Genomic DNA, 43137 nt, shown 5'->3' on the forward strand with positions numbered 1-43137 from the left:
GCGCACCCGGACCCGCTACGAGACGATCGACGGCAGGAGGGCGAGGCTGGGCCTGCCGGTGTAGGATTGGTCCAAGAAATCTGCCGCATCCCCTATCGCGCTAATTTGTAGCACGCCATTTCATGAGGCGCGTTTTTGTAGCAGGCAGGCGTCCTCCCCGCGCCCCCCCAGGCGCCCCCAAGCCGGCCGCGGGCCGCGAGGCATCCCGCGCCCCGCGGCCCGCGCACTCGGCTCTTCTCGCGCACCCCCTACTCGGCGTTCTTCCCGTCTGTGAGGGTCTTCCACTTCTCGAGCGTCGCCTCGCGCTCCGTGCCGAACTTGGAGAGGTCCTCCTTGAGCAGCTGCGTGGCGTCGAAGTCGAGCTCGAGGCCTGCGATGTTGGGCTTGACGAGCAGGCAGGTGTTCTTCTTGTCGATCTGCGCCAGGAACTGCCAGTTCTCGTCGCTGCTCATGAGCCACACGATGAAGTCCTTGGCTGCCTCGACGTTGTCGGCGTTCTTGAACACGGCGACGCCGTCAGGCATGTAGGGCATGCCGTCAGAGGGGTAGATGATGCTCAGGTCAGCGTTCTCCCGCAGCTCGTCGAGCGTGCCGTCGATGTAGGTGATGCCGATGCCCACCTCGCCGGCCGCCGTCTTCGTGGCCGGGTCGGCGCCGCGCTTGGAGTAGTAGGGGATGTTCTCGTTGAGCGCCGTGAAGTACTCCCACCCGGCGTCCTCGCCCTTCGTCTGCAGCAGCGCCGCCACGACGGCGTAGTTCGTGCCGGAGACGGCGGGGTTGCTCATGAGGACCTCGCCGGCATAGTCGGGTTTCGTGAGGTCGTCCCAGCTCTTGGGCGCCTCGACGCCGATGCTCTTCAGGATGTCGTTGTTGGCGATGAAGCCCACAACGGTGACGCCCTTCGAGAACCAGTAGTTGTCCTCGTCCTTGAAGCCCTCGGCAAAGTCGGCCGCCGCGTCAAAGTTGACCTGCTCGAGCAGGTCGTTTGCCTTGGCGTCCATGAACGAGTCGATTCCGCCGCCAAACCACAGGTCGGCTGCCGGCGTACCGCCCTCGGCCTTGAGCTTCGAGAGCGCCTCGCCCGAGGACATGGAGATGAACTCGACCTTCGGGCCACGCTCGGAGGTGTACTTGTCGAACAGCGCCTTGTACGACTCGTTCGTGCAGATGACCTTGAGCGTCTTGCTCGCGTCGGGCGCAGGGCCCAGGTCGGCGGAAGAAGACCCGCTCTTGGCGTCAGCGCCGCTCGAGGCCGCCTTCTCGGAGGCCAGGGCGGGGCTGGACAGCCCGAGGGCGATGCTCCCTGCAATAAAGGGCGCCACGGCGGCGCCGGCGATGAACTGACGACGTGTCGTCTCCATCTGTACGAGCTCCTTTCGATGCCATGTTTCTGAATCACATCCGGCTCGCCGTTTGTGCGCACGTGTCGGACGGCCAAGCGGGCGGCGTGCTGCGTGCGTCTCTGGCAAGAACCGTCTCCCGCCTGGTCGTCTGACACGCGCTAGTCGGCGTCGCTCCCGATGCGCAGTTCCTCGTGGATGCCAAACGTCACGGCGTCTCCGACCTGCAGCGCCGCGCGTCGGCCCGTGCGGGCGAGCACCATTGTTGGCGCGTCGCCGGCGCCTGCCACGGAGATGCGGTACTGCCGGTAGAAGCCGAGAAACTCGCTGCCGACAACCGTGCCGTGATAGGGGCCGCCCGCCTCAAGGTCGACGTCCTCGGCCCGAAACGCGACCATCCCCGCGTCGCCTGCCGGCAGTCGGTTCACCGTCCCCATGAACGTGGCGCAGAACTCGTCGGCCGGTCGCCCGTACACGTCCTCGGGGGCCCCAACCTGCCGGATGGCGCCCTCGCTCATGAGCGCAAGGCGGTCGCCCAACACCATGGCTTCCTCCTGGTCGTGCGTCACGAAGACCATCGTCACGCCCGAGTCGCGCTGTATGGCCTTCACCTCCTCGCGCATGCGCACGCGCAGGCGGGCGTCCAGGTTGGAGAACGGCTCGTCGAGCAGCAGTACCTTGGGCTTGAGCACGAGCGAGCGTGCCAGGGCCACGCGCTGCTGCTGGCCTCCGGAAATCTCGTCGACGCGTGCATCGGCGTACGCGGCCATACCCACGGTCTCGAGGCATGCCGCTGCCTGCGCGAGCGCCTCACGCTTGCCGACGTGGCGGTACTTGAGCCCGTAAGCGACATTCTGCACGACGGAGAGGTGCGGGAACAGCGCATACGACTGAAAGACGGTCGACACGGGCCGGCGCTCGGGCGGCATGCGCGTGACGTCCTGCCCGTCGATGAGGATCTGCCCGGCGTCGGGCGCCAGAAAGCCGCCGATCATCTTGAGCGTCGTCGTCTTGCCGCAGCCCGACGATCCCAGCAGGCACACGAGCTCGCCGCGCTCGACCCCCAGCGAGAGGTTGCGTACGACGGGCGTGGTGCCGAACGACTTGTAGATGCCTCTAAGCTCGAGGTACATGGTCTAGCGCCTCCCGCGACGAAGGATGAGGGTCGAGAACACGACGTTGACGAGCACTGTCAGCACGATGATGAAGCACGAGATCATAGCCGCCTCGCCGTACTTGCCCGTCGACAGGGCGTCGAACAACTCGAACACGGCGAGTTTGTGGCCAGGCGACACGAGGAAGAGCACGGCGCCGATCGTGATCATGGCTGTCGAGAAGTTGTTGACGAAGCTGACGGCGAAGGCGGAACGCACGTTGGGCGCCAGCACGTCGCGCAGCACGCCGAGTCTCGAGGCGCCCAGGTCGCGCGCAGCCATGCCCAGCTCGGGTGATATGCGCGCAAATGACGTTCCGAACGCCTTCGTCGTGATGGAGAGCTGTTTGAACACCATGTTGAGGACGATGATGGCCGCCGTTCCCGTCAGCTTCATCGGCGCTGAGTTAAACGCCAAGATGTAGCCGAGGCCGAAGCACGTTCCGGGCAGCATGTACGGCATCGTGACGATGAAGTCGAGCGCGCTGCCACCGCGTACGTGGCGCCAGCGGTGGTAGTACGCGATGAGCGCGCCGAGCACGGAGCCCACGACGGCCACGATGAGCGCATATGTGACGCTGCGCCCGAACGACGTGAGGTTGAAGTCGAGCATGTGATAGAGGTTGTCGAGGGTGAACTTGGCGTTGAAGCCCAGTCCTTTCGTGAACGCCGTGTAGAAGATCGTGAGGTACTGCAGGGCCATGAGCAGGAAGAACAGTGCAGCCGCCGCATAACATGCCACGCCGAACGGACCGCACAATGCAAGGTGCGCGCCCTCTGCCGTTCCCGCGACACGCGACGACGTGGCCACGAGGCGCTCGGAGCGCTGTGTGAGCCTGGCGTAACACACGAACACAACGACGGAGACGCCAAGCAGAAGTACATTGAGCACGGCGCTTGCCGGCAGGTCGGAATAGCCGATGATCTGCATGTATATCTCGGTCGACACCGTCTCGAAGCGTCCGCCGATGACGACGGGCGTGCCGTAGTCGGCCAGGGAGCGCACGAACGTCAGCAGCAGGCACACGAGCAGCGACGGGCGCAGCATAGGCAGCACGACAGAGCAGAACACGGAGCGCATGGGTGTGCCGAGGTCCCGGGCGGCGCGCAGCACGTCGGGATCAACTTTGTCGAGCACACTCATGAGAAGGATGACGTTGAGCGCCGTGAAGAATAGTACCTGCATGGCGACGATGCCGTGCCAGCCGTACGGGTTGCCCGCGATGCCGAGCAGCGAGAACGTGATGAGGCCGCGCCTGCCAAACAGCTCGATGAATGCGAGCGAGGCGATGAACGGCGGCGAGATGAGACTGACGAGCAACATGCCCATGAGCGGGCGAGAGGCCCATTTCGGGCCGAAACGCACGACGGCGGCAACGAGCACGGAGACAGCTGTGCTCAAAACGGCGGCGAGCAGGCCGACGAATACGCTGTTGGCGATGAGATGGCCGTAGTCGTCAAAGACGGAGGCATAGAGGGCAAGCGTCGGGTGGGCGTCAGGCCCTTCGAAGCTCTTGAGGATGATGCACGCCAGGGGATAGGCGATGAATAGGCCCACGCTCAGCACGACGGCGGCGAGTAGGGCGGCGTCGCCAGGGGAGAATCGGGAAGCGCCTGCCTCGCGGACGGCGGCGCGGGATGTGCGCGAGGCTCGGGATGAAGACCCACCGGCACCGGTGGTCGTTGTACATCTAGTAGCCCATCGCATGGAGCTGCTCCTCGTCGAGGCCGAAGTAGTGGCCGATCTCGTGGATGACGGTCTTCTTGATCTCAGAGACGATTTGGGCGCGCGAGTCGAAGCTGCGCTCGTGCGGGCCCTTGAATATCGTGATGACGTCGGGGGCGTCGGCGCCGAAGCTGCCGTAGTCGACGCCGCGCTCTGTAAGCGGCAGGCCCTCGTACAGGCCGAGTAGCTCGCCACTCTCCTCGTCCGATGTGCCGTACTCTGCAATGTCGAGCTGGTCGTCGTCGGGCTCGTCCTGCATGGCGATGCCTACGTTGTCCAGCGCACGCACGAAGCGCTCGGGCATCTCGTCGAGAGCCTCGGAGATGACCGCCTCAAACTCGTCATCGGTCATCGGGAACATGGGCGGTCATCTCCTCTGCGGGTCGATGGGGCGAGACTGGGATCCGGGCGCTATCGTAGCGCATGGCCGACGTTTGGGCGACGACATTTTTGGGAGAGGAGATGTGCCCGAGGTCGCTGTTGCAGCGCGACCTTGGGCATACGGTGCTCTAAGAGCGAGAGGCCTCTATGTCGCTGGCCAGCGCGCACGCCGTTGCGATGCCGTCCGTTGCGGCGCTCATGATGCCTCCGGCGTAGCCCGCGCCCTCGCCGCAGGGATAGAGCCCCGCGACCTGCGTGGATTGTCGATTGTCCCCGCGCGGGATGCGTACCGGGGCGCTCGAGCGCGTCTCGACGCCCGTGAGCACGGCCTCGCCCATGCCAAAGCATGGCATGCGTCGCGTGAGCTGCGGAATGCCGGCGCGCAAGGCCTCAGCGACGTAAGGCGGCAAGGCTGGCTCGACGCTGCCCCAGGTGACGCCGCGCGGGTACGTGGGGTGCACGGTGCCCATGCCGCCTGAGCTGGCGTGTCCGGCGAGGAAGTCGCCGAGCAGCTGAGCGGGGGCGCGGTAGTCTCCGCCTCCGAGCTCAAATGCTGCCCGCTCGCAGGAGCGCTGCAGCTCAACGCCGGCGAGGGGGTCGTCTCCGGGCAGGTCCGCAGGCGTGACGTTGGCGAGCAGCGCCGCGTTCGCGTTGACGCCGGCGCGGGCGAAGTCACTCATGCCGTTCGTGACGACGCCTCCGGCCTCGCTCGCTGCAGCGACGACGGAGCCACCGGGACACATGCAAAACGTGTAGACGCCGCGCCCGTCGGACAGATGGCACGAGAGCTTGTACTCGGCGGGAGGCAGGCTCGGGTGGTCGGCGAGACGGCCGTACTGTGCCTGGTCGATGTCAACCTGCGGATGCTCCACGCGTACGCCCATGGCAAACGTCTTGCGCACGAGCTCGATGCCGGACGCGACGAGGTTCGCATACACGTCGCGCGCCGAGTGGCCACATGCAAGTACGACGCGCGAGGCGGAAACGAATTCCGTACTTCCCTCGCCAGGCTCGCCGGGGCGTGCCGTCGAGCTCAGGCGCACGCCTGCGACGTGCCCACCCTCGATGACGATCTCGTCCATGCGCGTGCGGAAGCGCACCTCGCCGCCTGCGGCACGGATGCGGGCAACGAGCGCGTCGACGACGCGAGGCAGGCAGTCGCTGCCGATGTGGGGGTGCGCCTCCCACGCGATGTCGAGAGGGGCGCCTGCCGCAATGAAGGCGTCGATGACCCAGGGGATGGACGGCGAACTCGTGCCCGTCGTGAGCTTGCCGTCAGAGAACGTGCCCGCGCCGCCCGCCCCGTACTGGATGTTGCACTCGGTGTCGAGGTCGCCGCCTTCGTTGAAGCGCGCAACGGCGGAGCTGCGGGTGTCGGCGTCGTCTCCGCGCTCGACGAGCAGGGGGGCGCAGCCGGCTTCTGCCAGGGCGAGCGCGCAGAACAGACCGGCACAGCCTGCGCCTACGACGACGGGGCGCTCGGCGTCGCTGGAGAGACCGCCGGGCAGGTGCGGCAGGTTGAGCGGGCGCGGATCCCAGACGACGACGTCCTTGGAGCGGGCGCGTGCCACGACGAGCTCGTCGGTGAGCCCGTCGACGCTGGCGTGGGCGGTCACGACGAAATGGACGTCCGACTTCTTGCGCGCGTCCACGGCCCGACGAGCGACGGCGCACTCGCGCAGGTTCTCGGGCTTGCACCCGAGCTTGCGCGCGACGGCCGCGCGAAGGCGCCTGAGATCGTAGCTCTTGCCTGAGGCGGCGCCGCCCGACAAGGGCAGCGACAGGTTGCGGATCTCGATCATGCTGACTCCTCATCGCCTAGGGCTGCCGACTCTCCGGCAACAAGGCCGCTGCACCAGGCCCACGCGAGGTTGTACCCTCCGCACGCGCCGTCGACGTCAAGCGCCTCGCCGCATGCGTAAAACCCGGGCACGGCAGAGCACTGTAGCGTGTGCGTGTCGAAGGCGCTCGTTGCCATGCCCCCGCGCGTCACCTGCCCATGGGCCTCGTCGGCCGTACCTTTTACCTTTAACTTGAACTCGAGTATTTCTTGCGCGACAGTCGCAGGGTCTATTTCGCGCTCGCCCTTATCGCCGCAGGCATTCTCCATGCAGCGACGCCCGAGCAGGGGATGCAGGGCGCCGTCGAGGAAGTGAAGGCGCCCCTCGGGGGAAGAGCAGCGCTTTTTCCAGAGGATGAGTCGATCCTCGAGCTTTGAGGTAAGGCTCGAAAGGCTCAAGGTTGGCATGAAGTTAAGGTTAAGGGTGTCGCCGGGCTGCGCGAGACGCGACAGGTCGAATATGACGATACCTGAGACTCCGTAGGGACGGAACAGCACCTCGCCTGCCTTGCGCGCGATCGTGCTGCCGTCGGCGACGAGCGAGACTTCGCACTGGGCGCGCACGCCGTCGAGCCCCTTGATGGGTCCGCGCTTCGTGGCAAGCGGGCACAGGGCAGGCGTCTCCTCGATGCGGGGGATGCCGAGCTGCCTGCATGGAACGCTCGCCGTCCCGCCGCCTGCCGCCCAGATGACGGCGTTCGCCTCGAGGGGACGGCCCTTCTCCACCTGAACGCGCCATGCGGGGCTTTTTTCGGGGTCGTCGGCGCCTGCCAGACGCTCGAGCCCGCAGGCGCGCGTTTCGACCTCAATGTCAACGCCAAGGTCGGCCAGGCGGGCGCGCAGCACGTCGAGCACGGAGGATGCGGCGCGCGAGCGGGGGAACAGGCGCCCCTCGCTGTCGGCGCACGACCACAGTCCGAGGCCGTCAAAGAAGGCGAGGATGGTTGCAAGCGGGTCGTCGCCCATGACGGAGGCGACGAACGGGGCGTCGTTGTAGTGCACGGGGGCGAGGTCGGCGTTGGCGAAGTTACAGCGCCCGTTGCCCGAGGCCAGGATGGACCGACCCACTTTGGCGCTGGCCTCGAGCACGGTGACGCGGGCGCCGACCTGTGCCGCGCTGATGGCGGCAGCAAGGCCGGACGCCCCTCCTCCTACGACGACGACGTGGCGCGCGGCCACTACTGCTCGTTCGGCGCGTCGGTCGACAGCGACCACACGCCGCCCAGGGCGCTCTTGACGCGCGCCGTCGCGCCGGTGTCGAGCACGTTCTGCGCGTTGATGCCGACGTCGGGGATCTGATCGGCGTGACCCTCGTCGCACAGCTTGGCGAAGCTCGGGTCGATGGGCAGGCGGGCGAGCACGTCAAGGCCGAAGCTCTTGGCGACGTCGTCCAGGTGGCTCTCGCCGAACAGGTTGATGTGCTTGCCGCAGTCGGGGCAGGCCAAGTAGCTCATGTTCTCGACGACGCCCAGTACGGGCACGTCCATCATCTTGGCCATCTTCACGGCCTTGCTCACGATCATGGCGACAAGGTCCTGCGGGGAGGTCACGATGACGACGCCATCGATGGGCAGCGACTGGAACACGGTCAGCGGCACGTCGCCCGTTCCCGGAGGCATGTCGACGAACAGCACGTCGAGATCGCCCCATGCAACGTCCGTCCAGAACTGCGACACAGCGCCGGCGATGACGGGCCCGCGCCACACAACGGGGTCATCGGGGTTTGCGACGAGCAGGTTGACGGACATGACCTTGACACCGTTCGCTGCGACGGCGGGCGCGATGAGGTCGCCGTCCATTGTGGCGCGGCGGGCGTCGAGGCCGAACATGTGAGGGATGGACGGCCCGGTGATGTCGGCGTCGAGGATGCCCACCTTCAAGCCGCGGCGCTGGGCGTCACAGGCGAGCAGGCCGCACACGAGCGACTTGCCGACGCCTCCCTTGCCCGACATGATGCCGATGACCTGCTTGATGTTCGTCCGCTTGTTCTGCTCGAGCTTCTTGGGGTTTGGCCTGTTGACCATGTTCGGCTCTTCTGCCATGCGTGCACTCACCCTCTCCTTGTCGGCGCCCCGTGGAGCGCGTCGTATGTCCACTGCGTCATACCGTATACCCCGAGACGCGGGATGGAAAGTGGCTCGGCGCTGCACGATTTTCACCCCAAACTCACGACGGCGCCTTTTGCTCGTTCGATGCCGCGCGCTGCCCTCAATCGAACGTATGTTCTTATTTTGAGACTGGGTGCAAAACGGCACATCGAGCGCCCCCAAAGCCGATGCCATGCGTACACTGGGGATCCCGGTCGTTCACCCGGGGTAGGCGAGGGGCGCGCGGGCGCCCGCGAGGGGGACCAGGTGGGTCAGAACAGCATCGTCATCCGAGGGGCTCGCGAGCACAACCTCAAGGACATCAACCTGACGATTCCGCGCGACGAGCTCGTCGTCATCACAGGCCTGTCCGGCTCGGGTAAGAGCTCCCTGGCGTTCGACACGATCTACGCCGAGGGCCAGCGCCGCTATGTGGAGTCGCTCTCGAGCTATGCGCGCCAGTTCCTCGGCCAGATGGACAAGCCGGACATCGACGCCATCGAGGGACTGTCTCCCGCCGTGTCCATCGACCAGAAGACGACGTCGCGCAACCCGCGCTCCACGGTGGGCACCGTCACGGAGATCTACGACTACCTGCGCCTGCTGTATGCGCGCATCGGCGTGCCGCACTGCCCCGAGTGCGGGCGCGTCATCGAGCGCCAGACGACGGACCAGGTCGCCGACAAGATTCTCGAGGCCGCCGCGGGGCGCAAGGCGCTCGTGCTCGCGCCCGTCGTGCGCGGTCGCAAGGGCGAGTATACGAAGCTGTTCGAGGACCTCGCCAAAGAGGGCTTCTCGCGCGTGCGCGTCGACGGTGAGGTGCGCCGGCTCGACGACGGTCCCATTACGCTCGAGAAGAAGTTCAAGCATGACATCGAGGTCGTCGTCGACCGCGTGTCTGTGCGGGCCGACTCTCTAGGCCGCATAGCCGAGGCCGTCGAGAACGCCACGAACCTGGCGGAGGGCAACGTCTTCGTGTGGCTCATGGAGGGAGAGGGCCTGCCCGGCCAGCTCCTGCAGTACTCGCTGGCGCTGTCATGCCCTGAGCACGGCCACTCCATGGATGACCTGCAGCCGCGCGACTTCTCGTTCAACGCCCCCTACGGCGCTTGCCCTGACTGCGACGGTTTGGGCGTGCGTCGCGTCATCGACGTACGCGCGCTCGTCGCCCATCCCGACCAGCCGGTCGACAGCGCGTTTGGCGGCGTGTTTGGAATGTCAAACTATTACCCGCAGGTGCTGCGCGCCGTCGCCATCCACCTGGGTGTCGACCCCGCGACGCCGTGGCAAGACCTGCCCGCCAAGGTGCAGAAGGCGTTCATCGAGGGCCTGGGCTCCACAAAGGTGCGCGTCGACTACCACACGCGTGACGGGCGTGACACGAACTGGTTCACGGAGTTTCCCGGCCTGTCCTCCATCATATTCGAGCGTTACAACGAGACGACGAACGAGAACATGCGCGCCCGTCTCGAACAGTTCATCCGCGACGAGCCGTGCACGACGTGCCACGGCGCCCGCCTCAAGCCCGAGATACTCGCCGTTACGGTGGGCGGAAAGTCCATCTACGACGTGTGCTGCATGTCGACGGTCGAGAGCCTCGCATTTTTCCAGGCGCTCGAGCTCACGGAGCGCGAGCGCTTCATCGGCGCGCGCATCGTGAAGGAGATCATCGAGCGCCTGCGCTTCCTCGTGGACGTGGGCCTTGGCTACCTCACGCTGTCGCGCTCGGCAACGACGCTGTCGGGCGGCGAGGCGCAGCGCATTCGCCTGGCCACGCAGATCGGCGCCGGCCTCATGGGGGTGCTCTACATTCTCGATGAGCCGTCCATTGGCCTGCACCAGCGCGACAACGCCCGACTCATCGCGACACTGCAGCGCCTGCGCGATTTGGGCAACACCGTCATCGTCGTCGAGCACGACGAGGACACGATCCGGGCGGCTGACTTCGTCGTCGACATGGGGCCGGGCGCTGGCGAGCTCGGCGGAGAGGTCATCGCGGCTGGCACGCCGCAGCAGGTCATGGAGACGCCGGGCTCTATCACGGGCGCCTATCTCACGGGCGAGCGCATGATCGAGGTGCCCGAGGAGCGCCGCCATCCGGATCGCGGCGTGCTCAAGATCACGGGCGCGTCGGCGAACAACCTGCACAGCGTCAGCGTCTCCATCCAGCTCGGCACGCTGACGGTCGTGACGGGCGTCTCGGGCTCGGGCAAGTCGTCGCTTGTCACCGACACGCTGGCACCGGCGCTCACGAACGCCGTCCAGCGCTCGAACCGTCCCGTGGGTCCCTACAAGAAGCTCGAGGGCGTCGAGCTCATCGACAAAGTCATCGACATCGACCAGTCGCCCATCGGACGCACGCCGCGCTCGAACCCCGCCACGTACATCGGCCTCTGGGATGATCTGCGCAGTCTGTTTGCCAGCGTGCCCGAGAGCAAGGCACGCGGCTACTCGCCGGGACGCTTCTCGTTCAACGTGCCGGGCGGTCGCTGCGAGGCGTGCAAGGGCGACGGACAGATCAAGATCGAGATGCACTTCCTGCCTGACATCTACGTGCCGTGCGAGCAGTGTGGCGGGCGACGCTACAACCGCGAGACGCTCCAGGTCACGTATCGCGGCAAGTCCATCTCTGACGTGCTTGACATGACGGTGTCCGAGGCGCTCGCGTTCTTTGCGAGCATCCCGAACATCAAGCGCAAGCTGCAGACGCTGTTTGACGTGGGCCTGGGCTACGTGCGCCTCGGCCAGCCCGCCACGACGCTGTCGGGTGGTGAGGCCCAGCGCGTGAAGCTTGCCAAGGAGCTGCATCGCCGCCAGACGGGCAAGACGTTCTACATCCTGGACGAGCCGACGACGGGCCTGCACTTCGAGGACGTTCGGCAGCTGCTCAGCGTGCTGCAGCGCCTCGTCGACGCCGGCAACACCGTGCTCGTCATCGAGCACAACCTTGACGTCATCAAGGTCGCCGACCAGCTCATCGACCTTGGCCCCGAAGGCGGATCCGGCGGCGGCCGCATCGTGGCGACGGGGACGCCGGAGCAGGTGTGCGAGGTGGCGGAAAGCCATACGGGTGCGTTCCTCAAGCCGCTGCTCGAGCGCGACCGAGCCCGTCAGACGGCGCGTGCCGTCTGTGCGGAGAAGGAAGCTCGATAGCTTTGGTTGACAGGGCTCGTCTGTGGGGGCTCGGGTGTTACCATGGGACATGTGGGGCGCGTCCACGGGGGACGCACGAAGCATCGTGATTGGAGTGCGCAATGGAAACAGCCAATGCCTTGACCGCCCTGTCGGCGCTGCCTTCGGTGGGCGATGAGACGAACCTCACCGTGCCGATCATCATCGGCGTCGTTGCCCTGATCGTCATCATCGTGGCGGTCGTCCTTATCATCAAGAGCCGCAGCGGCCACAAGAACTAGCCCGGCAGGCCGTTTGTGAGCCACACAAAGCGCGGCGAGGCTGCCGCAAAGACAAACGCCATGCGCGAGCTCGATCGCGCAGGCGTTCCCTACGATGTGTCTGTCTATGACGTGGAGGACGAGACGAGCGTGAATCTCGGCCTCCGCGTCGCTCAGGCAACCGGCATAGATCCCGATACTGCGTTCAAGACGCTTGTCTGCCATGCGGCGTCGGGCGGATGCTGCGTGTTCTGCATCCCCGTCGCGAGCGAGCTTGATCTCAAGAAGGCGGCGCGTGCGGCGGGGGAGAAGTCCCTGTCAATGGTCGCCGTGCGCGAGCTGCGCGACCTCACCGGTTATATTCGCGGCGGCTGCTCGCCTGTCGGAATGAAGAAGGCGTTCCCCACGTTCATCGACGAGACGGCCCAGCTTTTTGACCGCATCGCTGTGTCGGGCGGACGGATCGGAACACAGCTCGTGCTCGATCCCGAGGCGCTTGCCCGCTTCTGCGGGGCGACGTTTGCCGACATCACGGAGGCGTGAGATGGTGCTGCGTCGCGGAAAGCACTTTGAGGAGACGGCCGAGGAGGCCCGACAGAAGAGGGGAACGCGCGTCTCGCCCGAGGAGCGCGTGCGCACGATGCCCAAGCTCGCCGACCCTGGCCAGAAAGCCGTGGTGAGCGAGGCTCCTGCCTCGTCGCGAGGAGGCGTGTCGCCCGACGACACGTCCATGTGGCTGAGCACGGCCGTTTCTGCGGGCATCAGCGTCGGCGGCACGACGGCGTCTGCGGGCGAGACTGCGACCTGGGTCGCCATTGCGTCGCAGAGCCAGGAGCGCACGGTTTCTGAGCTCCAGGCTTCGGGGCAGTGGCCCGCTGTTGACACAAACAATGAACCTGTAAGCTCAATATCACCCTCACGTGAAGGTCGAGGATCGACCACGCCGTCCGGTTCGGCTGGCGACACGATGGAATGGATCGCGCTTGCGGCCGGTGCCGGCGTTCGAGAGCGCGAGGTGCCGCTGCCTGAGATCGCGCCGTCTGCGGCTGCGTCGGAGGACGACGCCGCAACGGTTGGCGCGCGCGTTGGCGCCTCGGCGGCGCTCATCTCGCTGTGCGTCATGGTGTCACGCATCACGGGCTTCATCCGCACGTGGGCCATGGGCTTTGCCATGGGAACGACGCTGCTGTCCTCGTCGTACCAGGTGGCGTGCAACCTGCCCAACCAGCTGTACGAGCTCGTCATGGGCGGCATGCTCGTCACGGCGTTCCTGCCGGTCTATGTTTCGCTGCGCAAGCGCGAGGGCTCCGAGCGGGCGAACGCGTACGCCTCGACTCTTCTCGGCATCGTTGTCGCGGCGCTGGGCCTCGTTGCGCTGGCGGCCACGATATTCGCGCCACAGGTCGTATACACGCAGATGTTCCTCAACCCGTCGGGCGACCGCGAGCTCGTGACGTACTTCTTCCGGTTCTTCGCCATCCAGTTGCTGTTCTACGGTGTCAGCGCCATAGTCGGCGGCCTGCTCAACGCGTCGCGTGACTACTTCTGGAGCTCGGCCGCGCCCATTGCGAACAACGTCGTCGTCATCGCCGTCATGTTCGTCTACGTGTTCCTCGCGCCGAGCAATCCGGAGCTCGGAAAGCTCGTCATCGCGATCGGCACGCCTCTGGGCGTGTTCACGCAGATGGCCATCCAGATCCCGGCGCTTGTGCGCTCGGGCATTCGGCTGCGCCCCCGCATCGACGTGCACGACCCCGCTCTGCGCGAGACGCTGGCGCTCGGCATCCCGACGATCGTCGTGACGCTGGCGTCGTTCGCGACGGTCTCTGTGCAGAACGCAGCCGCCATGGCGGTGAGCGACGCGGGCTCATCCGTGCTGTTCTACGCGCGCCAGTGGTTCACGCTGCCCTACGCGTTCCTGTCGGTGCCGCTCACGACGACGCTGTTCACGGAGCTGTCCGACATGGCCGCCGACGCTGACCGCGAGGGGCTGCGCCGCGCCATCGCCGGTGGTACGCGACAGAACCTGTTCTTCATGATCCCGTTCGCGCTCTACCTCGCTGTGTTCTCCGTGCCGCTCGTCTCGCTGTTCTGCGCGGGCTCGTTCACGCAGGACAGCGTGCAGATGGTGGCGAGCTACCTCTCGTTCATGGCTATCTCGCTGCCGTTCTACGCGCTGTTCATGTTCATGCAGAAAGTGTTTTCTTCTCTTCGCCGCATGCGTGCCTACGCCGTGCTCAACCTCGTCATCTCTGCCGTGCAGATCGCTCTCACGCTGCTGTGGTGTCTCGGCGCCGGCGACTGGGAAGGCTGGGGCATTACGGGCGTCGCGCTTGCGCAGACGGCCTTCTTCGTGCTCGGCGACATCTGGTGCTACGTCTACCTGCGCCGTGAGTTCGGCCATATCGGCATGGGCTCCATCACGCGCAGCGCTCTTGGTTCGCTCGGCCTCGGCCTGCTCGGCGCGGCGGCGGGCGGCCTCGTGCTGTGGACGCTCTCGACGCTCGTCGGGCCCATCGGCGGCTCCATCGGTCGCGCGGCGCTCTATCTCGTTCCGTCGGGCCTCGTTGCCCTACTCGCGACATATGTCCCCGCCGTAGGCCTGCGCATCCCCGAAGCGGCGTTCATCCGGCGCCTGCTCGGCCGCTTCGTTCCCGCGCTGCGCCGCTAGGCTCGAGGAACACGGCGCTCGAATGCAAAGAAACGTGCGGCGCGCGGGAATTCCCACGCGCCGCACAGAACTCGTCTTATCGAAACGCAGCCGCGTTGGCAGCTGGTGCCAGCTTATGAGAAGAGTTCGCTCGCCTCGTACGATGCGCCGGCGAGCGACGCGATTGCCTCGTTGATGACGGATGGGTCGAGCAGGCTGTACTCCGCGATCACCGTTGCCTCAATATCGATCGTGCCAGGCACGACCGTCGCGTTGACCTTGGCCTGCTCGACGTCGCTCGCGCTTGCCACCGCGTCCATGGCCGTGAAGCCGCCAGCGTCGGCGTAGCGATACTGCATGGAGCTCGGCGATTCCGTGAGGGACGTGAGCGTGAGCGTGGTGTCCTCGCCGCTGCTCAGCACGGGCGCGAGCGCCTCGGCCTTGCCCTTGGCCTGCTCGAACGCGAGCGCGAGCGCCTTTTGGTACTGCTCATCGTACGTGCTCGAGTAGTAGGCGATCGTGTAGACCTGCGTTACGCCGGCGTCGAGCACGGCGCTGAGTGTCCCGGATACCTTCTCCACGGCGATGCCGCTGAGATCGTACTGGACGGAGGCCGTGTAGCCCGAGACCGTTGCGTTGCCGCTGTCGTCATAGCTGTAGCGCGGAGAGACGCTGACGCCGCCCGTCTGGATGTCCTCCTCGGGCACGCCGGCCTCGGCGAGCGCGGCGTTGACGGCCTCGGCGAGCGCATTGGCGCTTTCGGCTGCAGTCGTCGCGTCCTCGCCGTCGGCCTCGACGGCGAACGACAGCTTTGCGACGTCGGGTTCGACGCTGATGGTGCCCGTGCCCGTCACGGTGACGGAGGGGCCGGTCGCCACGCCGAGGGCGTCAAGTAGTTGCAGCTCAGCCGAGCCGAGGGACGGCAGCTGCGAGGCAAGCCCGGCGAGCGGGTCCGCAGGCGCGTCCGTTCCTGTGGTCGCCCCCGAGTTCGTCGTGGCCCCACCGGTGCTGGGCGCCGCGCCAGAGCTGCCCTGCCACCAGCTCGTGGAGGGCGAGGATGCGCTTACGCTGTCCGGCGTGCTCTCAGGCGTCTGCGCGGGTGCGGCCAGCGCGGTCGAGCCGACGAGCAGCCCCAGGCTCAGGGCGGCTGCTGCGATGAGCGAGCGACGGGCTCGGCCCGGGCGCGCGGTACGGATGGCGGGAAACTCGCAGGTCGACCCGGCGTCGAGTGTCGAGGTGTCAGAGGTCTTTTCGGTGGTGTCGCTCATGGGGATCCTCCTCGGATCGAATGGGCGCAGCCCGCGTGCGGCCCGGACTCGTGCCGAGCTTGCGGGTCTGCCTTGCCAGAAGTATACCCATGCGCGGCTTTCGCCATCTTCCGTGCCGTCCGCGCACCGCTGGCACCCGTCGGGCAAGAGGTGTCCCACGAAGTTGTCACAAACGGACGGCAGGCTCCGGTGGGCTTTGGACGCATGCGGCGGATGGCGGGCGTGAGGGAGGCCCAATGTGTCATCATGGCTGCGAACATGTCCGCACGAACAGGAGATCTTGCCCATGGCACACCCCGAGAGGCTCATCACCAGCGAGGCCGACGTCCGCGAGCGCCTGCAGCCCGTGCTGCTCGGCGGCGACATCCTGACGTACAGCTGCGTGCGCTGCTTCAACGCGGCCTACGGCATCCGCTCCATCGTGCTGGCGGGCTTCGACGCCAAGATCATCTCGCACAGCCGCTTCGCCGAGCTGCGCATCGTCCCCAACGTCGACCAAGACGCCGTGGCGCTCGACGCCCTGCGCTCGCTCGGCAAGGAGCTGACGGCCGCCGGTAAGGTGCCGCTGGTGTTGGGCACGGGCGACTGGTATGCCCGCACGCTCTCTCAGCACAAGGAGGAGCTCTCCGAGTGGTTCGTCGTCCCTTATATCGACTTCGACCTGCTCGACCGCATCACGCAGAAGGAGGAGTTCTACCGCATCTGCGAGGAGCTCTCCATCCCGTATCCCAAGACGTGGGCGTTCGACTGCGCCGACCAGAGCGCGACGCTGCCTCTCGACGAGCTGCCGTTCCCCGTCATCGCTAAGCCTTCCAATTCGGCGCGCTACCACTACGCCGACATCCCGAACAAGAAGAAGGTCTACACGATCGACACGGCGGCAGAGCTGTCCGAGCTCTACGGCAACCTGCAGCGCTCGTGCTACGACCGCGAGCTCATCGTGCAGGATCGCGTGCCGGGCTCCGACGACGCGCTGCGCACGATCACATGCTTTTCCGACGCCGACGGCGACGTCCGCGTGTGGTCGACAGGCCATGTCCTGCTCGAGGACCACATGCCCACCGCCATCGGCAACCCCGTGTGCATCATGATGGAGCGCAACGACGAGATCGCCGGTCAGGCGGCCCGCTTCCTCAAGCACGTCGGCTACCACGGCTTCTCAAACTTCGACGTCAAGTACGACTCCCGTGACGGCAGCTATCGGTTCTTCGAGGTGAACACGCGCCCGGGCCGCAACTCGTTCTACATGACGATCGGCGGCGTGAACTTCGTGACGCTGCTTGTGGAGGACTACGTGCTGCACCGCGAGATCCCCCAGCGCGTCGCGTGCGACGAGGGGCTGTACTCCGTCGTGCCGCGCGTCGTCGTGTCGCGCACGGTGGCCGACCCCGATCTGCGCCGCAAAGCCCGCAGCTTGTTCGACGCCGGCAAGGCGCACAACCCGCTGTTCTATCGCGAGGACACCGCGTCCCACAACTTCTGGGCGCGCCTGATGTACGCCAACCAGATCCGCAAGTTCAAGCGGTACGTGTGGGACGTCCAGAAGGGCGACGCCGCCGGCGGGCAGGCGTAATGGAGCCGGAGCAGCGCATCGGCGCGCCCTCCGACGAGCTGCCGGCCGACGCCCAGGCCGACCCCTCGCGCCTCTCGCTCGCGCAGCAGGTCGCGCTTGTGCCGACGGACCCTGGCTGCTACCTGTGGAAGGACGCCGCCGGCAAGGTGCTCTACGTTGGCAAGGCAAAGAACCTGCGCGCACGCATGCGCCAGTACGTGACGCTGCAGGACGAGCGCGTGAAGATCCCCCTGCTCATGGAGCAGGTGCGGAGCTTCGAGTACCTCGTCGTCAACAGCGAGCACGAGGCGCTCGTGCTGGAGATGAACCTCATCCGCCAGTACGACCCCCCGTTCAACGTCGACTTCCGCGACGACAAGAGCTACCCCTACATCGCCATCACCGAGAGCGACCTGTTCCCGGCCATCAAGTTCACGCGCGAGAAGCACAAGGCGGGCACGCGCTATTTCGGCCCGTACACGAACGCCCGCGCGGCTCGCGAGACCATCGACCTCGCCCGCAAGGTCGTGCCGATGTGCTCGGCGACGTGCCCGGAGTGGCGCCGCATCACCCGGGCGCTCGCCAAGGCCTCAGACGACGATCCCGTTGCCCGCGCCGTGCTATCTGGCAAGGGCCGCGCCTGCTTTGACGCGAGCGTCGGGCTGGGCCCGGGCGCGTGTTCGGGCGACATCACGCCGGTGACATACCGGGCGAACGTGCGCGCTGTCGAGCGCTTCCTCGCGGGGCGGCGCGGCGAGTTCGCGCAGCACATCACCGACGAGATGCACGAGGCCGCCGCCGAGCTCAACTTCGAGAAGGCGGCGCGCTGCCGCGACAAGCTCGCGACGCTCAAGCGGGTGGGGGAGCGCCAGCAGGTCGTGTTTCCCTCGCCCATCGACATGGACGTCATCGGCTTCTATCGAGAGGAGACGATCGCCGGCGCCCACGTGCTGGCCGTGCGCGAGGGCCGCACGCAGCGCAGCTGCGAGTTCGTGCTCGACAAGGGCAAAGACGTCTCCGAGGAGGAGCTGGCCGCCGGCTTCCTCAAGCGCTACTACGCTAGCGGCGCCGACGTGCCCGACGAGGTCGATCTCTCCGTGGAGCTGTCCGACGCCGACGTCCTCGCGAGCTGGCTTTCCGAGCGTCACGGCCGCAAGGTGTCCGTGCGCGTGCCGCAGCGCGGCGAGAAGCGCCACCTGCTCGAGCTCGCCGAGCAGAACGCCCGCCACACGCTCACGCGCTTCATGGTGCGCACGAGCTACGAGGACCGCCGTACGAACGACGCGCTGCTACAGCTCGAGAGCGCTCTTGCCTTGCCGGCGCCGCCTATGCGCATCGAGTGTTTCGACATCTCGACGATCCACGGCCGCTTCACGGTGGCGTCCATGGTCGTGTTCACGGCGGGCAAGCCCGACACGTCCCAGTATCGGCGATTCAAGATGCACGTGGATACGGGCGAGGCGAACGACTTCCTGTGCATGCAAGAGGCGCTCGGGCGTCGCTACGCCCCGGAGCGCATGGCTGACGAGCGGTTTGGCTCCCGTCCCGACCTGCTGATACTCGACGGCGGCAAGCCCCAGCTCTCAGCCGCCATGCAGCAGCTGGGAGAGCTGGGCCTCGACATCCCCATGGCTGGCCTGGCGAAGAGCGACGAGGAGCTGTTTGTGCCGTGGGATGACACGCCCGTCGTGCTGCCGAGCGGATCTCCCTCGCTCTACCTCGTCAAGCAGGTGCGCGACGAGGCCCACCGCTTCGCCATCACGTTCCATCGCGAGCTGCGCGGCAAGGCCATGACCGTGAGCGTGCTCGACGAGATCCCCGGCGTGGGCGCGAAGCGCAAGCGTGCGCTCATGAAGCGCTTCGGGTCGATAAAGCGCCTGCGCGAAGCGAGCGCCGCCGACATCGCGGCGACGCCGGGCGTTCCCGCCGAGGTCGCGCGCGAGGTGTTCGAGACGCTGCGGGCGTGGGAGGACTCCCGCGAGCAGGTGGCCCGCGCGGCCGGACTGGCGGACGGGGGCGCAGGTGACGGGGCGCAGGACGCCTCCGAGGTCGTGGGGATGGGATAGCGGGGCCCGGGTGAGGGCGGACAAGTGTGCGCCTGGGCGCTAGACTAGGGGGACGCCAGCGCTCGGCCCGCGCGGCCGGCGCGCGGCATGATCCCGCGAGAAAGGCTGATGAGAGCCATGCGATGCCCCTCATGCGGTGCCAAGGTCAAGCGTTCCCAGGCGGGCTGCCCCTCGTGCGGCAGCCCGCTCGTCCTTATGCCGCCGATGTTCGGTGGTGCGGCGCGTGAGGTGCGCCCCGAGCTCGGCTATCCCGCACAGCCCGCCATGGCGGCTGTGCAGCCTGAGACGCCGCCGCGCGTCGGCGGTCGCGTCCTGATCGTCGTCGTCATCGCGCTCGCCCTCGTGGCGTTCTCGCTCGTCGCCCTGCTCGTCGTGCGCAGCATGGAGGCGCCGGGCCACGGCGTTCCCATCACCCCCTCGACGTTCCCCGACGCAGCTCTGCGCGCCGTCGTCAAGACGTATGACGCCGACGACGACGACGCGCTCAATGCCGACGAGGTCGCCTCCATCACATCGCTTGACTGCTCTTCCCGAAGCATCGGCTCGCTGCGCGGCATCTCGACGCTGACGGCGCTCACGACGCTCGACGCCTCGCGCAACAACCTGACGGACGCCGACCTCTCGTCCAACGCGGCGCTGACGAGCGCCAACCTCTCCGACAACCGGCTGACGTCTGTCACGCTCACCAACCTGGGCAACCTGAGCTCGCTTGATGTCAGCGACAACGCGCTGACGGCGCTCGACCTGTCCGCGTGCGGGCAGCTTCGCTCGCTGGCGTGCACGGGCAACGGCCTCGCCCGTCTCGACCTGTCGAAGAACGGCCTCGTCACGTCCGTCAGCGCCGACCCCGGCCTGTCTCTCATCATCCCGATAGCCGAGGGCTTCTTCCCCGATGCGGGCCTGCGCGCGAGCCTGGCTGTCCTCGACAGCGACGGCGACGGCGCCCTGTCGGACCGCGAGCGCTCCTCCGCCGCATCGCTACAAGTCAGTGATGCGTCGACGGCCGACCTCACCGGCCTGACGTGGCTGCCGTCGCTCACGACGCTCGACATCTCGGGGTGCGCCGTGACGAGCGTCTCGGGCTCGCAGCTCCCTGCGATGCTCAACTCGCTCGTCGCGAAGGACTCCCAGCTTTCGACCCTCGACCTGGAGGGCCTAGAGTGGCTCTACGTGCTCGACATCACGAACACGGCTGTCTCCTCGCTCGACCTGTCGGCAACGCCGCACCTCACGAACCTGTCCGCCACGGCGTCGCACCTCTCGTCGCTCGACGTGACGCCGTGCGCCGCCACGCTGTCCACGCTGCACATCGGCGAGAATGTGAGCGTCACGGGTGCCTTGACGCGCACGGCGGGCGCGCTGCCCGATCCTGCGCTGCGCGGCGTCGTGTTCTCATCGACGAACAACCCCGACGGCGACGACATGCTCACGGGTTCAGAGGTCAGCGCTCTTACGTCACTCGACCTGTCCGGGACGGGCACGACGAACCTTGCTGGTCTGCCAGCCCTGACGTCGTTGAGGACGCTCGTGTGCAACGGGCTGCAGCTCGGAAGCTTCTCGGCGCAGGGCCTGACGCAGCTGCAGAGCTTGAGCCTGTCCGGCTGCGGCCTGACGTCTGTCGACGTGAGCTCTGCGGGCGGCCTTGCGAGTCTCGACGTCTCGAACAACGATCTCGACGCGCTTGTCGTGAGCACGGCGCCGGGCCTGACGCAGCTTAACGCCACGGGCAACGCTCGCCTGACGGCGGTCGACGCGACGGGTTGCCTGCAGCTCGTGCCCGGAGAGAGCGCCCTCGTCGACGAGGGCTGCACTATCATCCAGTAGGGGAGGAGACGCGCATGGGCGAGCACATCGAGACGGGCGGACGGCCGGCTGACGCGACCCCGGCGGACGCGTGCCCGCTGCTGGGGCCGGAGGTCGTTGTCATCACGGGCATGTCGGGCGCCGGCCGCACGGAGGCCCTGCATGCCATGGAGGACCTGGGGTACTACTGCATCGACAACCTACCGCCGTCCATGCTCGTGCCGCTGTCCGAGCTCATCGGCCTGCCGAATGGCACGGGGCGCCACCTGGCCGTCGTGTGCGACGTGCGCTCGCAGGAGTTCTTCTCGACGCTGAGCTCCGAGCTGAGGAAGATTACGGAGCGCGGCGTGTCGTGCCAAGTGCTCTTCCTCGACGCGGACGACGACGCTCTGCGCAACCGCTACAGCTCGCTGCGCCGTCGCCACCCGCTCGCGCGCGGCGGCATGACGGTGAGCCAGGCCATCGCTGCGGAGCGCCAGCGCCTGAGCTCTATCCGCGAACTGGCGAATGTCGTCGTCGACACGTCGACCATGCGCGCCCGCGACCTGCGTGCCCGCATCGCCAAGGAGTTCTCCGGCACGCCGGCCCAACAGGGCATGAACGTGGCAGTGTCGTCGTTCGGCTTCAAGTACGGCCTGCCGCTCGATGCCGACCTCGTCATTGACGTGCGCTTCCTGCCCAACCCGTTCTACGACCCCACCATGCGCGAGCTGACGGGCTTTGACGCCCCAGTGCGCGACTACGTGCTCAACAGCCCGGAGACGAAGGCGTTCCTCGAGGCCTGGCACACGCTGCTCGACGTCGTCATGCCCGGCTACGTCTCTGAGGGCAAGCAGCACCTCTCCATCGCGATAGGCTGCACAGGCGGTCAGCACCGCAGCGTCACGCTTGCCGAGGCGACGGGCGCCTATCTCGCGAGCAAGGGCTATCGCGTGTCGTGCTCGCACCGCGACGTGGCGCGCTCCGCCCAGGGGGGTGCCCAGTCATGAGCGACGCCGAGTCTCTGCTTGACGCCTGCGGCCTTGGGGACGCAGGCGCTGCCGGCGCGACGGACATCGCATCTGCTCTGCCGCTGACGCCGGTGCCCGACCCGCGCCCTGACCAGATTCGCGCCGTGTGCATCGGCGGCGGGACGGGCCAGCCCAACTCCATCCGCGCGCTGCGCATGCTCGACTGCTACGTGACCGCCGTCGTGTCCATGGTCGACGACGGTGGCTCGACGGGCATCCTGCGCGCCAAGGCGGGCATCGTGCCGCCCGGTGACATCCGCAAGTGCCTCGTCGCGATGGCGGACGACTCGCGCGCCGTGCTGGCGCGGGCGTTCGAGCACCGCTTCCCCTACGCAGATAACCACACGCTCGGTAACCTGCTCATCACGGCACTCACGGCTGAGACGGGCTCGTTCATGCAGGCGGTCGACGTGTGCTCCGAGCTTCTCGGCTGCCACGGCGCCGTGCTGCCCTCGACGCTGGACGACGTCGTGCTGTGCGGCATGACGCGCGACGGCATGGAGTTTCGCGGCCAGGCGTCTCTGGGCACGGGTCCGTGCGCCCTGTCGAACGTGTGGCTTTCCCCGCGCGACCCGCAGGCATACGCCCCAGCTGTCGATGCTATCCTGCAGGCGGACATCGTAGTGCTCGGCCCGGGGTCGCTGTTTACATCCATTTTGCCCAACGTACTCGTCGGCGGCATCCGCGACGCGCTGCGGGCTACGAGCGCCACGCGCGTGTTCGTGTGCTCGACGGCCGACATGCAGGGGGAGACGTGGGGGCTCACGGCCGAGGAGCACGTCGACGCGCTGTTGTCGCACGGCCTCGAAGGCGCCGTCGACGTCGCGCTCATCCACCGCCCGGTGCCTCGTGACATGGGCGTGCCGACGCGCAGCTTCCAGGCCCTCACGAAGCAGCAGGTCAGCGATGACGCGCGCCGGCGTGCGCAGGGGCTGTCGCCCAACGTGACGAACGACCCCGACCCCGACTGGTACTTCCGCCCCGTGCAGCTCACCGACGACATGATCCGCGCCATCGAGCGCCGCGTGCCCACCGTCATCGTGCGCGAGTTCGCCGGAGGCGAATATCCCACGTGGCACAACCTCGACAAGCTGGCCGGCGTGCTGCGGGGGGTGCTGGAAACGTGTCATTCACGGCCGAGGTAAAAGACGAGCTCTCGCGCTGCGAGGACGCCGATCCCGTCTGCAGCCTTGCCGAGCTCGCTGCGATGGTGCGCGTGTGCGGCACGCTTTCGGTGTTTGGGTCGGGCAGCAAGCGGAGGTATCGCCTGTCCATGGCCACGGAGACCGGGTCGGTGGCACGTACGGCCATTAAGCTCATGCGTCGCACGTACGGCCTCACGACGGAGCTCACCGTGCGGCGCAGCGTTTTGCACAAGACGCGCAACTACCTCATCGTCGTGCCCGACCAGCCGCAGCTTCCCAAGGCGCTCGTGCGCATGGGTGTGCTGACGCCCGAGCTCGGCCTGGCGCGCGCCATCGCCCCCGAGCTTGTGAGTCGGCCCGCTTGGGCGAAGGCCTACCTGCGCGGCGCGTTCATGGGCGGCGGCTTCATATCCGACCCCCACGGTGACGCGCACTTCGAGATGGTGGCGCAGGGCGACGCATTCGCGACGGGCCTTGCGGACATGCTCGCGCGCTTCGACGTGAACGCCCACGTGAGCAGGCGACGCTCGTCGTTCGTCATCTACCTCAAGAACGCGTCGGACATCCTGTCGTTCCTCGTGCTCGTCGGCGCACCGTCGTCGGCGCTCGCCATCGAGGACGCGCGCGTCGTCAAGTCGCTGCGCAACGACGCCAACCGCATCGTCAACGCCGAGATCGCCAACCAGAAGAAGGCGACGGACGCCGCGGGCTCCCAAACGGACCTCATCGAGCTCATCGATGCCAAACTCGGCCTCGGCAAGCTCCCGCCCGCGCTGCGCTCGTTTTGCGAGCTGCGCCTGGCAAACCCGCTGTTGTCGCTGCGGGAGCTCGGCGAGATCGCCGACCCGCCCCTGTCAAAGTCAGCCGTGTACCACCGGGTGCGAAGGCTGGAGGAGATTGCTGCCGAGCTGGATGCCAAGTGAAGTGCCGGCCGGGGCTGTGGCACCCCATCTGCTGCGTTCCCCAGGGGCTCACGTATGTCCAATACGCTTCACCGCCGGGCGCCTTGCATCTGGGGCACTGTGACGCCTGCTAACGGTGCAGTTTCTTGCGGCACTGCTTCGCTTGCCGCCTGGCCAGCGACGTGGTGCTGCGGTGCCGCTTCGCTGCCGCCAGGCCAGGTGGTCTGTGCAGCTCGCGGAACTCCACGCGATGTGCATGACTCCTTGCGCTAGGCTGGCGACAGCGTGACCACATCCCTGCTCTAAGACTCGGTCCCGCCGGGACCCCACGAAGGAGGAAGCGCATGACTGTCAGGATCGGCATCAACGGGTTCGGACGCATCGGCCGCCTTGCGCTGCGCGCCGCCCTGGACGATCCCGAGATCGAGGTCGTCGCCGTCAACGACCTCGGCAAGATCGACTGCATGTCCCACCTGCTGCGCCGCGACTCTGTGCACGGCAAGTGCACCCATGACATTGCGACGGACGGCATCGACCTCATCGTCGACGGCTCGAAGCGCATCAAGGGCCTCTCGGCGCGCGATCCCAAGGGCATCCCGCTGCTGCCGTGGGGCGAGCTCGGCGTCGACGTCGTGCTCGAGTGCACAGGCAAGTTCCGCGACAAGCCCTCGCTTATGCGTCACATCGAGGGCGGCGCGCGCAAGGTCGTGCTGTCTGCCCCGGCGAAGGGCGAGATCGACGGCACGTTCGTCGTCGGCGTTAACGATGACCAGTACGATCCGGCAACGATGGACGTTGTCTCCAACGCCTCCTGCACGACGAACTGTCTTGCGCCTGTCGCCAAGGTGCTCGTCGATGCGTTCGGCGTCGAGCGCGGCATGATGACGACCGTGCACGCTTACACGTGCGACCAGCGCGTTCTGGACAACTCGCACAAGGACCTGCGTCGCGCTCGCGCCGGTGCCTGCTCCATCATCCCGACGACGACGGGCGCGGCCCGCTGCGTTGGCATCGTCATTCCCGAGCTCGCCGGCAAGCTCGACGGCATGTCGGCGCGCGTGCCGGTGCCTGACGGCTCCATGGTCGACCTGACGGCCGAGCTGTCGCGCCCCGTCAGCGCCGAGGAGGTCAACGCTGCGATGCGCGAGGCGGCGCAGGGCCCGCTCAAGGGTATTCTTGCCTACTCCGAGGAGCCGCTTGTCTCGAGCGACATCATCGGAGAGACGGCTTCGAGCGTGTTCGACGCTGGCTGCACGATGGTTTTGGGTGGTCAGGGCACGCTGGTAAAGGTACTTTCCTGGTATGATAACGAGATGGGCTACTCCTGCCGCCTGCTCGACCTCGCGAAGGTCGTCGCGCGGTAGGCCATCCCGCATCAGTGGATGACGACTGAGGGCGCGCCCGGGACGAAAGACCCCGGCGCGCCCTGACGCGAAAGGGCAATCGCAGCCGATGGTGTTTGTGACCGGAGACGTTCACGGGTATTTCGGGCGCCTCGAGCGCTTCTGCTCGTACCAGGGCACGACGCGCGACGACGTGCTCGTCGTCCTGGGTGACGCGTGCATCAACTTCTGGGGCGACGACGCCGACGTCAAGATCAAAGAGCGCATCGCCCACATGCCGATCACGATGTTGTGCGTGCACGGCAATCACGAGATGCGCCCGGCCACGCTGTCGGGCTACGTCGAGCGTCCCTGGCACGGTGGCTCTGTCTACGTTGAGGACGCCTATCCCAACCTATTGTTTGCCAAGGACGGCTCCCTTTTTGACCTCGAGGGCGCGTCCTGCCTCGTAGCGGGCGGCGCTTATTCCGTCGACAAGGACTGGCGCCTTGCCGACGGCCGCCGCTGGTTTGCCGACGAGCAGCCCGGCCCCGAGGAGAAGCGTGCCGTCGAGCAGGCGTGCGAGCGGGCGGGTTGGCGCGTCGACTACGTGTTCTCGCACACGTGCCCCATCGAGCAACGCCCCACGGAGGCGTTTCTCGCTCGCGTGCGCCAGAGCACGGTCGACACGAGCACGGAGGAGTGGCTCTCCTCGCTCGAGCAGCGTCTGACATTCGGGCGCTGGATGCACGGCCACTTTCACACGGATCGGATCGGCCCGGGCCCGTTCTGGGCGCTGTTCAAAGACGTCATCGAGCTGTCGAGCGGCCGCGTCCTCTACACGGCCGGCACAGACGCGTCCTATCGTGCGCGCTCGTTCGGTGTTTCTCAGGAACAGTAGATAGCGGGTGGATGCCGCGCAGCTTCCGCCCTCAGACGAAAGGAACATTCCATGTCGCGCAAGCGAAGCGTTGTTGATGCAGACGTCGCAGGCAAGCGCGTGCTCGTCCGCGTCGACTTCAACGTGCCCGTGCATGACGGCGTCGTGACGGACGACACGCGCATCCGCGCTGCTCTCCCCACGATCGAGCTGCTCGTCGAGCGCGGCGCACGCGTCATCCTCATGAGTCACCTCGGCCGCCCGAAGGGCGAGGGCTTCGAGGCCGAGTTCTCGATGGCCCCGGTTGTCGAGCGTCTCGGAGAGCTGACGAGCGCCCCGATTATCCTCGTGGGCGCCTCGACGGGCCCGGTTGTCCAGCGGGCTGCCGCCGAGCTCGCTCCCGGGCAGATCCTGGTGCTCGAGAACCTGCGCTTCGACGCGCGCGAGAAGAAGAACGACCCGGAGTTCGCCGCCGAGCTCGCCTCGCTTGCCGACATCTACGTCGACGACGCGTTCGGCGTCGCCCACCGCGCACACGCCTCCGTCGTCGGCGTGCCTGCACTTCTGCCCTCCTACGCCGGTCTTCTGCTGGCGCGCGAGGTCGACACGATCACCGGGATGCTCGAGGAGCCGCAGCGACCGTTCGTCGCCGTGCTCGGAGGCTCGAAGGTCTCGGACAAGATCGGCGTCATCGATCACCTCATCGACGTCGTGGACACGCTGCTCATTGGCGGCGGCATGTGCTTCACGTTCATGCGCGCCCAGGGAAAGGACATCGGCACGTCGCTCGTCGAGCCCGACTGGGTCGAGCGCGCCGGCGCCATGCTTGATAAGGCCCGCGCCAAGGGCTGTGAGCTCGTGCTACCTGTCGACTACGTCGCGGCTGACCGCTTTGCCGCCGACGCTGACACGTGCGTCGTGAGCGCCGACGCCATGCCTGCTGACCGCATGGGTCTCGACATCGGGCCCGAGAGCATCCGCCTGTACGCCGATCGCATCGCAGCGGCGCGCACCGTGTTCTGGAACGGCCCCATGGGCGTGTTCGAGATGCCGGCCTTCGAGGCGGGCACGCGCGGCGTCGGCGAGGCGATCGCCGCAAACGCGGCGTGCGCAAGCATCGTCGGTGGTGGCGACTCCGTGGCGGCCGTCAAGCAGTTCGGCCTGGAGGAGGGCGTGACGTTCGTTTCGACGGGAGGTGGCGCGTCCATGAAGCTCGTCGAGGGCGCGTCCCTGCCGGGTGTGGAGGCGATCCCCGATGCTGTTCGGTAGCGCTCGCCCGCAACAGGCCGATGCCGGGCGTCGCGCGCTCGTCGTGGCCAACTGGAAGATGAACAAAACGTACTCGGAGGGCGTGCAGCTGGCCCAGGGCGTCGTCGACCGACTGGATCGGTCGTGGCGCCGTTCCGTCGACGTCGTGATGTGTCCGCCGTTCACGGTGCTGCGCGGCGTGAGCAACGTCATCGCGTTTGACTCCTCGTGGGCAAAGGTCGGCGCGCAGGACTGCTACTGGGAGCCTGAGGGCGCATACACGGGGGCCATATCCATCCCCATGCTCAAGGACCTCGACTGCTCGTACTGCATCGTCGGCCACTCCGAGCGCCGTGCGTACTTTGGCGAGACGGACGACGTCGTCGCCCGCAAGGCGGCCGCCCTCGTCGCCGCGGGCGTGACGCCGCTCGTGTGCGTCGGCGAGTCGCGCGACGTGTACGACGCTGGCGGCACCGTCGACTTCGTCGCGTCCCAGCTGCGCGCCAGCCTTGCCGGTGTCCCTTCGCCGCTTGGCATCGGCGGCCTCGTTGTGGGATACGAGCCCGTGTGGGCCATCGGCAGCGGCCAGGTCCCGACGCCAGAGCACGCCCAGGCCGTGGCGTCTGCCGTGCGTGAGACTATCGGCGCGCTGTACGGGCTCGGCGTCGCGCGGGCTTCGCGCGTGCTGTACGGTGGTTCGGTCAAGGCCGGCAACGTCGCCGCCTTCACGGCGCAGCCCGACGTGGACGGCGTCCTTGTTGGGGGCGCCTCGCTGGACGCGGAAGCGTTCGTCGACATCGTGAGGGGAGTGCTGGGCGCCGATGCGTAACTTTCCTGCCCTGCTCGTCATCATGGACGGCCTGGGGTGGGCGGAGCCCGGCCCCAGCAACGCCGTCTCGCTTGCCAACACGCCGAACATCGACGAGCTGTGGGCGTCATACCCACACACGACGCTCGGCGCGTCGGGGCCCGACGTCGGGCTTCCCGAGGGCCAGATGGGCAACTCGGAGGTCGGCCACCTCAACCTCGGCGCCGGCCGCGTCGTGCGCCAGGCGCTCGTGCGCATAAACGACGCTATCGACGACGGTTCGCTGCTCGAGAACCCCGTGCTGGGCCCCGCCATGGACGCCGTGGCGAAGTCGGGTGCGACGTTGCACCTCATGGGCCTCATGTCTCCGGGCGGCGTTCACTCAGAGATGCGCCACTGCCTGCGCCTCATCGACATGGCGTGCGCCCGTGGCGTGCGCCGCGTGCGCGTCCACGCGTTCCTCGATGGGCGTGACGTCGCCCCGGGCACAGGCATCGACAGCGTGCGCGAGCTCGCAGCCCACTGCGCCAACGCCTCGGAGCAGACGGGCAACGACGTGCGCATCGGCAGCGTCTCAGGCCGCTATTACGCCATGGATCGCGACAAACGCTGGGATCGCGTGAAGCGCGCGTGGGACGCCATCGTGCTTGGCTCCGGCGCGCCCGAGCAGATGCCGATTGCCGGCGTGCAGGCGTCGTACGACGCGGGCGTCACCGACGAGTTCGTTGTGCCGTTTCCCTGCGAGCCCGGAGGCATGGCCGACGGCGATGGCGTCGTGTTCTTCAACTTCCGTCCCGACCGGGCTCGCCAGCTGACGCGCACGCTCGTCGACCCGACGTTTGACGGTTTCGAGCGCGCCCGCTTCCCGAAGGTCGATGTCGTGACGCTGACGGAGTACGACCCGACGCTGCCCGTCAAGGTGGCGTTCCCCGAGGGCGTCGTCAGTGACACGCTCGCGGATGTGCTCGCCGAGCACGGTCTGCGCCAGTTCCATACTGCCGAGACGGAGAAGTACGCGCACGTGACGTTCTTCATAAACGGCGGCGTCGAGGCTCCGCACAGCGGGGAGACGCGCGCGCTGGTGGACTCGCCGAAGGTCGCGACGTACGACTTGCAGCCTCAGATGAGCGAGCCGCAGGTCGCTGAGGGCCTGCTGGCCGCCATCGAGGACGGCGTCGCTGACGTGTACATCGTCAACTTCGCCAACCCCGACATGGTGGGCCACACGGGCAACCTCGAGGCCGCCATCAAGGCCGTGGAGGCGACGGACGACGGCATGGGGCGCATCGTGCGAGCCGTGCGCGAGCGGGGCGGCGTCGCGCTCGTCACGGCGGACCACGGCAACTGCGACTGCATGTTCACGGTCGACGAGGCGGGGGAGCGCCACCCCGTGACGACGCACACGCTCGCTCGCGTGCCGTTCATCGTTGTGGCCGACGGCGTTCACGTGCGTGACGACGTTCAGGGGCGCCTGTGCGACGTGGCGCCGACGCTGCTCGACCTTGTGGACATTGAGAAGCCGGCGTCCTGGACAGGGCAGTCGCTCGTCACGCATGACTGAGATGTGCTAGATTAATGAGCTGTACGCGTGTGTGCGTGCAGTTTGACCCGCATTCGTCCCAAGGAGCTCGCGTTGTCTGTGCCGATGATCATCCTTACCATCCTGTGGTTCATTTCGGGCGTCGCCCTCATCTTCCTCATCCTCATGCACTCGGGTAAGGGTACGGGCGTCTCGGAGATGATTGCCGGCAGCATGTACTCCAACACGAGCGGCTCGGGCATCATCGAGAAGAACCTCGATCGCCTGACGATCATCTGTGCCCTCGTGTTCGTGGCGTGCCTGCTCGTCTTCATGATCTTCTTCCCGCAGGGCACCATTGCCGGCGCGTAACAGGTTCGAGTCAGGTTTACAGTCTTCTGCCTGCAAAAAGAATAAAAACGCTTTGAACCCCGCCTATTTTGCATAGAGCGGGGTTCTTTATTTATTGTGCACGCTTCCACCTGAAAGCGGCTCAGGCTATGGGTTGATGTCGCCGCTTGGTACTATCACAAGATGCAGTGCCTCTGGGAGAGGGAGGACGTCTGCCCAACCGACTGTTTCGTTGTACCGGGGTGATCCGTTACCGACTCGAAACAATGGGCGGCCTTAATTAAATCCCACGTAGCACATGCAGTGTTCGTGTCAGGAAGGGGAGCGATCCCCGGTTGTCCACGGGGGAGAGATCCCCACGAGACCCGTCGATGCGTCGTCCGCCATGCGGAGGGCGCATGTGCCAGACGCGCGACGACGGGACGGTCGGCATGCACGCCCGCAAGGCGCAGGCGGGTGCGCGTCGACATAAGGAAGGTGAACGAATGGGCAAGTACATCCTCAAGCGCATCCTGCAGTTCATCCCGGTGTTTATCGGCGTCACGATCATTCTCTTCGTGATCAAAAACGTCGTGCCCGGCGACCCCATCAAGCTCATTACGGGCGAGAAGGCGGTCACCCCCGAGATCGAGCTTCAGCTCAGGATCGCAAACGGACTCGTCGAGAGCGAACCGATACTCGATGAGAACGGCAACCCGACGTACAACGATGACGGCTCCGAGCGTCGCCAGGCCATGCTCGACGAGAACGGCGAGCCGGTCAAAACGCCGCTGTGGAAGCAGTACATCACATACGTCAGCGGCCTCCTCCACGGTGACCTCGGCGACTCGTACACAAAGAAGATGCCCGTGATCGACATCTTCGCCCAGAAGTACCCCTATACTGTGCGCCTGGCGCTCGTGGCCATCTGCATCGAGATCGTCATCGGTATCGGAGCCGGTATCATCTCGGCTATCAAGCGCTACTCGTTCTGGGACGTGCTCGTAACGCTGTGTACGTCGGTGCTCGTCGCCATGCCCGCATTCTGGTTAGGCATGCTGTTACAGCTGTTCTTCGGCGTCATGCTCAAGCAGTGGACGGGCGGCGCGCTGGCCCTGCCCATCTCTGGCGCAGGCGGACCGACGTCGAACTTCCCGGAGTGGATGCACTACATCCTGCCCGCCATCACGCTGGCGTCCGTCTCGACGGCCTATGCCGCCCGCATCATGCGCTCGCAGCTGCTTGACGTCATGAACGCGGACTACATCCGCACGGCTATTGCGAAGGGCCTGTCGCGCCGTCAGGTCATCGTGCACCATGCGCTCAAGAACGCGCTCATCCCCGTCGTCACGTACATCGGCATCGACTTTGGCGGCATGCTCTCTGGCGCCATCCTCACAGAGACGGTCTTCAACTGGCCCGGTATCGGATACGAGGTGTATCAGGCCATCACGAGACGAGACTGGCCCATCGTTATGGGCGGCGTCGCGCTCGTCGTGATCGTTGTGCTCGTCATCAGCCTCATCGTCGACATCAGCTACGCCTTCCTGGATCCGCGCATCAGGTACGGCGCCAAGAAGGAAGGGAGGTAGTCCTATGGAGTACGGTTCTGCAGCCCCGATGCCCGGCCTTGACGGCACGGGCGCCATGAGGACCGCTTCCGGCACCTCGGCTACGAGCGTTCCGCCCACGACGCCGGGCAGCTCACCGGCTGGCGAGCAGACGCACGCCAAGCAGCGCACGCTGTGGGGCGACGCGTTCCACCGCCTGCTGAAGAACAAGCTCGCCGTTATCGCGCTCATCTGGATTCTCATCGTTGTTGTCGTTGCGTGCACGGCTGACCTCTGGGTGCCCCAGACGCTCGGTTCGCCCACGGATCTCGACACGTCGAAGTCGGCGTCCCAGTCCCTGCTACCCCCGTCGTTCGAGCACCCGTTCGGCACGGACCTCACGGGCCGCGACGTCCTGTCGCGTGTCATCTACGGCGCCCGCATCTCGCTGGCCGTCGGCCTGCTCGCCACGTCCATCTCGACGCTGCTCGGCCTCATCATGGGCGCGCTCGCCGCGTACTACGGCGGCATCTGGGACGTTCTGATCATGCGCCTCGCCGACATCTTCCTGGCGTTCCCGTACATCCTGTTCGTGATCTCGCTGCTTGCGGTTGTCGGGCCAGGCTTCCAAAACGTGTTCATAGCCATCGGCATCTTGGGATGGCCGTCTATCGCCCGTGTGTTCCGCAGCGCCATTCTCTCCGTCAAGGAGAACGACTACGTCGACGCCGCCCGCTCCATGGGCGCCAGCGACGCGCGCATCATCATCAAGCACATCTTCCCGAACTCCGTCGCGACGATCGTCGTGTACGCCACGATGAGCATCGGCGGCGCCATCCTCACGGAGAGCGCGCTGTCGTTCCTCGGCATGGGCGTTCAGCCGCCCACCCCGTCGTGGGGCGTCATGATCTCCGACGGCAAGCAGTTCCTCATGAACGCACCGTGGCTCATGTTCTGCCCGGGCATGGCCATCCTCTCGACCGTGCTGGCGTTTACCGTGCTCGGCGACGGCCTGCGTGACGCCCTCGACGTGAAGATGAAGGATGCGTGATAGACCGATGGCAGCCAATGCTACGAACCCGACGGATCTGAAGAACCAGCCGATTCCCGAGGGCCACCACCTGCTCGAGGTCAACGACCTCAAGATGTACTTCCATACCCGCGATGGCGTCGTGCGCGCCGTCGACGGCGTGACGTACCACCTCGACCCCGGCGAGACGCTCGGCGTCGTCGGCGAGTCCGGCTCGGGCAAGTCCGTGACGGTCATGACGATCATGGGCCTCATCGACATGCCTCCGGGCAAGATCGAGGGCGGAGACGTCCTGTATCGCGGTCGCTCGCTTCTCACGATGGACGAGAAGGAGAAGCGCCACGTCCGCGGTAACGATATCGCCATGGTGTTCCAGGACCCGATGAGCTCGCTGAACCCCGTCTACAAGATCGGGCGCCAGCTGGGCGAGGGCCTGCGCATCCACAAGGGCCTGTCGAAGAAGGAGGCGTGGCAGCGCGCCATTGAGCTGCTCGACCTCGTTGGCATCCCCAACCCGGAGGAGCGCGTCAAGGACTACCCCCACCAGTTCTCCGGCGGCATGCGCCAGCGCGTCATGATCGCCATGGCACTGGCGTGCGAGCCCGACATTCTCATCGCCGACGAGCCGACGACGGCCCTGGACGTGACGATCCAGGCGCAGATCATCGAGCTCATGAAGGAGATGCAGAAGAAGAACGGCAACGCCATCATCATGATCACCCACGACCTGGGCGTCGTCGCCGACATGGCCGACAAGATCATGGTCATGTACGCTGGCCGTCCCGTCGAGTTCGGCACGGCTGACGAGATCTTCTACACACCTCGCCACCCGTACACGTGGGGCCTGCACAACTCCATCCCGGAGCAGACCATCGACGAGAAGAAGGCTCTGACGCCCATCAAGGGCAATCCGCCGAGCCTCGTTGACCTCCCGAAGGGCTGCGCGTTCTCGCCGCGCTGCCCGTTCGCGAAGAAGATCTGCTTCGAGGAGAAGCCGCCGCGCTATACGACGTCGACGGGGCACTACGCGTGCTGCCACTTCGCCGACGACGACGCGTTCGTGAACGCGAACATGCCCGAGACGTCGCGCACGAACCCTGATCTCAAGCGCGGTCCCGCAACAGCATCTGTCGCTTCGAAGGGAGGCGAGCAGTAATGGCAGACGCCACGAGCACGAAGGCGGCCGGCACCCCGGCGGCCGCTGACAAGGACGTTCTGCTTGACGTCCGCCACCTCAGCAAGGAGTTCCCCGCCCAGAGCGGCGTGTTCCTGTCGCACCTCTCGTCGAAGGTCTCGGCTGTCCAAGACGTTAGCTTCCAGATTCGTCGCGGCGAGACGCTCGGCCTCGTAGGTGAGTCCGGCTGCGGCAAGTCGACGACAGGGCGCAGCATCATGCGCCTGACGCAGCCGACTGCTGGCGAGGTCATCTTCAACGGCGAGGACGTCGCCAAGTTCCATGGCAGGCAGCTCAAGCAGTACCGCTCCAAGGTTCAGTACATCTTCCAGGATCCGTATGCGAGCCTGAACCCCCGCATGACGATCTCTGAGATCATTCAGGAGCCGCTCGTCATCCAGGGCAAGATGAAGGACCGCTCTGAGCGCGAGGCTTATGTGCGCAAGCTCCTGGGCATGGTTGGCCTTAACCCGGAGCACGCGAGCCGCTACCCGCACGAGTTCTCTGGCGGTCAGCGCCAGCGCGTCGGCATCGCCCGCGCGTTTGCCATGAGCCCCGAGCTCATCATCTGCGATGAGCCCGTCTCGGCTCTGGACGTCTCCATCCAGGCTCAGGTGCTCAACCTGCTCAAGGAGCTCCAGAGCGAGTTTGGCACGACGTACCTGTTCATCGCACACGACCTGTCGGTCGTCCAGCACATCTCCGATCGCGTCGCGGTCATGTACCTGGGCAACCTCGTCGAGATCTCTGGCTGGAAGGGCCTGTACCACACGCCGTTCCATCCCTACACGCAGTCGCTGCTCTCGGCTGTGCCCGTGCCCGATCCCGACGTCCAGCGCACGCGTGAGCGCATCGTTCTGCCGGGTGACCCGCCGTCGCCCATCAACCCGCCGTCGGGCTGCCGCTTCCACACGCGCTGCCCCATCGCGAAGGACATCTGCGGCAAAGAGAAGCCGGAGATGCGCCAGGTGGGGGAGGATCACTTCTGCGCGTGCCACTTTGCAGAGGCGTTCCCCATCAAGCAGAGCTCCATCAACCTGTAAGCAAAAGGGCGCTTCCTTCGGGAGGCGCCCTCTTTCGTTCTAAATGCCTGGTGTTAGGCCAATTGTGTGCTTGTCTCCACAACTTCAAGTTTCTCGAAAAAGGGGCTTGCGCTACGGTTGCCTCACCCTTATATTAAACAAGCTCAACGTCGGAGTGGCGGAATTGGCAGACGCGCTAGCTTGAGGTGCTAGTGACCACTTTGAGGTCTTGCGGGTTCAAGTCCCGCCTCCGACACCATTGAACAAATGAGGGGGCCTCTCCTAGGAGAGGCCCCCTTTTGCTATATGGTCTGTCATTTCGGACATGCACGTGGCTTGCCTTGCCCACACGAGACGGGGGGATCGGACATGGAGCGCCTGGGCGCCTACAAGGAGGACGTGCTCAGCGTCTTGCTCGCCATGGCCGACGAGGCCGTGCTGTCGTTTGACGCCCGAGGTGTCGTGCGTTTTGCCAACGAGCGCGCCGAACAGCTGCTGGGCTGTGCCGGGCTTGCGTTGGACGGCATGGACGTCAAGGATCTGTTCTATGCCGGCGACATGAGCCGCCCGGCCGCCGGAGAGCTGCCGTTCTCGACCACCGGTGACGTGTCGCTCGTCATGGCAAAACTCGTGGACGGCTCGTTTATCCCGGCTCAGGTTCGGTGCCGTCGCATCGGCAACAGCGACGACTTCCTTCTCATCGCCGAAGACGTCGACTCGATCCATGAGACGCGTCGCGAACAGTCCCGCCTGCTCGATGAGCTGCGCCGCTCGAACGAGCGCCTGCGCGGTGTGCTGTCCATCATCTCGACGGCCACGCTGTCGGGCGTGAGCTTCGAGGATTTTGCGTCGCATATCACGACGGAGCTTCAACACGTGTTCGAAGCGGATGCCGTCCTGCTCTACCTGGCGGAGGGCGCTGGCTTTCGCGTGTACGGGCGCTCGGAAGGCTTTGGCTCCCTTGGTGTGAGCCAGACGTTCGTGCCGCATGGCGCCGGTCTTCCTTCGCTCGTGGCGCGCACGCGGCGCTCGCTGCGTCTGCAGCTCGTCTCCGTCGGCGACGACAGCGCGGTCATGCTCGACATGGACACGGACACGAAGGTACGCCTGCGCTCTGAGCTCGCCCAGCGCTGCTCGACGCTTGTGGGTACGCCCGTGTTCTCCTATGACCGCGTCATGGCCGTCATCGCCGTCTGCTGGCGCGGACCCTATCCCGTCGACCGCGACGGCCTGTCGCTGCTTGATACCGTGGGCGACTTCCTGTCCATCGAGTTCGCGACGGCGGTCTCTCAGATGCAGCAGATGCGCGAGTCCGAACTGCTCGCCCTGCTGTCCGAGGTGCGCGACGCCGTGCGCACGGCTGGTTCCATGAACTATAGCTTTGCGTCTGCCATTGCACGGCGCGTCGCGCAGGTTGTGCCCGCACACGTGCTCGAGATGCAGGACAACCCCTGGACGCACACCGTGACCGTTCACCTACCGGCCGAGGACGACGGCCATCCGCGTGCCCTGCCTGCGGCCGGGGCCTACGGCCTCGAAGGCCTCAACACCGTCGAGTTTCCCTATGGCTTCGACGAGGTGTTCCCCGGTGGCGCCACGAGCCGCGAGATCTCGTCGGACGACCACGTTGGCATGTGGGTCGGGCGCCATACCGACCTCGCCTTCGGCATGGGCGTGCGCATCACGTCGCCCCACGCCGACGCCGACGAGCCCCAGCGTGCCCTACTGTTCCTGCGCGGCCCGCTCGACCCGCCGTTCGACGAGACCGAGACGGACTTTCTTGAGCATTTGGGCGCTGACGTGTCGCATGCCCTCGACGTCGAGCGCGAGCGTGCCAACGAGACGCAGATATCTCAGGCGCTGCAGTCGGGCCTGCGCAACCAGCTTCCCGAGGTCAGCGGCATCACGACGGCGTCGCTCTACCTCTCTGCGACCGCGTCGGCCGTCGTGGGCGGCGACTTCTTCGACCTTTACCCGCTGCCTGACGATCGCGTCGTCGTCGTGATCGGCGACGTGTCCGGCAAGGGTGTCGAGGCGGCAGCCATGGCGTCGCTCGTAAAGACGGCGCTGGCGGCCTACGCGTGGGACGACCTCGACCCCGCCGCCATGCTCAGCTCGCTCAACAACCTGTTCGTGAAGTTCTCGCGCCTCGAGACGTTCGCAAGCCTCGTCGTCGTCTCGTTTGACCTGCGCTCCGGTGTCGCGACGTACTGTTCGGGCGGGCATCCGCCGGCAATGCACGTGCGCGACCCCCAAGGCGACGCCCCGACGCTTGAGCTGCTCACGGTGCAGTCTCCCATCATTGGCGCGCTCGAGGATCTGGACTACGACAACGGGACCTTTGAGTTTGACGAGGGCGATCTGCTGTTCCTCTACACGGACGGCACGACGGAGGCGCGCAGCCCAGACGGAGACTTCTTCGGTGAGGAGTCGCTGCGCGAGACGCTGCTGCGCAACTGCCACGTCGACGTCAAGGGACTTCCCGAGGCGGTCCTCTCCGAAGTGACCGACTTTGCGGGCGGCTCGCTGCACGACGATGTCGCCATGGTGGCTCTGCGCATCGACCGTGTGGGCGAGCCTGCGGTGGAGCTCGCTGCCCCGAGCGTCGAGGTGCAGACCGATCCTCCTGATTCGTCTGAGCAGCTCTAGCCTCGTCCTGCGCGGGGGCGTTTTGCCGTCCTCGTTCCTATGCCTTTCCGGGAGGAGAACCCTATGCCAGCCATGTTCGACGCCGCGGCTCAGCGACAGTCCGAGCAGGAGCGCGATCGCTCCGTTCGCCGCATCCTTTGGATCGTGCTCATTCTCAACCTTGCCGTCGCCGTCGCAAAGTTTGTGTACGGCATCATCACGTCGTCCTCCTCGATGCAGGCTGACGGCATCCACTCCTCGTTCGACTCGATCAACAACATCGTCTGCCTCGTGGGCCTCGCCATTGCGTCGCGCCCGGCTGACGAGAGCCATCCGTATGGCCACAAGAAGTTCGAGACATATGCCTCACTCGTCATCGGCATATCGCTCATCCTGGCCGCCGGCACGGTCGTGAGCGAGGCGGCCGGCAAGTTCATGGGCTCTTCTGAGGCGACGCAGGTCAACGTCGGCTCGTTCGTCGTCATGGGGCTCACGCTGTGCATGAACATCGGCGTGTCCACCGTCGAGCGCCGCAAGGGTAAGGAGCTGCGCAGCGACATGCTCGTGGCCGACGCCGAGCACACGATGAGCGACGTGTGGGTGTCGTTGTCCGTCATCGCCGGTCTCGTGCTCGTGAAGCTCGGCCTCGATGTGGCCGACCCCATCGTGTCGCTGCTCGTGGCTGTGTTCATTGCACGTGCGGCGTTCGAGATTCTGCGCCAGGTCAACGCGTCGCTTGCCGACATGGCGCGCCTTCCGGAGCGTGCGGTGAGAGAGCTCGTCGAGAGCGTTGACGGCGTGCGCAGCGCGCACAACATCCGTACGCGCGGCACGGAGTCGGCCGTCTACGCGGACTTGCACGTGCTGGTGGATCCCGCCATGACGGTACGCGACGCCCATGAGGTAGCCAACACGGTCGAGCGGGTCATCCAGGGCGTCTATCCGCAGGTCGTCGATGTGACGGTGCATGTGGAGCCCGACGATGACCACGAGCGCCGCGAGGGTGCGCTCGAGGACGGCCTGCGCGAGGAGAACACGTCGCCGCGCCTGCGCCAGCGCCTCGAGCGCGAGCTGACCCAAGAGGCGTCGCGGGAGTAGCGCGAGAGCGGGCGACAGGGGCCGCAGAACGGGCCCTAGTTTTTCCTCGTACCCTGCGTTATCTCGCGAGGTTTTGGGCATCATGCAGGTGAAGGGATCGTGACGTGAGGGATACGCGCGGGCGATGAGCGGGGAGGAGGCATGGCGATGAGGGGCGAGAGAGACATGGCCGTCGTCTCGCTTGCAGGCGAGATCACGTGGGCAACGGTTCCCCAGATGCGCGAGCGCCTCTGCTCGCTGGCGTCACGCCTGCACACCATCGTCGTCAACCTCTCGTCCGTCAGCTACATCGACTCCTCCGGCCTTGCCACGCTGCTGTCGCTCAACCGGCGGTTGCGCGCGGCGGGGGGCAAACTCGTGCTCGTGAACGTGTCGGAGCGGATCATGCGCGCCCTGCGTCAGGCGCGCGTCAGCGAGCTCATTCCCACGATGGGCGCTCGCTCGCTGTGCCACGACAAGATCCTGACGACGCCCGCCGAGGCGCCTCTTCTCGTGCGCACGCTGTCCGTGCCCTGCGACGCTGCCCGGATGAGCGAGACGCGCAGGAAGATGAGCGAGCTGTTTGAGAGCCTCACCACGATGTCGCGGGAGCAGGTGTACGACCTGACGCTGGCGTTTGGCGAGGCGCTGGGCAACGCGTTCGACCACGGCGGCGGCACGGAGGGCGACGGCTCTGTCATGGTGAGCGTGTCGCTCTATCGAGACCGCGTCGTCACGGAGGTCACGGACTGCGGCGCCGGGTGTGCCTATCGGGCGGGCGACGCCCTGCCCGAGCCTACGGAGACGCGGGGGAGGGGCATTCGCCTCATGCTCATGCTCGTCGACGCCATCTCGATCGAGCCGCGCAAAGGCGGCGGTACGTGCGTGCGCCTCGTTAAGATGCTCGATCCCTGTGCCCTGCTTGACGCATCGCTTTCCGGGATGGGCGTCGCGGGGTGCGGGGAGGGTGCGCTTCAGCGGCTTTCGCAGCGCAGAGCAGTTCAGCCCGCGTAACGTTTCGGGGCATCCTGTGGTCACCTTGCGAATTTCTCGCTGCGGTAGCGCATTGCTGAAACGTTTGCTAAGATTTCCAATCGTCGGCCGTGAGGCCACACCACAACGGGCGTTTAGCTCAGGGGGAGAGCGCTTCCCTGACACGGAAGAGGTCACAAGTTCAAATCTTGTAACGCCCACCATCAAAACCGCAGGCCAGACGGCAAAACGTCTGGCCTGCTTTTTTGTGCATATCGCCACGAGGTGTCTAAGGGGTGTCTAGCGGCGGTTTGAGAGATGGCGAAGGAAAGAGGCACATGGCCGAACAAAAGAACGAGATGGGTGCCGGCGGCGTGCTGGCACGGCTGCGGCGGCTCGCGTATGCCAACCGGCGCGTCCTGCTCGTCGCCGTGTGCGCCGTCGTCTTCGTGGCGCTGCTCGAGGACGTACTCGAGGGCGAGCTCATGCGCCTTGACGCCGCCGCCTATCAGCTCATCGTCGAGGGAGTGCGCACGAGCTGGCTTACACCGGTCATGGAGGGCTTTTCCGCCTTGGCGACGCCTGTCGTGCTCATCGTGATGCTGCTCGCGATCGCGGCGTTTGCGCCCGGGCGCAACCCCGGCCTGTGTTGTGCGCTCAACCTGGTTCTCGTCGCCACGCTTAACGTCGTGCTCAAGCTCATCATTCAGCGCCCGCGTCCTGACGGTTTTCGGCTGGCCGAGGTGAGCGGTTTCAGCTTTCCCTCCGGCCATTCCATGGCGGCCATGGCGTTCTTTGGGCTGCTCGTCTGGATCGTGTGGCACTACGAGCCGGACGCGGCAAAGCGCTGGTTTCTGAGCATCGCGCTCTCGCTCGTCGCCGTCATGGTGGGCGTCAGCCGCGTGTACCTGGGCGTCCACTATGCCTCCGATGTCGTAGCGGGCTTCTGTGTTGCGCTGGCGTGGCTGGCCATTTACACGCGCTTGGCAACGCCGATCTTCTTGGGCGAATGGAGACGTGGGGATGGGGATGCCTTGCCGGGTGAGGGGGGCGCCCGATGATCACGCCACAGTTTCCCGAGCGCCTCGATGTCGCCCTGGTGGCGCGGGGCCTCGCCCCGTCACGCGAGAAGGCGAAAGCTGCCATCTCGGCTGGCCTTGTCTTCGTGAACGGGAAGCCTGCGACTAAGCCGAGCACGCCGGTTCCTCCGGGAGTCAGCGTGGAGGTGCGCGGCGTCGCCCTGCGCTATGTGGGGCGCGGTGGCCTGAAGCTCGAACGGGCGCTCGACGCGTTCGCCCTCGACGTTACGGGCGCGCGCTGCGTCGACCTCGGGGCGTCGACGGGCGGCTTCACCGACTGCCTGCTACAGCGGGGCGCTTCTCACGTGTGGGCCGTTGACGTGGGCCATGACCAGCTTGACGCGCGCCTCGCCTCCGACGGGCGCGTGACGAGTCTCGAGGGCACCGACGCCCGTATCGTGACGCCTGACATGCTCGGAGGCCCCGTCGACGTGGCGGTGACGGACGTCTCGTTCATCTCGCTCTCCAAGGTGCTGCCGGCTATGGCGGCGCTGCTGCGCGAGGGCGGTGCGGCGGTGTGCCTCATCAAGCCGCAGTTCGAGGCAGGGAGGGAGCATGTCGGCAAGCGGGGCGTCGTGCGCGATCCCGCAGTACACTGTGCCGTTATCGAGCGCGTGCTCGGCGAGGCTCGTGCGACGGGGCTCGAGCCCAGGGGCCTCGACTACTCGCCAATCACGGGTCCCGAGGGAAACATCGAGTATCTGATGCATGCCGTGCGCCGTACGGACGACGTGCCGTTGGGCGACGTCGCTCTCAATGTGTCCGGCGTTGTGTCCCAAGCCCATGCGGCGTTTGGCCGCTGAGATGGAGGACTTGGGGACGCCGGGCCGATTCGGCAGAATTCTCGCGAGAAAGCTGTTGCCAAGCCGCACGTTTCCCGGTACTATACCTTCCGCTGATCGAGAGGTTAGCTAATCGGGCGTTTAGCTCAGGGGGAGAGCGCTTCCCTGACACGGAAGAGGTCACAAGTTCAAATCTTGTAACGCCCACCACCAAAACCGCAGGCCAGACGGCAAAACGTCTGGCCTGCTTTTTTTGTGCATATCACCCCGAGGTGCCTAAGGTGGGATCCGTTCTTACCGCTCGTAGGCGTCCTTGGGCAGCTCCTGCTTCTGTACTCCGTCGAACTCGAGGTTCTCGAACCGCGCGTCCATGAAGTGGTCGTCATAGTGCTTGTCTATGTAGCGCTCGATGGCGTTGGCGGGGGCGAGCCCGGCGTCTCGTGACGCCTTGCGCATGGTGACAGCCGCTGTCATGACGCCGTCGAGTACGAGAAACGCCGTCAACACCGAGACGAGCACAAGCTCGCCACGCCGCTTTGGCTCACCGATGAGCCAGACCGCCTCGGGCAGGCAGGCGCGGCACCACACCCATCCAAGCAGACCCCAGATGATGCTCATGCGAAGCGACACGTACTTCGTAATGGCGTCGGGCAGGTGGGTGTACGACCAGGACGTCGCATGCAGCACGGAGTCGATCAACATGCCCGTGGCCTGCTCGAGCAGAGAGCCCAGAAGCATGGACACGAGGAAGATGACCCACACGGGCCGCTTGCGCAGCTTCCAGAGAAAGACGCTCAGCAGGACGGCGCCGACGCCGTACAGTGGCGAGAACGGCCCCCATACCATGCCGTAGCGGTGCTGCCAGATGCCCATGGCGAAACGCACCCACAGCGTCTCGAGTAAGAGGCCGCCGATCGACGCTACGGTAAAGATGATGACGAGCTGGTAGAACGACGGGAAGCTCAGACTGTCGAGGTACGTCTCGCGCTCGAGACGTCGCTGCTCCCGGGCCATACGCGTGCCTGCCCGCCAGCGCAGCAGGGCCTTGATGCCGGCGACGACGGCCATGCCGAGGCAGATCGGTACAAGGAGGAGGGACAGCGCGATGACGATCATGGGGTGTGGGCTCCCGGGTAGGGGCGGACGGACGTACGAGCTTAAGGATAGCGCTTCCGGGCCGCACGACCCTCGCGCCGCCGTTCGGCTCGGTGAGACGCTTGGCCGTCTGATGCTACTTATGAATGAAATGTGACCAAAAGCAGCTTTCCAACGTTCTCTGAAGTTAGGGCTTGCACGGACGGTCTCTCATCCGTATAGTATCTCCTCGCACGCGGACATGGCTCAGTTGGTAGAGCACAACCTTGCCAAGGTTGGGGTCGCGGGTTCGAGTCCCGTTGTCCG

The 43137-nt window shown here is 66.2% G+C and carries 34 protein-coding genes and 3 tRNA genes; 28 read left to right on the top strand and 9 right to left on the bottom strand.

Annotation, left to right across the window (positions count from 1 at the left end):
• Positions 1-248: 248 nt before the first annotated feature.
• The 7 genes from KHZ24_10655 to KHZ24_10685 form a co-directional block, all read right to left on the bottom strand.
• Positions 249-1361 (bottom strand): ABC transporter substrate-binding protein, encoded by a 1113-nt coding sequence (locus KHZ24_10655; protein MBS5451647.1) that lies wholly within the window; start codon positions 1359-1361, stop codon positions 249-251.
• Positions 1362-1501: 140 nt separating this feature from the next.
• Positions 1502-2473: an ABC transporter ATP-binding protein gene (locus tag KHZ24_10660; protein MBS5451648.1), complete on the bottom strand. Its 972-nt coding sequence runs from the start codon at positions 2471-2473 to the stop codon at positions 1502-1504.
• Positions 2474-2476: 3 nt separating this feature from the next.
• Positions 2477-4201, bottom strand: coding sequence for an iron ABC transporter permease (locus tag KHZ24_10665; protein MBS5451649.1), 1725 nt, complete (start codon positions 4199-4201; stop codon positions 2477-2479).
• A complete protein-coding gene (locus KHZ24_10670; GenBank protein MBS5451650.1) occupies positions 4185-4580 on the bottom strand; it encodes a metallopeptidase family protein in 396 nt (131 codons plus the stop codon). Before KHZ24_10670 ends, KHZ24_10665 begins: the two co-directional genes overlap by 17 nt.
• Positions 4581-4728: 148 nt before the next feature.
• Positions 4729-6402 carry an FAD-binding protein gene (locus KHZ24_10675; protein ID MBS5451651.1) on the bottom strand — a complete coding sequence of 558 codons (1674 nt, stop codon included), beginning with the start codon at positions 6400-6402 and terminating at the stop codon, positions 4729-4731.
• Positions 6399-7619: an aminoacetone oxidase family FAD-binding enzyme gene (locus KHZ24_10680; protein MBS5451652.1), complete on the bottom strand. Its 1221-nt coding sequence runs from the start codon at positions 7617-7619 to the stop codon at positions 6399-6401. Before KHZ24_10680 ends, KHZ24_10675 begins: the two co-directional genes overlap by 4 nt.
• Entirely contained in the window at positions 7619-8482 is an 864-nt protein-coding gene (locus KHZ24_10685; GenBank protein MBS5451653.1) for an Mrp/NBP35 family ATP-binding protein, read from the bottom strand. Before KHZ24_10685 ends, KHZ24_10680 begins: the two co-directional genes overlap by 1 nt.
• A 312-nt stretch (positions 8483-8794) precedes the next feature.
• Between KHZ24_10685 and uvrA the strand changes: the two genes are divergently transcribed.
• The 4 genes from uvrA to murJ all read left to right on the top strand — a co-directional run bounded on the left by uvrA (position 8795) and on the right by murJ (position 14590).
• Positions 8795-11680 (top strand): excinuclease ABC subunit UvrA, encoded by a 2886-nt coding sequence (gene uvrA / locus KHZ24_10690; GenBank protein MBS5451654.1) that lies wholly within the window; start codon positions 8795-8797, stop codon positions 11678-11680.
• A gap of 101 nt (positions 11681-11781) precedes the next feature.
• On the top strand, positions 11782-11940 hold the full coding sequence (locus tag KHZ24_10695) for a hypothetical protein (GenBank protein ID MBS5451655.1): 159 nt from the start codon (positions 11782-11784) through the stop codon (positions 11938-11940).
• A 60-nt stretch (positions 11941-12000) separates the two neighbouring features.
• Entirely contained in the window at positions 12001-12462 is a 462-nt protein-coding gene (ybaK, locus tag KHZ24_10700; GenBank protein ID MBS5451656.1) for a Cys-tRNA(Pro) deacylase, read from the top strand.
• A 424-nt stretch (positions 12463-12886) separates the two neighbouring features.
• The gene (gene murJ, locus KHZ24_10705) at positions 12887-14590 is read left to right on the top strand and encodes a murein biosynthesis integral membrane protein MurJ (GenBank protein MBS5451657.1); all 1704 of its coding nucleotides are present in this window, start codon (positions 12887-12889) and stop codon (positions 14588-14590) included.
• 113 nt (positions 14591-14703) lie between these two features.
• Here the strand turns inward: murJ and KHZ24_10710 are convergent, their stop codons facing one another.
• The gene (locus KHZ24_10710) at positions 14704-15837 is read right to left on the bottom strand and encodes an SIMPL domain-containing protein (GenBank protein ID MBS5451658.1); all 1134 of its coding nucleotides are present in this window, start codon (positions 15835-15837) and stop codon (positions 14704-14706) included.
• A 286-nt stretch (positions 15838-16123) separates the two neighbouring features.
• Here KHZ24_10710 and KHZ24_10715 point away from each other — a divergent pair, with 286 nt between their 5' ends.
• The 24 genes from KHZ24_10715 (at position 16124) to KHZ24_10830 (ending at position 41946) form a co-directional block, all read left to right on the top strand.
• Positions 16124-17410 carry a carboxylate--amine ligase gene (locus tag KHZ24_10715; protein ID MBS5451659.1) on the top strand — a complete coding sequence of 429 codons (1287 nt, stop codon included), beginning with the start codon at positions 16124-16126 and terminating at the stop codon, positions 17408-17410.
• Positions 17410-19455, top strand: a complete 2046-nt coding sequence (gene uvrC, locus KHZ24_10720; protein ID MBS5451660.1) for an excinuclease ABC subunit UvrC — start codon at positions 17410-17412, stop codon at positions 19453-19455. Before KHZ24_10715 ends, uvrC begins: the two co-directional genes overlap by 1 nt.
• Before the next feature lie 117 nt (positions 19456-19572).
• The gene (locus tag KHZ24_10725; protein MBS5451661.1) at positions 19573-21279 is read left to right on the top strand and encodes a hypothetical protein; all 1707 of its coding nucleotides are present in this window, start codon (positions 19573-19575) and stop codon (positions 21277-21279) included.
• Between the two features lie 14 nt (positions 21280-21293).
• The gene (gene rapZ, locus KHZ24_10730; protein MBS5451662.1) at positions 21294-22247 is read left to right on the top strand and encodes an RNase adapter RapZ; all 954 of its coding nucleotides are present in this window, start codon (positions 21294-21296) and stop codon (positions 22245-22247) included.
• Entirely contained in the window at positions 22244-23413 is a 1170-nt protein-coding gene (locus KHZ24_10735; GenBank protein MBS5451663.1) for a YvcK family protein, read from the top strand. Before rapZ ends, KHZ24_10735 begins: the two co-directional genes overlap by 4 nt.
• Positions 23392-24336 (top strand): DNA-binding protein WhiA, encoded by a 945-nt coding sequence (whiA, locus tag KHZ24_10740; GenBank protein ID MBS5451664.1) that lies wholly within the window; start codon positions 23392-23394, stop codon positions 24334-24336. The genes KHZ24_10735 and whiA overlap by 22 nt, the downstream gene beginning before the upstream one ends.
• A 323-nt stretch (positions 24337-24659) precedes the next feature.
• Positions 24660-25679 carry a type I glyceraldehyde-3-phosphate dehydrogenase gene (gene gap / locus KHZ24_10745; protein ID MBS5451665.1) on the top strand — a complete coding sequence of 340 codons (1020 nt, stop codon included), beginning with the start codon at positions 24660-24662 and terminating at the stop codon, positions 25677-25679.
• An 88-nt stretch (positions 25680-25767) separates the two neighbouring features.
• On the top strand, positions 25768-26538 hold the full coding sequence (locus KHZ24_10750) for a metallophosphoesterase (protein ID MBS5451666.1): 771 nt from the start codon (positions 25768-25770) through the stop codon (positions 26536-26538).
• A 51-nt stretch (positions 26539-26589) separates the two neighbouring features.
• Positions 26590-27786 carry a phosphoglycerate kinase gene (locus tag KHZ24_10755; protein ID MBS5451667.1) on the top strand — a complete coding sequence of 399 codons (1197 nt, stop codon included), beginning with the start codon at positions 26590-26592 and terminating at the stop codon, positions 27784-27786.
• Positions 27773-28594, top strand: coding sequence for a triose-phosphate isomerase (tpiA, locus tag KHZ24_10760; GenBank protein MBS5451668.1), 822 nt, complete (start codon positions 27773-27775; stop codon positions 28592-28594). The genes KHZ24_10755 and tpiA overlap by 14 nt, the downstream gene beginning before the upstream one ends.
• The gene (gene gpmI / locus KHZ24_10765; protein ID MBS5451669.1) at positions 28587-30134 is read left to right on the top strand and encodes a 2,3-bisphosphoglycerate-independent phosphoglycerate mutase; all 1548 of its coding nucleotides are present in this window, start codon (positions 28587-28589) and stop codon (positions 30132-30134) included. Before tpiA ends, gpmI begins: the two co-directional genes overlap by 8 nt.
• Positions 30135-30218: 84 nt before the next feature.
• Positions 30219-30464 carry a preprotein translocase subunit SecG gene (gene secG, locus KHZ24_10770; GenBank protein ID MBS5451670.1) on the top strand — a complete coding sequence of 82 codons (246 nt, stop codon included), beginning with the start codon at positions 30219-30221 and terminating at the stop codon, positions 30462-30464.
• A gap of 464 nt (positions 30465-30928) precedes the next feature.
• The gene (locus KHZ24_10775; GenBank protein MBS5451671.1) at positions 30929-32014 is read left to right on the top strand and encodes an ABC transporter permease; all 1086 of its coding nucleotides are present in this window, start codon (positions 30929-30931) and stop codon (positions 32012-32014) included.
• Positions 32015-32069: 55 nt separating this feature from the next.
• Positions 32070-33023 carry an ABC transporter permease gene (locus KHZ24_10780; protein MBS5451672.1) on the top strand — a complete coding sequence of 318 codons (954 nt, stop codon included), beginning with the start codon at positions 32070-32072 and terminating at the stop codon, positions 33021-33023.
• Positions 33024-33030: 7 nt separating this feature from the next.
• A complete protein-coding gene (locus KHZ24_10785; protein MBS5451673.1) occupies positions 33031-34158 on the top strand; it encodes an ABC transporter ATP-binding protein in 1128 nt (375 codons plus the stop codon).
• On the top strand, positions 34158-35219 hold the full coding sequence (locus tag KHZ24_10790) for a dipeptide ABC transporter ATP-binding protein (GenBank protein MBS5451674.1): 1062 nt from the start codon (positions 34158-34160) through the stop codon (positions 35217-35219). The genes KHZ24_10785 and KHZ24_10790 overlap by 1 nt, the downstream gene beginning before the upstream one ends.
• A 148-nt stretch (positions 35220-35367) precedes the next feature.
• A tRNA-Leu gene (locus tag KHZ24_10795) sits at positions 35368-35457 on the top strand.
• Positions 35458-35567: 110 nt separating this feature from the next.
• Positions 35568-37847 carry a SpoIIE family protein phosphatase gene (locus KHZ24_10800; GenBank protein ID MBS5451675.1) on the top strand — a complete coding sequence of 760 codons (2280 nt, stop codon included), beginning with the start codon at positions 35568-35570 and terminating at the stop codon, positions 37845-37847.
• A 72-nt stretch (positions 37848-37919) separates the two neighbouring features.
• Positions 37920-38924: a cation transporter gene (locus KHZ24_10805; GenBank protein MBS5451676.1), complete on the top strand. Its 1005-nt coding sequence runs from the start codon at positions 37920-37922 to the stop codon at positions 38922-38924.
• A gap of 147 nt (positions 38925-39071) precedes the next feature.
• Positions 39072-39917: an anti-sigma factor antagonist gene (locus KHZ24_10810; protein ID MBS5451677.1), complete on the top strand. Its 846-nt coding sequence runs from the start codon at positions 39072-39074 to the stop codon at positions 39915-39917.
• Positions 39918-40024: 107 nt separating this feature from the next.
• Positions 40025-40099: transfer RNA gene (locus tag KHZ24_10815), tRNA-Val, on the top strand.
• Positions 40100-40234: 135 nt separating this feature from the next.
• The gene (locus KHZ24_10820; GenBank protein ID MBS5451678.1) at positions 40235-40936 is read left to right on the top strand and encodes a phosphatase PAP2 family protein; all 702 of its coding nucleotides are present in this window, start codon (positions 40235-40237) and stop codon (positions 40934-40936) included.
• Entirely contained in the window at positions 40933-41757 is an 825-nt protein-coding gene (locus KHZ24_10825; protein MBS5451679.1) for a TlyA family RNA methyltransferase, read from the top strand. The genes KHZ24_10820 and KHZ24_10825 overlap by 4 nt, the downstream gene beginning before the upstream one ends.
• A 114-nt stretch (positions 41758-41871) precedes the next feature.
• Positions 41872-41946 (top strand) — tRNA-Val (locus tag KHZ24_10830).
• Between the two features lie 84 nt (positions 41947-42030).
• Here the strand turns inward: KHZ24_10830 and KHZ24_10835 are convergent.
• Positions 42031-42852 carry a putative ABC transporter permease gene (locus tag KHZ24_10835; protein ID MBS5451680.1) on the bottom strand — a complete coding sequence of 274 codons (822 nt, stop codon included), beginning with the start codon at positions 42850-42852 and terminating at the stop codon, positions 42031-42033.
• Positions 42853-43137: the final 285 nt, after the last annotated feature.

This window comes from Coriobacteriia bacterium (assembly GCA_018368455.1).
Classification (GTDB): Bacteria; Actinomycetota; Coriobacteriia; order Coriobacteriales; family UMGS124; genus JAGZEG01.

Bases quoted from the DNA above. Each gene is read 5' to 3' on its own strand.
- KHZ24_10750 (MBS5451666.1), top strand. From the start codon at position 25,768: ATGGTGTTTGTGACCGGAGACGTTCACGGGTATTTCGGGCGCCTCGAG.
- KHZ24_10810 (MBS5451677.1), top strand. From the start codon at position 39,072: ATGAGGGGCGAGAGAGACATGGCCGTCGTCTCGCTTGCAGGCGAGATC.
- KHZ24_10710 (MBS5451658.1), bottom strand. From the start codon at position 15,837: ATGAGCGACACCACCGAAAAGACCTCTGACACCTCGACACTCGACGCC.
- ybaK (MBS5451656.1), top strand. From the start codon at position 12,001: ATGCGCGAGCTCGATCGCGCAGGCGTTCCCTACGATGTGTCTGTCTAT.
- KHZ24_10655 (MBS5451647.1), bottom strand. From the start codon at position 1,361: ATGGAGACGACACGTCGTCAGTTCATCGCCGGCGCCGCCGTGGCGCCC.
- KHZ24_10835 (MBS5451680.1), bottom strand. From the start codon at position 42,852: ATGATCGTCATCGCGCTGTCCCTCCTCCTTGTACCGATCTGCCTCGGC.
- KHZ24_10755 (MBS5451667.1), top strand. From the start codon at position 26,590: ATGTCGCGCAAGCGAAGCGTTGTTGATGCAGACGTCGCAGGCAAGCGC.
- KHZ24_10775 (MBS5451671.1), top strand. From the start codon at position 30,929: ATGGGCAAGTACATCCTCAAGCGCATCCTGCAGTTCATCCCGGTGTTT.
- gpmI (MBS5451669.1), top strand. From the start codon at position 28,587: ATGCGTAACTTTCCTGCCCTGCTCGTCATCATGGACGGCCTGGGGTGG.
- KHZ24_10685 (MBS5451653.1), bottom strand. From the start codon at position 8,482: ATGGCAGAAGAGCCGAACATGGTCAACAGGCCAAACCCCAAGAAGCTC.
- KHZ24_10825 (MBS5451679.1), top strand. From the start codon at position 40,933: ATGATCACGCCACAGTTTCCCGAGCGCCTCGATGTCGCCCTGGTGGCG.
- KHZ24_10660 (MBS5451648.1), bottom strand. From the start codon at position 2,473: ATGTACCTCGAGCTTAGAGGCATCTACAAGTCGTTCGGCACCACGCCC.
- KHZ24_10805 (MBS5451676.1), top strand. From the start codon at position 37,920: ATGTTCGACGCCGCGGCTCAGCGACAGTCCGAGCAGGAGCGCGATCGC.
- KHZ24_10790 (MBS5451674.1), top strand. From the start codon at position 34,158: ATGGCAGACGCCACGAGCACGAAGGCGGCCGGCACCCCGGCGGCCGCT.
- KHZ24_10820 (MBS5451678.1), top strand. From the start codon at position 40,235: ATGGGTGCCGGCGGCGTGCTGGCACGGCTGCGGCGGCTCGCGTATGCC.
- KHZ24_10800 (MBS5451675.1), top strand. From the start codon at position 35,568: ATGGAGCGCCTGGGCGCCTACAAGGAGGACGTGCTCAGCGTCTTGCTC.
- KHZ24_10675 (MBS5451651.1), bottom strand. From the start codon at position 6,402: ATGATCGAGATCCGCAACCTGTCGCTGCCCTTGTCGGGCGGCGCCGCC.
- murJ (MBS5451657.1), top strand. From the start codon at position 12,887: ATGGAATGGATCGCGCTTGCGGCCGGTGCCGGCGTTCGAGAGCGCGAG.
- tpiA (MBS5451668.1), top strand. From the start codon at position 27,773: ATGCTGTTCGGTAGCGCTCGCCCGCAACAGGCCGATGCCGGGCGTCGC.
- rapZ (MBS5451662.1), top strand. From the start codon at position 21,294: ATGGGCGAGCACATCGAGACGGGCGGACGGCCGGCTGACGCGACCCCG.
- KHZ24_10715 (MBS5451659.1), top strand. From the start codon at position 16,124: ATGGCACACCCCGAGAGGCTCATCACCAGCGAGGCCGACGTCCGCGAG.
- KHZ24_10785 (MBS5451673.1), top strand. From the start codon at position 33,031: ATGGCAGCCAATGCTACGAACCCGACGGATCTGAAGAACCAGCCGATT.
- KHZ24_10670 (MBS5451650.1), bottom strand. From the start codon at position 4,580: ATGTTCCCGATGACCGATGACGAGTTTGAGGCGGTCATCTCCGAGGCT.
- KHZ24_10725 (MBS5451661.1), top strand. From the start codon at position 19,573: ATGCGATGCCCCTCATGCGGTGCCAAGGTCAAGCGTTCCCAGGCGGGC.
- gap (MBS5451665.1), top strand. From the start codon at position 24,660: ATGACTGTCAGGATCGGCATCAACGGGTTCGGACGCATCGGCCGCCTT.
- KHZ24_10665 (MBS5451649.1), bottom strand. From the start codon at position 4,201: ATGCGATGGGCTACTAGATGTACAACGACCACCGGTGCCGGTGGGTCT.
- uvrC (MBS5451660.1), top strand. From the start codon at position 17,410: ATGGAGCCGGAGCAGCGCATCGGCGCGCCCTCCGACGAGCTGCCGGCC.
- KHZ24_10735 (MBS5451663.1), top strand. From the start codon at position 22,244: ATGAGCGACGCCGAGTCTCTGCTTGACGCCTGCGGCCTTGGGGACGCA.
- KHZ24_10780 (MBS5451672.1), top strand. From the start codon at position 32,070: ATGAGGACCGCTTCCGGCACCTCGGCTACGAGCGTTCCGCCCACGACG.
- secG (MBS5451670.1), top strand. From the start codon at position 30,219: ATGATCATCCTTACCATCCTGTGGTTCATTTCGGGCGTCGCCCTCATC.
- KHZ24_10695 (MBS5451655.1), top strand. From the start codon at position 11,782: ATGGAAACAGCCAATGCCTTGACCGCCCTGTCGGCGCTGCCTTCGGTG.